This is a genomic window from Streptomyces sp. NPDC059452 (assembly GCF_042750035.1).
Classification (GTDB): Bacteria; Actinomycetota; Actinomycetes; order Streptomycetales; family Streptomycetaceae; genus Streptomyces.
In genome coordinates this window covers 1-52205 of the sequence record NZ_JBHYVE010000017.1, presented here as the reverse complement: position 1 = coordinate 52205, position 52205 = coordinate 1, and the positions used below count along the sequence as shown (strand labels likewise).

The window sequence follows — 52205 nt, the reverse complement described above, 5'->3', positions numbered from 1 at the left end:
GGGGTTTGTGGGGGGGGCCCAGGCGCCGGTGTTTCGCGGCCGCCCCGGCCGGTCACCAAAAGTTGGTTTGTTTACCCCGCCCGGAGCGACAGGACGATTTTCCCGTCCTGGGACCGATGCTCCGTCAGACCGGCTGCACCACACTCGCTGTGTGATCGAGATTCGGAAACTGACCAAGCGGTACGGGTCGCGCACGACCGTGGACGACCTCACTTTCACCGTACGGCCGGGCGCGGTTACCGGCTTCCTCGGACCGAACGGCGCGGGCAAGTCGACCACGATGCGGATGCTGTTCGGCCTGACACGACCGGATGCGGGTGCGGCCCTTGTCAACGGCCACCCCTATCCGGACCTCGCCTTCCCGGCCCGGCGTGTGGGCGCGCTCCTGGAAACATCGGCCCCTCATCGGGGGCTGACCGCAGCCGGTCACCTCGGCTGGATCGCCAGGAGCAACCGCATTCCGCGCAGCAGGGTGGGCGAGGTACTGGACCAGGTCGGTCTGGCTGACGTCGCCCGCCGCCGTATCGGAGGCTTCTCCCTCGGTATGGCCCAACGCCTGGGCCTGGCAGCCGCGTTGCTCGGCGACCCGGAGATCCTCGTCCTGGACGAGCCGGTCAACGGCCTGGACGCGGAGGGCATCCGATGGCTGCGCCGACTCCTGCGGGCACGGGCCGAGGCAGGCGGCACCGTCCTGGTCTCCAGCCATCTGATGACGGAGATGTCGCTGGTCGCCGACCATCTGATCGTCGTCCACCAGGGCCGGCTGCTGGCAGACACCGGGATGGCCGACTTCATCCGGCTTCACGGCCGCCCACACTTGCGGGTCCACGCGTCCGACGTCAACCGGCTCGCCTCCACCCTGAAGGACCACGGGGCCACCGTGCGGGTCACCCACGACGGAGGCATCGAGGCCCGAGGGATCACAGAGGCCGAGATCAGCCGCCTGGCCACCGAGGGTGGGCATGGAACGGCCCGGCTGGGGCCGACGGACGGATCACTGGAGGAGACCTTCCTGGAACTCATCGACCAGCACAGCACGGGCCACCGGACCGGTCCGGAGACGAGGAACAGTCGTGTCTGAGACGACAGCGGCCCTGGGGGCCGAGTTCAGCAAGCTGCGCGGCATTCGTTCCACCTTGATCACGCTCCTCGCCTTCGGGCCGGTCACTCTCCTTCTCGCCGGGCTCGGCGGGTGGTCCGCGAAGGGGGCCATCGACTCCGACAGTCCCGCTCTGCGCGCCGACTTCACGCCTGAGCAGGCAGGCTTCGACGGCATCCTCTACGGTCAGCTCGCCCTCGTCGTCTTCGGCGTCCTGGCCGTCACCAGCGAGTACGGCTCCGGCATGATGCGCATCTCGCTGCTCGCGGTGCCCAAGCGGGGGCGGCTCTACGCGGCCAAGATGGCGATGACAGCGACCGCGGCGGCAGTGGTGGCCGTCCCGGTCACTGTCCTCAGTTACCTGCTCACCCAGTCCGCGCTCGGCCCGCACGGATCTTCGCTCACCGCCGACGGCGTGCCCGCCGCCCTGGCCGGCTCGTCCGCCTACCTGACGCTGATGTGCCTGTTCGCAGCAGGCATCGCAGCTGCGGCCAGGAACGCCGTGGTCCCTTTGGTCATCCTGATCCCGATGCTCCTCGCCGGCACCCACATCCTGTCGATCATCGGTGCGACCAAGGAGATCGTCCGCTACTTCCCTGACAAGGCAGGCAGCGAACTCCTCACCGTCGGCTCCGGCGACACCGTCTTCGGACTCACCGTCCTCGCCGCCTGGACCGTGGCGGCCCTGGGCGCGGGCTACCTCCGTCATCGGCGCTGGGACGGATGACAGGACAGAGATGAGGCGCCCGTCCCGCGACAGTGGGACAACCTGCGTCATAGATTCCTGGTGATCCCCGGCCGAACAAGATCGGCCCGCATCCCGTTCGCCGGTATCGGCCTCGATCTGACCGCCGCCCGCCGCCCGGTGTACGTGGACCGGTGTACGTGGACCGGCCGGGCGGCAGCCTCGCTCTGATCGCGTGCAGCTCCACCTTCCTCCCCGGGCAGGAAACCTCCTGCCCTTCGCCTGACCTGCGGGGAAGGCCAGGCCTCAGCCCGCTCGGGCACAGCGCGGTGTTGGACGTCACATCGTCTCAGCTGGATCTGTTGCGTGAAATCGACGGCGAAACGGCGAAAGCGGGCTGCGAGCGCGTCGGGCTGAGGCCCGAACTCTGGTGTCCACTCGCACGAACGTGGTCGGTCATGGCCCTCACCTGCTGCGCAGCCCCGGACCACGGGGCGGAGATCCGCGACCGGCACGGTCTGCACCGCTTTCGGTCGAGGAGCATGTCGGATCAGCCGTTTCCCGAATCAAGTACCACGTGCGGCCGAGCCGAACTGGGATGCTGCCCCCGGCGACCGCATGGTCGGCCGAGGACCGTCCAACCAGGAAGGGGGAACCATGCCGGAGGAGATCCGGGTGCTGATCGCCGACGATCAGGCGCTGCTCCGCGGGAGCTTCCGTGTTCTGGTGGAAGCGACACCGGGTATGACGGTCGTCGGCGAAGCGCCCGACGGAGCCGAGGCCGTCCGGCTGGCCCGGCAACTGGTTCCGGACGTCGTCCTGATGGACCTACGCATGCCGGTGATGGACGGCATCGCGGCCACACGCGAAATCTGTTCGGCCCGAGCGACGGAGACCGTACGCGTACTGGCCCTGACCATGTTCGACATGGACGAGTACGTGTACCCGGCGCTGCAGGCCGGGGCCAGCGGATTCCTCCTGAAGGATGTGTCACCGACGGAGCTGCTGGCGGGGATTCGCACGATCTCCACCGGCGAAGCCGTCCTCGCCCCGACCGTCACCCGCCGACTCATCTCCACGTTCTCGCAGCAGCAGGTCGACAGGCCGAGGCCGGCACCACTGCTCGACAAGCTGACCAAGCGGGAACAGGATGTCCTCGTGCTCGTCGCCGAAGGCATGTCGAACTCGGAGATCGCCGAACGCCTGGTGATCACCCTGGCCACCGTGAAGACTCACGTCAGCAGCCTGCTCGCCAAACTCGGTGCCCGTGACCGCGCCCAGCTCGTCATCGTCGCGTACGAGAGCGGTGTGGTCGAGCGCGGAGCCTCGGGACGGTCACCGAATCCTCCAACCAGCCGGCGCCGTTGAGGACAGTCATCTGCCCCAGCCTCCGAAGCGAGCAAGCAAGCCGTCGGGGATCTCGGAGTATCCCAGTGCGGCAGCATGATCAACGGGCATGCTCGGGTGGTTCCGCCGACCGGGCCCGGAGGCCGGCGGCCCTCTTGCAGGACCGCGAAAAAGATGACGGGGGGCAGGTGCACCCACTGCGTCAGTCGGGGAGATACCCCACAGCATGCGTGTCCAGGGTGATCGAAATAGGCGGCTCCGTCCCCCCGGGCGGCGTGCAACAGGCGGGACAAGCCTCCCCTGTCCGGAGCGGTCCCGTCAGCGAATTTCGATCACACTGTCCCTTCGACGGCGGGCCCTCTCGTACGCACTGGGCGTGCCGACGCGACTTTGACCGCGTGAGGCTCCGTACCGGTGGAGTCGCCGCGTACTACGGGAAGCCACTCTGTGCCGGAGTTCAGGGTGCCGAACCGACGTAGGGCCGTGACGCTCCGGGCTCCCGGCCTGCGAATCCTCTTGGGCTGCCCAGGTTCGTCCGAGGGGCGGAAGCGGTGTTCTCTCATCCCTTCAGCCGTACCGGCAGCTTCTTCACGCTGTTCCCCACGAACGAGGCGTGGCGCGGCAGTTCCGGCTCCGGGACCGCGAGGTCCAAGGACGGGAAGCGGGTGAAGAGCTGTTCCAGGGCCGTGGTGCTCTCCAGGCGGGCCAGGGGGGCACCCATGCAGTAGTGCGCCCCGTGGCCCAGGGAGAGGTGGCGGGATGTGGTGGTGCGGGTGATGTCGAAGCGGGGCGCGTCCGGGCCGTGGGCCTGTGGGTCGCGGCCGGCCGCCGAGTAGCCCGCGAGGACCGGGGTGCCCTGAGGGATCACGGTGCCGTCCAGGGTCAGGTCGCGGGTGGGGTAGCGGAAGGGGAAGTAGCTGACCGGGCTGTCCCAGCGCAGGGTCTCCTCCACCACGTCCGCCCAGCTCGCCCCGCCGGAGAGGACCAGGTCGAGCTGGTCCCGGTGGGCACACAGGGCGCGTACAGCGTTCGTGATCAGATTCAGCGTCGTCTCGTGCCCCGCGATGATGGTCAGCATCAGCGTGCCGATCAGCTCGTGCGGGCTGAACCGGTCGCCGTCCTCCTCGCGGGCCGCGATCATCGCGCTGGTGAGGTCGTCCCCCGGGGCGGCCGCCCGGGCCGCCGCGACCGCGCTCAGGACCTCCACCATCTCCCGGTTGGCCGCCATCGCCTCGGCCGGGCCGATGTCCGTGGCCACGATCTGGTTGGAGAGGTGGTGCAGCCGGTCGTGGTGGGCCTCGTCCACGCCCAGCAGTTCGCAGATGACGCCCATCGGCAGCGGCAGCGCGAAGTGGGTGCGCAGATCGACGACGCCTTCCTCGGTGGCGGCCGCCTCCAGGCCGTTCAGCAGGCGGGATGTCAGCTCCACCACGTAGGGGCGGAGTTCCTCGACCCGGCGGGCCGTGAACGCCTTGCTCATCAGGGAGCGCAGCCGCCGGTGGTCGGCGCCGTCCGCGGTCGTCATCCCCTGCACCGTGGCGAAGGTCTTCAGCGGCCAGCCGTCGGCGATCTCCCCGGCCTGGAGCGCGGCGAAGTGCTGTGCGTTCTTGGCGACGTCGGGGTGTGCGAGGAACTCCTTCAGCGCGTCGTGGCCCAGCACCGCCATCCCCCGCACCTCGCCGGGGAGGACCACCGGGGTGACCGACCCCTGGGCCAGCAGCCGGGCGTTGGCCGCGTGCGGGCAGCCCCCCGCCGGGTCCAGGCGGTGCGGACGGTCGGTCGCGGAGTTCAGCGGTGATGTGTTCAACGGGGCTCCAAGTCTTCGGGGGGAGAGAGCGAGAGAGCGGGCTTCGAACGGTCAGTGCTGGTGGGGCGGTGGTTGTACCCCGGTTCGGTGCCGCCATGTCGGGGCGGGGGCCTCGGTCGCCGGGGGAGGCACCGGGCCCTGGGGCAGCTGTGGCGAGGTGAAGCGCACGGGCAGCGTGCCCAGTCCTTTGCTCCACGGCGAGTTGACCCATGTCAGGTCGGCTTCCGGGACGGACAGTTCCAGGTCGGGCAGGCGGTGCCGGATCGTATCGACCGCGGTCCGGGTGATCAGCCGGGCCGGGTCCTGGGCGGGGCAGGTGTGCGGGCCCGCGCCGAAGGCCAGATGGGAGCGGTTGCCGACCACCGGGGCGCCGTCGGCCGGCAGGATCTCCGGGTCCGCGTTGGCGGCGGCCAGGCCCAGGATCAGCATGTCGCCCGCCCGGATGTCCTGGCCGCCGAACCTCATGTCGCGGGTGGCGTAGCGGGCCGGGAAGTTCTGGGTGGGCGGGAAGCGCCACAGGACCAGGTCGAGTGCGTCGTCCACGCTGAGGTGGCCGCCGCTCAGCGAGGAGCGCAGCGCGGGGTCGCAGAGCAGGATGCGCAGCGTGGTGGCGATCCAGTTCACCGTGGTCTGGTTGCCCGCGACGAACATGACCACCAGGTTGTGCAGCACCTCCTCGTCGGTGAGCCGCGCCGGGTGGTGCAGCAGGGCCGAGACGATGCCGTCGCCCCCCACCCGCCGCTTCTCCTCGATCAGTCCCGCCAAGATGGCGCCCATCCTGCGGCTGGCGTCCCCGGCGCCTTTGGTGGCGGAGACGAGACCCCCCATCGCCTCCACCAGCTCCCGGCCGGTCCGTTCGTCCACCCCGAGCAGCCCGGCGATCACCCGCATCGGCAGCATGCGCGCGTACGAGGCGACGAGGTCGGCCTCGCCGTGGGCCGCGAATCCGGCGATCAGGGCCTCGGCGGTGGTTCGTACGCTGCGGCGCAGCTCGTGCCCGTTGATCCCGGCCAGCGCGTCGGAGACGGCGGCGCGCATCCTGCGGTGCTGCTGCCCGTCCGCGAAGAGCAGCGCGGGGCGCCAGCCGACCATCGGGAGGATCGGTGACTCGGCCGGCACCCGGCCTTCGCGCAGCAGGCTCCAGCGGCGCGGGTCGTGGGAGAAGTCCTGCTCCTCGCGGGTGAGCCGGAGCAGTTCGCGGTGGCCCAGGACAAGCCAGGCGTCGATGCCGGGGGCGACGGACACCGGCGCCACCGGGCCGTGTGTGCCGCGCAGTTCCTCGTACAGCGCGGGCATTGTGTTGCCGTCGAGGTCGGGCCCGTACAGCGCGGTGGCCGTGGCGGGGGCGCCGGTCACGGGGCAGCGGACGGGTGATCCGGCCATGGGGTGCGGCGTGCTCATGAGGACTCCGTGGCGACGTGGATGAGATGACGGACCAGGGCGATCAGCGCCCGGATCGATGAGGCCCGGTCCCGTGCGTCGCAGGTCACCAGCTGGGTGTCGGGCAGCAGATCGAGGGCCGTACGGATGTCGTCGGCGTCGTGGCGGGGGCTGGACGGGAAGACGTTGACGGCGACCGCGAAGGGCAGATCCAGATCCTCCAGATTGTCCAGCGCGTCGAAGGAAGCGGCCAGGTCCCGGCCGTCCACCAGGGCGAGCGCGCCGAGCGCCCCCTTGGCCAGGTCCTGCCAGGCCGGAAGGAACCGCTGCTGGCCCGGCGTACCGAACAGATACAGGACCAGGTCGCCGTCGATGGTCAGCCGGCCGAAGTCGAGGGCGACCGTGGTGGTCCTCTTGCCGCTGTCCCCGGTGTACGGGTCCGTCCGGACGCCCGCCCGGGTCATCGACGCCTCGGTGGAGAGCGGTTCGATCTCCGACACCGTACCGATCAGCGTCGTCTTGCCCACCCCCAGCGGGCCGACGACCAGGATCTTCGCCGCGCCCGACACGTTCGAGTCGAGGTACTTGCCGTCGGCCGCGGCGGGCGGCGGGGCGGCCTCGGCCGGGGCTTCAGAGACAGCTTTCGAGACCATGGAGAACCTTTCTGAGCATGGTCACATCGGCGTGTTCGGCCGGCGGGATGGGCGGCCGGGTCACGATCAGCCCCCACCGGAGGAGATCGGAGAGCAGCACCTGCGCGACCGACGGCGGCTGGCCGAGGTGGGCGGCCACCTCCGCCACCGAGATGAGCCCCTCGCAGTGCTTCAGGATGGCGAGATGCTCCGGCTGGAGGGTGGCGGGGAACGCCGCCTCCGCCGTCATCACCAGGGACTCCCAGGACAACGGCTCACCCTCGGACTCCGTGCGGCCGCGGGTGATGACATAGGGGCGGATCGCCGAGGCCCTCGGCGCCTCAGGCCGCTCGGCCATCACGTCGCGGCGGCCTCGTCCCGGGGCAGGCTGCTCAGGTGTGCGCCGATCTTCGCCACCAGCAACTGCATCTGCTGGGCCACCAGACCCACATCGGCGTCCGGATCGGTGGCGACCCCCAGGTGCGCGCCCACCCCGGCATGGGTGAACAGCACGAACCCCTGGTCGGTCTCCAGCATCAGCTGGCGTGTCCGGGCGTCCCGCCCGAACAGCAGCGCGCTGGTGGACCGGCCCGTCATGGTCATCGCCGCGCAGGCCGCCGAGAGCGACTCCGCGTCGGCGACGCTCAGGGCGGCCACCGGACCCGAGAGGTTCTCGGCGGAGGCGTGCCCGAGCCGCAGCCCGTCCTCGGACACCACCACGGCGTGCCGGACGCCGGGAATCTCGGTGAGCGGGCGGAGCATCCATCCCAGGTCGGGCAGTCGGGTGATGGTTCCGGTCACGGTCGGCCTCCGGCGTGCTCGTGCGGGGTACGGGGCAGGGACGGTCCGCCCTGCGGGGGCGGCGCCTGTTCGGGGTCGCCGTCCGCGTCGACGGCCGACCGGCCACGCAGCGTCCCGGCCACCACACTGGCGATCGAGGAGCGTGCCGCCTCCGGCGTCCAGGGTTCGGCGGGAGCGGCGGCGGGCAGCGGGGCGGGTGCCGAGTGCCGTGCGACGGTCGCGGCCCGGGCGACACCGCGCCGACTGCGCCGCCGGGGCAGGCCGGCCGTCGTCGGGGCGGGTACTCCGGCGGGCTCGGGGGCGTCGTCGCGTACGCCTGCCGGGGGGACCGCGGGCCCGACGGGCTCGGCCGGTTCGATCGCCGGGCGGCGGTGTGCGGCGGGCTTCGGCAGCGGATCGGTCAGCAGCCGGAACGGTACGAACATCACTGCCCGGGTGCCGCCGTACGCCGAGGACCCGCTCAGCTCCACGTTGAAGCCCAGCTCCCGGCTCCAGCGCCCGGCACACGCCAGGCCGAGCCGGGGCACCGCACCCAGGCGGGTCAGGTCCAGGTCGTTGCGGAGGTGGCCGAGGGCCTGGTGCAGGACGTCCGGCGGCATACCGAGCCCGGCGTCGTCGATCTCGATGACCGCACCGGAGCCCACCTCCCGCACGCTGACGACCACGGGGGAGCTGGACGGTGAGAACACCGTGGCGTTCTCCAGCAGTTCGGCGATGGAGTGCATCAGCCCCTCCACCGCCGGGGGCACCGCGTACAGGGTCTGACCGCCGTGCACCTCGATCCGCCCGAACTCCACGATCCGGGACTGGGCGCCCCGTACGCAGTCGTAGAGCGAGACCGGCCGGGTCTCCCGGCGGGCGGGCCAGATGCCGCACATCACCAGAAGCGTCTGCGCCTTGCGGGTCATCTGCGAGGCCGCGTGGTCGGCCTTCATCACGTTGGCCATCAGGAGGGGGTCTTCGATGGAGCGCTCGACCTCGTCCAGGACCTGCTGCTGCACGGTCGCCATCACGTGCATGGTGCGCGCCACGGATTCGAAGGCGGCCTGCACCGAGTCGCGCAGGGCGCGCTCGCGGTGCACGGCCGTGTCCGAGCCGAGCGCGACGACGACCGAGTCCAGCGCCCGGGCGAACTCCTCACCGGTCTTCTCCGGCGGCGTCATCGGCCCCGGTACGCCGTCCAGCCGCTGTCCGGTGTGCAGGCGCTCGGCGATGGCCGGGACGCGTACCGCGGCCAGATGCGCCACCTCGGCGCCCCGGGCGGCGGCCACTCCGGCCTCCCGGGCACGGTGCGCGCGTTCGGCGGACAGTCGCCGGGTGAGGATCACCACGCGGGCGGTCAGCAGGACGACGGCCGCGGCACAGGCTCCCGCGAGGGCCCGGTGCCACGTGGTGTCCGCGGCGACGGCGAACCACCCCGCACAGGCGGCGGCCGGCAGGGCGATGGCCCATCCGGCGACGGCGGCGCTCGCACCGGGGGCGCGTCCCGGCTCCCTCGACGGCCGGCTCACCTCGGCGGCCCCGACCTGACGACCCTGCGAACACCGGTGCCAGCCACGAGAAGCGAAACCTTTCACGACATGTCGAACCCCCGTTCGGGGGCTGGGAGCATGCAAAGCGTAGGTCAACTGGCTTGAATTGTTGAGGTGTTGATCCTTTTCAGCCACACTGGGCGGCCAGGAATGGCGCGTTGACGCCCCTGAGTCGTCCATTCCGGTCCGCCGTCCGTAGGCGACCGCCAACAGGCTGGACGAGCCGCGTGCGAGGCACGGGACGCGAGCGCTCCCCGATTGCCCGACGGTGGACAACCTGGCCGCATAAATTGCTTTCACCTCGGGTAGGGGCTGTGGAAAGCTCTCGGAGACTGGAATTCAGGACCGCAAATAAATATCGAGTGAGGCAGGTCATGGTGGAAGGTAACGCCCGGCAGAGGCACCTCGAATCCTTGTATCTTCAGGAACGTTTTGATGCCAAGCTGGCGAAGATCGACGAAGTCGAAAGTTTTGACGGATTACATGGTGTCGAAACAAGCGTCCCCGTGGAGCCCTGGGATGTCCAAGAGGCCAGTGAAGCGACCCTGATAAATAACTCCCGCTATTCGCCTACGCCAGTTCAAACGATTCGGCAGGCTATTGCGGAATCCTCCGTTCGGTATGAGGAAATGTCTTTTGTGGACTTCGGTTCCGGGAAGGGGTGGGTCATGCTTGTGGCTTCCGATTTTCCCTTCAGGAAGATCATAGGTGTCGAATTTTCCAAAGAGTTATCCGTGGTGGCGAGGAGGAATATTGAGAACTACAGATCGGATTCTCGGAGGTCTGGCCCCATCGAGGTGCACTGCCTGGACGCCAGAGACTTCGTAATTCCTGATGACGCAAGCTTCTTCTATTTCTATGAACCATTCACGGCGGCTGTTGCCGAGCAGGTTCTCCTGGGCATTGATCATTCGATTCGCCGGTGCCCGCGTAAGGCGGTTCTGTGCTTCGTGGGAAGGGATTTGCTGCCCGTTATTGAAGGGCGACCGCTGTGGGCGCTTCGTAAGACGCTCAAGTCCCCGGATGATTCGTACTATGATGCCCGACTCTATGTGAACACCATGGAGGGAGAATCCCCGGGCGGCTGCAGTTCGTGACAGATGAAGTTCCTGGTCAGGCAGTGGCTTCGGCGTCGACATGCCAATTTGACGGACCAGGTCCTGCTCTCGTTGCGAAGAGCGGGGACCGGGCCGTTGAATGTACGGGTCATCCGTCTTCGTGGGTCTTCGCGTACCGCTGTTCCGGTGGCAGGTTCGTGTAGGGGGCCGCCGCCGGGTCCGGGGGGGTTGTTTTCAGTAGGTTCACCAGATCCTGTGCCGACTTGCCGTTCATCCGGCTCTCGACGCTCTCCTCGGCGTTCCGTCCGGACGCGGAGTCCCCTCCGGGCTCGGCGTCCCCTCCGGACTCGGCCGCCGGGGCCGTGGTGACCGTGCCCTGTGATTCGCCGTTGCCGATCACGGCGTTGTCGTACGGAAGGACTCCCTCCGAGCCGAGTGCCGACCAGGTTCCGTCGTCCAGGCGGGCGAGGGCGATGATGTAGGTGTGGCCCTTTTCCAGCCGTGGTGAGTCGGGGACGGCGAATGCTCTGCGCTGTCCGTCCTTGAACAGCCACCCCGCGACGTTCATGTCGACGGCACCGGGCGCGGTGGGTGCTCCGGTACGGGTCCACAGGACCTCGTCGACGGTCAGGGTCGCGGCGCGGCCGATGTATCCCTCGCCCGCTTCGATCTCCTCCGCGCTCGCCGGGAGTTCGCGTTCGGCGGTGGGGCGGGCGACCACGACCTGGTCGGCGTAGGTCACCCAGTCCGTACTCGTCACCGAGGGCAGTACGTCATCCGCGTGCGGAGCGCCTGCCACCACGCCGCCCGGGCCCTCGCCCCCGCCGTCTCCCGGCAGCCCGAGCACCGCCGCGGCGCCCACCGCACCGGCCGCGGCCAGGGCGATGCCCAGCCGGAGGCCGTGGCGTCGGCCCGGCCCCGGGCGGGGGCCGGGGGTCATGGCGCGGCCTGCGGCCACCTCACGCACCACTCGGTCCGGCACCGCGGACACCTCGGCGGCCGGATCGTGCGCCGCGAGCAGTTCCCTCGCCCGTTCCACGTTCGTACCCATCGTCCGATCCCCTCTCCATCCCGTTCCCGTCGTCTTCGGCGAGCAGGTTCTCCAGCCTTCTGCGGGCGCGGTGCAGCCGTACGGAGAACGTGGCCACCCCGCACCCCGCGACCTGCGCCGCCTGCCGTGTCCCGAGCCCGTCCCAGGCGACCAGGATCAGCGCCTCCCGGTCCTTGTCCGGCATCCGGTCCAGGGCCTCGACCGCCGCGATCCGGTCCATGGCGTCGTCCTCCGCCGCCGCCCCCGGCCGGTCCTCCGCGGTCGCCGCCATCAGTTCCCGCAGCCGGTAGGAGCGCCCGGCGGACCGCAGCGCGTTCGCCGCCACCAGCCGGGCGATTCCGTAGAGCCACGGCAGGCATTCGCCCCTGACCTCGTGCCGTCTGCGCCATGCCGTCAGATACACCTCCGACAGCGCGTCCTCGGCCAGTTGGGCCGGGAGCCTGCGGCGCAGAAAGCGCAGCACGGGAACGGACGTCTCCCGGTAGACCTCCTCGAACCCCTGCCAGTCGTCCAGACGCCCGCCCACGCTCGGCCCCCCCGTCCACGAAATGCCGTACACCCTGTAAGTGTCCGGCGGGCGGGCCGTCTTACAGCGAGGCAGGGAGGGCGCCCCACCCGCGTATCGGCCCTGCCCGGCACGTAGAATCCGTGGAATGAGTGTGCGCCGATCCAGCCCTGGCCGCCCGCGGACCAAACCCGCCGAGGAGCGGCGCGCCGATCTTCTGGACGCGGCCGAGAGGGTGTTCGTCGAGCGGGGCGTCGACGCCGCCCGGATCGATGAGATCACGGAGCGCGCGGGTGTCGCGATCGGCACCTTCTATCTGCATTTCGGCTCCAAGCGCGACCTCATGCTGGCAGTACAGGCCCGTTTCATCGACCGGCTGGTCGAGCGGCAGCAAGCGGCGGTGCAGAGACTGCCCGCCGATGACTGGACCGGACGCGTGGACGCCTGGCTGAGCGACGCGGTCCGGGCCTATGTGGACCATGCCGAACTGCACGACGTGCTGTACGGACACACTCCGATCAACGCCAAGACGGAGATTCAGGTCAGCCCCGAAAACGCGCACGTCGAAGCGTTCCGGCAGCTCATCACCGAGCGCCCGGACCCGCCCGCCGACGCCCCGAACCCCGCCATGGCGGCGAATCTGATCTACAGCGCCTGGTACGGCGCCACCCACGCGCTGTTGCACCACGAGGCCGAGGGCATCGACCGGCTGGCCGATGAGCTCATCGCCGACATCACCGACCTCGCACACCGCTACCTGCGCACCGAGAACTGAGCCGGGGCGGAACGGGCCGGACCGGTCCGGGTCAGCAAGGCCGGACTGCCGACGACCCGTGGGTGCGGATCGTCGGCAGCGGAGTCGCGGGGAGCCGCGTGACGCCGAGCGGTTCGGGGACGTACGCCGTCGGTCAGGGGCTCACCTGGGCGATGCGCCAGTGACGTGCCCGCTCGTACTGTGAGCTCAGACGCGAGAACGTCCCACCCGTGCGCAGCAGTTCCTCCCGGGTTCCGGTCTCCGTGACCCGGCCGTCGTCGAGCGAGACCACATGGTCCGCGGCGGCCAGGGTGGCGGGGCGGTGGGCGATCACGACGACCGTGCGGTCGGGGTCGTCGCCGAGGTTGGCGATGGCCCGGGTGATCGCGGCCTCGTTCTCCGGGTCGAGGGCGGAGCTCGCCTCGTCGACGAGGACGATACGCGCCCGCTTGAGCATCGCCCGGGCGATCGCGACGCGCTGACGCTCACCGCCCGACAGCTGCGCGCCGCCCTCACCCACACGGGTCTGCCAGCCGGCGGGCAGACGCTCGATCACCTCGTCGAGCCGGGCCGCGGTGGCCGCCTCCCGCAACTCGTCCCAGGTCGCCTCGGGGCGCGCGAGGCGCAGGTTGTCCTCGATGGTGTCGTCGAACAGGTAGACGTCCTGGAAGACGATGGCGATCTCGTCGAGCAGGGTGCCCGGGTCGAGTTCGCGTACGTCGACGCCGCCGACGCGCAGCTCTCCGGAGTCGATGTCGAAGAAGCGGGCGACGAGCCGGGTCGCCGTGGTCTTCCCGGAGCCCGAGGGGCCGACCAGGGCGGTCGTGGTGCCCGGCCGACAGCGCAGGGAGACCTCCTTCAGGGCGGGGGTGGTGCCGCCCGGGTAGGTGAAGGTGACGTTCCTGAACTCGACGTCGGCATCGGCGATCCGGCGTACCGGCTCGGCCGGAACCGGCAGTGCGGGGGTGGACAGCAGCTCCTCGATGCGCGTGATCTGGTTCCGCAACGCGCGCAGGGCACCGATGAGTTCGATGAGGTTGCCGAGCGGCTCCAGGAAACGGGCGGCCAGCACGAGCAGCACGATCGCCGTGGCGGCCTCGACGCGCCCGCTGAGCATGAGCTCGGCGGTCAGGGCGAGCACCGCGACGAATCCGGCCATGATCACACCGGTGTAGACGAAGAACGGCTGCCGTGCGCGGCGCATGCCCTCCCGGTAGGTCTCGCGGTGGTCCTCAAGCGCGGCGTGCATCCGGGGCGTGCCCTCGGCATGGCCGGCGGCGCGCAGGACCGGCTGGGCCTGGCCGAGTTCGATCGCCCGGCCCGCGACCTGGGCGGCGGCCCGCTCCAGCTCGGTCTCGGAGATCTCGGCGATCCGGGCGGCACGCCGCAGGGCCAGGTAGGCGACCAGCGCGATCGCGCACAGCAGCAGCGCCATCCGCCAGTCGACCGTGAACGTCACGACGACGACCGTCGCGGGCAGCAGGGTCGAGGTGATCACGGGGCCGCCGATCGTCACGGCGAGGTGGGCGGCGCTGCCCACGTCCGCGGTCACCGCCCGCGCGAGCCGGGCCTTGTGCTCGGCGGTGAACCAGCCCAGCGTCAGCGTGCTCACCTGCTGCATCAGCCTTCGGCGCAACTGCGCCGCGAGCGCGCCCGCCGCCGCGAATCCCACCGGGGTGGCGATGACGCTCAGCGCCGCGTACAGCAGCGCGCCGACCGCGCCGAGGACGAGCCAGGGTGTGGCCGCGCCGATGTCCGGTTCGGGCCGTACGAGGGCGTCCAGAACGGGGATGAGCAGGGCGAGCAGCAGGCCCTGGAGGACCGCCTGCCCCGCTGTGAGCAGCCAGAGACGGGCCAGCAGCTTCGGGTTCGGCCAGAGCCGGTACAGACGGCGGATCACGCGAGCACCCCTTCCTGAGCGGCCCACATCCGGGCGTACAGCCCGTCGCGTGCGAGCAGTTCTCCGTGGCTGCCCTGTTCGGCCAGCCGTCCGTTCTCGAGTACGAGGATCTGTGCGGCGCCCGCGATGGTGTGCAGCCGGTGGGCGATCACGATCACGGTCTTGCCCACCGTCAGGTTGGCCAGTGCCTCCTGGACCGCCGACTCGCTGTCGGCGTCCAGTGCGGCCGTCGCCTCGTCCAGGACGACGATCGGGGCCCCGGACAGGATCGCCCGGGCGATCGTCAGCCGCTGTCGTTCACCGCCGGAGAGACTGCCGCCGCCCGCGTCGAGCAGGGTGTCGTACCCGTCGGGCAGGCTCTCGATCACCTCGTGGATGTGCGCGGCGGCCGCCGCCTCGCGGACCTCCGCGTCGCTCGCGCCGGGGCGGCCGATCCGGATGTTCTCGGCCACACTGTCCCGCAGCAGGGCCACATCCTGGAAGACCAGGGACATCGATGCCAGCAGCTTCGCGGACGGGATCGAGCGCACGTCCGCACCGCCGATCCTGATCGCCCCCTCCGACACCTCGTGGAAGCGCGGCAGCAGGCCCGCGAGGGTCGACTTGCCCGCGCCGGACGGACCGACGATCGCGGTCACCCGGCCCGGCGGGCAGACGGCGCTGATCTCCTCGACCGCGTTGGTCACCCCGTCGTAGGAGAAGGAGACCCGGTCGAACTCGACGCCGTGGCCGACGGGCGTCCGCGGGTGCTCGGGCTCGGGCAGCGGGGTACGGGAGAGCAGTTGCTCGATGTTGGCCGCGCCCATCCGGCCCTTGCGCACGCCCTGGGCGGCGGTCACGGCGGGGAGGACGGAGTTGGGCAGCCCGATGGCGACGACCAGGAACGCCACCAGGTCCGCGACGCCGAGCGATCCGCGGTCGACGAGGACCAGTCCGGTGGCTGCCACGGCGGTGAGGACGGCCATCTCCGAGCCGAACAGCCGCGAGGCCGCCGAGCTGTGGCGCACCTCGGCGACCCAGGCCGCGAACGCCTCGGTGTGCTCGTCCACGGCGTCGTCGAAGCGGCGCAGGACGCGGCCCCCGGTGCCGAACGTCTTGACGACCTGGATGCCGTCGGCGTACTCGACGCTCGCGGCGCTGATGCGTGCGTCGGCGGCGACCAGCCGGTTCATATGGGTCGTCATGGACCGCATCGAGATCCGGAAGAAGATCCCCATCAGCAGAAGCACGCCCAGCACGACGGAGGCCATGCGGACGTCGACGAAGAGCAGATAGCCCGTCGCGACGGCCGTCACGGTGACCGCTCCGACCAACTGCCCCAGGGCGTGCGCGATGACCTCGTGCATCTCCTCAAGGTCACCCGTCATCGCCCGCTTGACCTTGCCCGAGCCCGCGGCGCGGAACCAGCCGAGCGGCAGTCTGCCGAGGTGGGCCACGATCCGTACCCGCAGGTCGTGCAGGATCGCCGCGTCGGCGTAGTGCCCCACCCGCGAGGACTGCACGGCCAGGACGAGCCAGCCGCCGGCTCCCGCGGCACCGATACCGACCCAGGTCCAGATGGCGGTGTGCGCCTCCGCGGGGTTGTCGAGCATGAGCCGCGCGATCTCGGCCACGGCGATGTAGGGCACGATGCCCGCCGCCGCGCTCAGGCACGACAGGGCCGCGCAGAGGACGAGGCGGGTGCGGATCGGAGCGAGCAGGCGCAGTAACGCGCCGGGTCCGGCCAGCCCCGGAGTCTGCGATGTCGATGATTTCATTAGGGTACCCTAACATGGTGACTGAAGCTCATTCAATAATGTGTGCGCCGCCCGGTGATGCCCATCGGGGCCTTGTGCCGAAAGGGAGTTCCGCTCATGCTCCAGCCGCGTTCTGACCAGCCGTTACCGAGCTACGCATCAGGTGTCGCTCCGCACCGGGCCCGGGCCGCCGCGCTCGCTGCCCTCCTCGCGCTCGCGGCTGTCGGAGTGACCGGGTGCCAGGGCGCCGACGCGGGCTCCCGCGAGGAGGGCGGGGCGGGCGGGATCACCTTCGAGTCCTGTGGCCGTACCGTCGAGCTCGACCGGGTCCCCGAGCGCGTGGTGATCACCACCGACGCCATCGCCGACACCCTGTTCGCGCTCGGTGTCGGCGACCGGATCGTCGCCAAGACACGGGGCGAGTCCGCCCCCGCGCCCGAGCTGAAGGAGCGTCTCGCGGCGCTGCCCGGTCTCGGGGCGCGCAGTCCGAGCGTCGAGGCACTGGTCGCCACCGGGCCCGATCTCCTGATCACCGATCAGGTCGAGAAGGTCTCCGGCGAACTGGGGAGCCCGAGCATCGACGAACTGGAGCAACTGGGCATCGCCACCTATGTGGTGGGCGGCGGCTGCGCGGCGGACCTGCGCTCGGACACCTCCGGGCTCGACGCGCTCGACGCCGATATCCAGCAGCTCGGCACGGTCTTCGGGGTGGAGGCCCGCGCGCGGAAGCTGGCCGACAAGGTACGCGGCAGCCTCGACGACGTACGCCGGCGGACCGCCCGGGAGCCCCGGCGCGAGGTCGCCGAGATCTCCCAGGTCGCGGGCCGGCTCTGTGTGACCTCCGGCGGCCTCTCCGACGACGTGCTCGAACGGGCGGGCGGGACGAACGTCTTCGCCGACCTGCCCGGTCAATTCGCCCCGGTCAGCCCCGAACAGATCGTCGCGCGCAACCCTCGGGCCATCATCGTCGACAACTTCACGGCGACGGCGAAGGGCCGCGACGACGCGATGGAGTTCCTGAACCGGACGTTCCCCACCGTGGACGCGGTCAAGGAGGGGCGAGTCCTCGTCATCGACGCGGCCAAGACCGGCGCGCGCGGCAGCACGAGGCCGGTGGAGGGTGTCACCGAGATAGCGCGCTTCCTGCACCCGAGCGCGTACGGATCCCAGTGAGGCCGGCGATGCGCAGGAGAACGCCCGCCGCCGCCATCGGCACTTCCCCCGAAGCGCGTACGCAAGGGGGTCAGCGGCCGAACGCGCGCCGTGGCGGTCGGCACACCCCCCTCTCCGTCGTCGTGCCGCTGCTGCTCGTGGTCCTCCTCGGCACGGTCTGCGTGGCCGTGTCGGTGGGCTCCGTCGGTGTGCGGCTGGAGACGGTCGCCGAGGTCATCGCCGGTCGTCTGACCGGTACCGGGGTGTCCGCCGGTGTCATGGACGACCAGATCGTGTGGAACCTGCGGCTGCCGCGTGTCCTGCTGGCCGCCGTCGTCGGCGCGGGGCTCGCCGTCGTCGGTGTCACCTTGCAGGCCACCGTCCGCAATCCGCTCGCCGACCCCTACGTACTCGGGGTCTCCGCGGGCGCCGGGCTGACGGCCTCCATCGCGATCACCCTCGGGTCGGTGGCGGTGGCGGGCCTGTCGACCTCGGCCGCCGCCTTCGCCGGAGCGCTCCTGGCGATGATCGCGGTCCTCGGACTGTCGCGCCGCGCCGGCCGGGTCGTCCCGGGCCGCCTGATCCTCGCCGGGGTGACACTCTCGTACCTGTTCAGCGGAGCCACCAGCTTCGTCATCTTCCGCGGCGGCAACGCGGAGGCGGCGCATTCGGTGCTGTTCTGGCTGCTGGGCTCCCTGTCGGAGTCGTCGTGGCCGAACCTGTCGCTGCCGGCGGCGGCCGTGCTGGTCGTCGGCGTCCATCTGATGGTGCGGACCCGGACACTCAACGCACTCGCGGCCGGTGACGACGCGGCGCTCTCGCTCGGCGTCTCCGTGCACCGCGTCCGCGTCCGCCTCCTGGTCGTCGCCTCCCTCCTGACCGGTGTTCTCGTCGCCGTGTCCGGCGGCATCGGTTTCGTGGGGCTCATCGTTCCCCATCTCGTACGCCTGGTCGTGGGCCCGGACCACCGTCGTCTGCTCCCCGTCGCCATGCTCGTCGGCGCGATCTACCTCGTCGTCGTCGATGTGCTCTGCCGCGTTCTCGTCCGCCCCGAGGAACTGCCCATCGGGATCGTCACCGCCGTGCTCGGCGCCCCGGTCTTCCTGTGGCTGCTGCGACGCTCGGAGGCGTCATGAGGGTCTCACTGTCCGGTGTGAGCGTCCGTATCGGTTCCACCCCGGTCGTCGCGGAGTGCGACCTCACCGTCGACGACGGCGAACGCGTCGGCCTCGTCGGCCCCAACGGCAGCGGCAAGACCTCGCTGCTGCGCACGATCTACCGCGCGCTCGACCCCTTCGCCGGGCGTGTCGCGCTCTCCGGCGACGACGTGACAACGCTCGGCCAGCGCGAGATCGCACGGCGCGCCGCGCTCGTCGCCCAGGACAGCACCCCGGACTTCGACTTCACCGTGGAGGAAGTGGTGGCCATGGGGCGCGGACCGTGGCTCCGGACCTTCGAGTCGGCCACCGGGCGCGGGGACGCGCCGATCACCGCCGCACTGGAGCGGGTCCGCCTGGCGGATCACCGTACCCGCAGGCTCTCCGCCCTCTCCGGTGGTGAACGGCAGCGGGCTCTGGTGGCCCGCGCGCTCGCCCAGGAGAGCCCGCTGCTCCTCCTCGACGAGCCGACCAACCACCTCGATGTGTACGCGGCCCTCGAACTCCTGGAGCTCGTACGGGACCTGGGGCGCGCGACGCTGTGTGTGCTGCACGACCTCAATCTCGCGGCCACCTACTGCGACCGGCTCTACGTCCTGCACCACGGGCGGATCGTCGCGGACGGCCCGCCCGCGGAGGTGCTCAGCCCCGAACTCGTCCGGACCGTCTTCGGAGTCACCTGCACGCATCTGACCCATCCGGCCACGGGCGGGCTCCTCCTCGCGTTCTCACCGGACCGTGCCGCTGGGCTTGAGGGCTCCTCGGTGCCGCGTCGGTCCGGCTCCATGTGACGTACGTCACCCTGCATTTGAGAAGAATGTTTGCCGTTCCGGGCTCGTCCCGAGCCAGTAGGTAACAACCTCATCGCCACCTGCCAGGAGCACGTATGGCCCTCCTCTGTTACACGGACCTCGACGACGGACACAGCGGCATCACTACGCTCGACGAACTGGACGCCGCGCTGTCGAAGCGGGTGCTCGGGCTCTTGGCCGATGCCGAGATCCAGAGCCGGTCCGCACGGCCGATCGAGCCCTTCGCGGTCGTGCCCGGTGAGCGGGGGGCGGAGGCGATCGCTCTTCGGGCGATCCGGCTCATCGCGTACGCCCGGGAACAACTGCTCACCAAGAACGCCTACCTCCGCTATCTGTGCCCCGACTGCCCGAAGAGCGGCCACTCCTCGTGCCGCCGGTACCGAAAGTTCTCACCGCGGACAGGGGCGGCTCCCGCTCTCTCGCGGGAGGTCCGGTTCGCCGGTATCCGCGTTCGAACGACAGCCCTGCTCCCGACCGCCTCAGCGGTCGTCGAGCGGATCCGGTCGATGGCCGCGGTGATTCATGAGCTCGCCGTCAGGGAGGGGAAGGCGGCAGAGCAAGCGCGGTTCGTCGGCGATATGTACCAGATGGCGCATCAGTGGCGGGCGCGGGGCATCGACGATGCCGCTGCGGACGCCGAGGAGCCGGATCCGCTGGTGTTCTACGGCCACGTGGTGGTGGCGCTCAGCCGTGCCAGGAACGTCGAACGGGAGGGCATGGACGCCTGGCACTCGCCCGTGAATTTCATCGCCGCCGTACTCAAGGCACTGGCCGTGCAGCTCACCTCTCATCCCTTGCCGGTTGCCCGGGAAGCCGTCATCGCCGCGCTCGTGGCGCGGAACGCCGCCATTGAGGGCGACGTCGAGGCGGTGGACGAGTTCACCAGGTCCTGGCTCGGAATCGGCAGCCCGGAGATGTGGCGTGAGGCCGTGGAGACGGCGCTCCTCGGCGACTGGGTCGAAACGCTCGGAGCCCGACTGAGCGGAGACGCCGAGGCGATGGCCCTGCTGGGACGCCATGCCCGCGTCGAGCACCTGCACTTGCAGCCGATCTGGGAGCGGAAGGCCTTCGGCCACCGGGTGCGACTGCTCGAAGACCCTGTGTCGGAAGGGCGGACGCTCGGAGACTTCATCACGGACCGCCGCCTCCCGGAGGACAGGGTTCTCGGGTGTGTGGAGGACGATCGGGTGCCATCGGCGCTGCGGGCCCTGGCCCCGGAGGAGAGAGCCGTGGCGGAGGTGTACGCGGCGAGCCGTATGACATGGTCCCAGGCAGCCGAGGCCACAGGGGCGGATGATCCGGTGGCATTCGGGGAACGGGTGAGGCGGAAGCTCAAGCGACTCGGCCGACGGCGGAAAGAGCTTGCGGCGGCTGCGGTACGTCCAAGGGCAGCGGCATGGTGAGCCTCTGGGAAAGCGCGCTGCCGGAGTTTCTCGGAGGTCTCGCGGCGGCGCTCGTTCTGGGTGTCGGACGCTGTGCGGGGCGAGTGGTGAAACGGTGGCGGGTGAGGCATCGGGCGGAACGGAACGCGCCCCGGAATCCGGCTGTGGAGCGTGATTGTTCGGTGGGGCTGGGCCTCATGTCGCTCGTAGATCGTGACCGTTGAGGGGGCGGTCCGGTCCCGGTCCCGTGCGGCTCTCGGAGGCGAACCGGCTCGCCGCGTTCAGGAAGGCGTCGTTCTCCTGGGGCAGCCCCACGGTGACGCGTACGCCCTCGTCGGGGAAGGCGCGGACCAGGATGCCGTGTCGGGCGCAGAAGTCGGTGAAGCCGGAGGTGCGGTGGGCCAGGGGGAGCCACAGGAAGTTGGCCTGTGAAGGGGGTACCGGGTAGCCGTCCCGCAGCAGGTGTTCGCGCAGCCGCTCGCGTTCCCGGACCACCGCCGCGCAGCGCTCCCGTACGTCCTCCGCGTGGTCGAGGGCGGCGAGCGCAGCAGCCTGGGCGAGGCGGCTGACCGCGAAGGGGACCGACACCTTGTGCAGCGCGGAGACCACGGCGGGTGGGGCCACGCAGTAGCCGACGCGGACCCCCGCCAGTCCGTACGCCTTGGAGAAGGTGCGCAGGACCGCGAGGTTCCCGTGCTCGCGGGCCAGCTCCACACCGTCCGGTACGGCGGGATCCGTGACGAACTCCCGGTAGGCCTCGTCCAGGACGACCAGGATCCGGTCGGGCAGCCGTCGGAGGAACTCCCGCAGCGCCGGTTCGCCCAGCGCGGTCCCGGTCGGGTTGTTCGGGTTGCAGAGGAAGACGACCCGGGTCGCGGGGGTGACCGCGTCGAGCATCGCCGTCAGGTCGTGCCGGTGTTCGGCGTCCAGTGGGACCGTACGCGCCCGGGCCTCGGCGACCCGGGTGAAGACCGAATAGGCGTCGAAGGAGCGCCAGGCGAAGAGGACTTCGTCCCCCGGGCCGCAGACGGCCTGGATCAGGTCACGGCAGAGGCTGACCGACCCGCAGCCCACGGCCATCCGCTCCCCGGGGACGGCGAGGTCCGCCGACAGTCTGCTGACGAGGGTGTCGGAGAACCACTCGGGGTAGCGGTGGCCCTCGGCGGCCGCGCGGGCCATCGCCTCGACCACCGGGGGCGGGGGCGGCTGCGGCACCTCGTTGGAGTTGAGCACGATCGCGCCGGGCGCCTGCCCCGGGGTGTTGTAGTCGGGGATGGCGGCCAGGTCGGCCCGGGGGGTTACGGACATGGGGGGTTCCTCGGGAGGGAAAGAGGGCTCGGGGCGGTGGGTGGCGGTCAGTGGGCAGTGGTCAGTTGGGCGCCAGGCGGAAGACCTCGTCCGCCAGTCGGCCGATCCTGCGGTGGTCGGCGAGGAGCTGGTCCTGGCTGTCACCGGTCAGGAAGACGCGCAGCGGGCTGGACAGGAGGTCGGTCGTGGGCCGCATCCGGTCGCCGGGGGCCAGTCGTGGTACGGCCAGGTGCACCGTGTCCAGGGCCGTGATCCGGGCCAGAGCCTCCTCGTCGACGGCTTCGACCACACCCTCCCGGCCCGTCCGCGCGTGCACGACCATCGCCTCCCGGTGCTTGCGGTACAGCGTGTCGCCGGAGTGGGCGCGGGCGTACTCCCGCGGCCGTACGCAGGCCAGCGCGAGCAGGTCGGCCTGGTTGCCGTCCAGGCAGGAGTCGTGGTGGCCGGGGTCCATGAGCCCGTTGAGCCGGGCGCCCACCTCCACCAGGACCGGACCGGTGGCGGTCAGCATGATCTCCGCGTGGGCGGCGCCGAACCGGATGTCCAGGGCGTCGAGGACGGTGTCCAGGTAGTCGACGAGCCGGGCGACGACCGGCGCGCCGGGGTCGAGCAGCACATCCCTGTCGTAGACCGGGCGTCGTCCGACGAGCGTCTTCTCGTAGGCCCAGACGCCGCACACATGACGGCCGCCGCCGGGGCCCTTGACGACGTCGACGATGTACTCCGTACCGTCCAGGAAGGACTGCACCAGGACCTCGGCGTTGTGCCGGCCGAAGATGTCCTGGCTGCCCAGGACTTCGGCGACGGCCGCGCGGACATCGCCGGGGCCCCGGCAGACGGAGACCTTGTCGGTGGAGGCGGAGCTGAGCGGTTTGACGACCACCGGGTAGCCCGTGGTCCGCGCCCAGGCCAGCACCTCGTCGGCGTCGGCGGACTTGAGCTGGTCGGCACAGGGGACACCGGCCGCGCGCAGGGCCTCGATCATGCGGTACTTGTCGCGGCGCAGGGCGGAGGTGGCGGAAGGGTTGCCGGGCACACCCAGGAGTTCGGCCATCATGTCGGCCGGCGGGACTCCGGTCTCCTGGCCGGGCAGCACCCCGCAGGGCCCGTAGGCCGCCAGCTCCTTCGCGGTGAGCCCGGGATCGGCCGCGTCCAGGACCGTTTCGGCCAGGTAGGGGCGCAGATCCGGCGGCGGTACGCAGTCCAGGAAGGCCGGGGTGCTCCGGAGATGGACGACATCGGCGCCCAGCCGCCGGAAGGCGGGGGGCAGGTGCTCGCCGACGGAGTAGCCGTCGACGATCACGCCGACGGGGGTGCCGTTGCCGGTGACGGGCACAGCGGTTCCTTTCCTCGGGAGGGGTGCGGTGCGCTCAGGCGGCGGCGACGCTGACCCGGTGGACGGTCCTGGAGACCCCGGGCGGCAGGTCCGTCGCCAGGTGGTAGGTGGTCGCCGTCTTCCACAGCAGCAGGTCGTGAGGGGTCCAGCGGTGGGTGTACGTGTGGGCGGGATCGGCCAGGAGACCGTCCACCAGGTCGAAGAACTCCTCGTTCCCGTTGGCGTCGAGACCGACGACCCGGTCCGTGTAGGCGCGCGCTCCGTACAGGAAGCGGCGCCCGGTGTGCGGGTCGCGGCGGACGACGGGATGCTCGACGGCCGGGTACTCACGAGCGACGAGGGCGCGGACCTCCGCGATGGACAGGCCCACGTGCCGAGGGGCGATGCGCTGCTGCTTGGTGAGCGTGTGCAGCGCCGAGAGCCCCTCCAGGCGGACCTGCCACCGCGCGGGCAGCCGGTCGTACACGTCGGCGGCGCTCGCGAAGAGCGTGTGGCCGCAGTCCTGCGGCACCTTGACACCATGGAGCACGGTGTACGCGGCCGGGTCGGCGTCGAACGAGGAGTCCTGGTGCCAGAAGTGGCCGACCCGCTCGATGCCGACCGGCCGGCCGCCCTCGCGCTCGTTGGAGGAGACGAGGATCTCCGGGATCTCGGGGTGGCGCCAGTCGGCGAGTACGAAGGGGACGGGAACGCCCAGCCGTTCGGCGAGGCCGACCTGCTGGCCCGGGGTGAGGTCGATACCGCGCACCACGACCAGGTCGCGCCGGTGCAGCGAGTCGGCGATGTCGTCGAAGACCTCGGGGCGGGTCAGTTCGCCGTGGGTGAGTCCGGTGTACTCGACACCGATGAAGGGCGTCAGGTCGCGCTTGTGCACGGTTCCTCCTTGTGCCAGGTGTACGGGTGGGAGCGGGCGGCGAGCAGCAGCAGGCACGCGGCGCAGACGGCCGCCCCGGCGACGGCCCACGGAGCGCCCGGATGTCCGGGGCCGCTCAGGTGCAGGGCGACCTGAGGGGCCGCGATGAAGGCCAGGTTGACGCCGCCGGAGAACTGGCCCATGCGGCGGTCGGCCGCCGGGCCGGAGACCCGGCTGACGTAGTCGAGCAGCGCGGGGAAGACGACGATCTCCCCGGCCGTCCAGACGAGGGTGGCGAGTACCATCGCCGGGCCCGTTTCGGCGAGGGCCATGAGCAGGAACCCGGCACCGGCCAGGGCGTAACCGATCAGCAGCGCGGGAAGGTCCCCGACGGCCGCCATCCGGACGTTGAGGGGAACCTCGAACAGCACGATGCCGAGGGCGTTGACGGTGAAGACGACCCCGGCCCAGTAGCCGGGCAGGCCGAGCCCGACGATGACGTAGGTGCTGACGAAGACCGAGGGCAGGGCGTACGCGAGCTGGATGGGCAGCGAGAGGCCGAACACCGCCCAGAACCGGGTGCGTTCGGGCAGCGTCGGCCGGGCCCGCTCCCGGTGCTTCCCGCCGTCGCCCGGCAGCGCCGTACTCCGCCCCGGGGTACGGTCCCGGCGCGCGTGCAGATGGACGGCGGCTGCCGCGACGCACAGGGCGTTGGCCCAGAACACGGCGTACGGCGCGAACGCGAAGATCAGGGCGCCGAGCAGGGGCCCCACGGCCGTGCCCAGGTTGATGGCGAGGCGGTAGCAGGAGAAGGCGACCTTGCGTTCCCCCGGCCGGGACTGGGCGATGGTGGCCGCGTACGCCGCCGGGGTGACGATCTCGTACGCGAACCCCCACACCAGCACCCCGGCGGCGAGGGCGGGCAGACCGCTCAGCAGCGGCACCACGGCCACCGCGACGGCTCCGAGCAGGAAGCCGCCCCGCATCACGGTGTACGGGTGCAGCCGCCCCAGCAGCGGCCCGGCGGCCAGGTCGGCGGCGAGGGCGCCCACCCCGAACACGGCGACGGCCAGCCCGGTGGCGGCCGCGTCCATGCCCCCTTCGAGCAGCAGATGGGGGGCGAGGAAGGGGTACGCCATGGTGCCCGCGCGGAAGATCAGCGTGGTGGAGAACAGCGTCCGCAGGGGTGCGGGCAGTCCGGCCACCGTCCGCCAGGTCGTAGCGATCACGGTGCGTCCCGCGCTCCCGGCCGCTCGGCGAGCACGGCGCCGGGGTTGAACAGCCCCGCCGGGTCCAGCGCGTCCTTGACCGCCCGGTGGACACGCATGCCCACGGGCCCCACTTCCCGCTCCAGCCACTCCTGTTTGAGCTTGCCGACACCGTGTTCCCCCGTGATGGTGCCGCCGAGGGCGAGCGCCAGGGCCAGGATCGCGTCGAAGGCCTCGCGGGCGCGGGCGTACTCCTCGGGGCTCGCGCGGTCGTACAGCACGGTGGGGTGCATGTTGCCGTCCCCCGCGTGGCCCACGACCGCGACGGTCAGCCCCGCCCGCGCGCCGATCTCCGCGCAGCCGTCGACGAGATCGGCGATCCGGGTCCTGGGCACCGCCACGTCCTCGGTCATGCAGGCGCCCCGCGCCTCCAGGGCGGTCAGGCTCACCCGGCGGGCCCGCAGCAGCAGGGCGCCCTCCGCCGCGTCCCGGGTGGCGTGCGTGTACACCGCGCCCGCCTGCCGGAACAGCTTCTCCATCCGGTCGAGCTCGTCCTCGCCCGCCGCGCCGCCCGTGTCCGACTGGCAGAGCAGGAGCGCCTGGTCCCCGGCGCCCGCCAGTTCGGTGCGCAGGTACGCGGCCGACGCCCGCAGCGAGGTGGCGTCCATGATCTCCATGAGGGAGGGCACCAGCCCCGCCCGGACCACCCGGTTGACGCTCTCCCCGGCCGCCTTCACGGAGTCGAAGGCCGCGATGAGGGTGCCGGGCGCCTCGGGCAGCGGGCGCAGGGCCAGCGTGGCCCGGGTGATGACGCCGAGCGTGCCCTCGCTGCCGACCAGCAGCCGGGTGAGGTCGTAGCCCGCGACACCCTTGACGGTGCGGCGGCCGGTCCGCAGGAGGGAGCCGTCGGCGAGGACCGCCTCCAGGCCCAGGACGTAGTCGCCGGTGACCCCGTACTTCCCGCAGCACAGCCCGCCCGCGTTGGTCGCCAGATTGCCGCCGAGGGTGCAGGTGTCCAGGCTGGAGGGGTCCGGCGGGTAGAAGAGGCCCTGCGCGGCCGCGGCCGTCTTGAGGTCCTGGTTGACCACGCCCGGCTCCACCACCGCGAGCCGGTTGTCCGGGTCGAGTTCCACGATCCGGTTCATCCGGGCGGTGACCAGGACCACGCAGCCGTCGAGGGCGTTGGCGGCCCCGGTCAGCCCGGTCCCGGCGCCGCGCGTGACGACCGGGACACCGGCCCCGGCGCAGGCGCGTACACACGCCTGTACCTGCTCGGTCGTCGAGGGCATCACCACGGCGTACGGGCGTCCGTAGGGGGCCAGCGGCATCATGTCGTGGGCGTAACCGGCGGTGGCGGCGGGGTCGGTGAGCAGGTTCCCGGACCCCACCGCGCCGCGCAGGGCGTCCAGCAGCGCGGCCGTCATGCCTGCCCGCCGTCGGCCGGGGCGACAAGGATCGCCCGGGCGGGGCAGAGGTCGGCGGCCTCGTGGACGGCGTCCGCGAGGGCTTCGGCCGGGGCGGGATCGAGCAGCAGGACGATGCCGTCGGTGTCGTCCTGGTCGAAGACCTCCGGCGCGGACAGCACACAGTGACCGGCGCCGACGCAACGGCCGGTCTCCAGAGTGACCTTCATAGGGGGCGGCTCCTTGAGCGCGGTGCGGGGGACGGGCGGCGGGGGACGGGCGGCGGGGAGCCGGTCACCAGGTCACGGGCAGGGCGTGCACTCCGTAGACGGCCATGTCGGACTTGAAGCGGATCTCCTCCGCCGGTACCGCCACGCGCAGTGTCGGCATCCGGCGCGCCACGGCGGCGTAGACCTCCTGGAGCTCCACCCGGGCCAGCGACTGACCCATGCACTGGTGGGGCCCGTATCCGAACGCGAGATGGCCGTGCGCCCGGGCCCGGGGGTCGAACTCCTCCCCGGCGGTGAAGCGTTCCGGGTCCCGGTTCGCCACGTTGATCGCGGCGATCACGCCCTCCCCGGCCCGGACGAGGTGACCGCCGACCTCCACGTCCTCGACGGCGATCCGCCGGATGCCGCGCTGCACCACGGTGAGGTGGCGCAGCATCTCCTCGACCGTGTCGGCGAGCAGCCGGGGGTCCTCGTCGGAGCCGAGGGCCGCGAAGTGCCGGGGGTGGCGCAGGAGGGTCAGCACCCCCAGCGAGATCATGTTGGCGGTGGTGTCGTGGCCCGCGGTGAGCAACAGCAGGGCCATGGCGGCGAGTTGGCGGCGGTCCATCGTCCCGTCGGCCAGGTGCCGGGCCGCCGTCCGGCTGATGAAGTCGTCCTGGGGGCGCAGTTCGCGGGCGGCCACGAGGTCCTCCAGATAGTCCTGGAGGGCTTGGCGCGCGGCGGCGGCGCTGTCCGTGCTCCCGGCGACGAGGTTCATGGTGTGGGTCAGCTCCCGGAAGAGCTCACGGTCCTCGAAGGGCACCCCGAGGAACTCGCAGATGACGGTGAGCGCCACGGGCAGCGCCAGATCGGCGACCAGCTCGGCCTCGGTCCCCTTGGCCATCCGGTCCAGGCACTCCTCGGCCACCGCGCGCACGGCGGGGCGCCACAGCTCGGCCCGCCTGACGGTGAACTCGCCCAGCACCAGGCGCCGTACGGCATCGTGCCGGGGGTTGTCCATGACGAGCAGCGTCGGTTCCACGGAGGTCTCGGCCAGCGCGACGGCGCTGGAGAGCGGGTAGCCGGGGCGGCTCTTGTCGGCGCTGAAACGCGGGTCGGACAGGACCGTGCGGGCGTCCTCGTAGCGGGTGAACAGCCAGGGCCGCACCCCGTTCCACAGCGTCACCCGGGGCACGGAGCCCGCCTCGCGGACGTCCGTCACCTCCTGGGGCGGTGCGAAGGGGCACTGACGGGCCATGGGGTAGTGCGGGCCGACGGGGTCAGACATGACGGATGCTCCGGTCGAGGTTCTCCCACCAGCGGCCGACGAGCGCGTCGTCCAGGGCGGGCGGGGTGATGCCCAGGGCGTGCAGGGCGGCGAGGGTGGCGTCGTTACGGTGGTGGTCGCGGTGGTCGCGGTGGTCGCGGTGGTCGGCGGGGCGGCCCGGGGCCGGGCCGCCGAGCAGATCGCGCAGATGCTCGCGGTAGGCCAGCGCGGGCAGGGCCCGGCCCGCCGCCTCGGCCTCGTCCAGCCGGTGCAGCCAGCTCTCCAGCGGGACCGGCGGGGTCGTACGGCCGGTACGCCGGTCGTGTACGGAGACCAGCTCGGCCAGCGGGGTCCGGCGCGGGTGGTGCAGGTGGTGCACCGCCCCCGGCCGCCCGCCGGACCCCGCGAGGGCCACCAGGGCGCGCGCCATCGTGTCCACGGGGAGCGCGTCGGTGGCGAGGCGGGGGTCGTCGGGGTGGCAGCCGAGGAGGGCGGAGGTGATCAGCAGACGGCTGAGGAAGTCGTCCTCGCTGATCGTGCCCGTCGTGCTGCCGCCCGCCCGGCCGAGCCGGTAGATCCGGGCGTCGGCGCCCCGGCCGAGGGCCTGGACGACCAGCTGTTCCGCCGCCCACTTCCCGGCCGCGTAGCCGCGTCCGCGCGGGTGGCGTTCGTGGGCGGTCGAGGTGGCCTCGGTGATGGTGCGCGCGGACGCCCTGCCGTCGGCGAAGACGCTCTCGGTGAAGACGTTCTCGGTGAAGACGCCGAGGGTGGAGATGTGGTGGAAGCGGGCGGGGCGGCCCTCCGAGGCGATCCGCAGCAGTTCGGCGGTGCCGCCGACGTTGGCGGCCGCCAGATGCTGGAATCCGGACAGATGGTGCACCTGCGCGCCCAGGTGGAACACGGCGGCCGCCTCGCGCACCGCCGCCTCCCAGCGCGTCCCGGCGAGCCCCAGACCGGGCAGGGCCAGGTCGCCGGGGACCGGCACGATCCGTGGGTCGTCCGCGTCGGGGCGCAGCCCGTACCGGCGCAGGGCGGTGGCCAGGCGCCGACGCGCGGCGTCCGGGTCCGCCGCCCGGACCAGGCACAGGACCGGGCCGGTCGTACGCTCCAGCAGCTCGGCCAGCACATGGGCGCCGACGAAGCCGGTTCCGCCGGTCAGCAGCACGGTGTCGTGCGGGGCGGCGGGCTCGGGCAGCACGGTGAAGGCGACCGCCGGATCGAGCCGGGCGTCTTCGGGGCCGACCACGGGACCGGCCGTGACCGCCGCCGGTCCCGTCGCGTCCAGACGGCGGGCCACGCCCCGTACGGTCGGGGCGGCCAGGAAGTCGGGCACGGCGATCCGGACGCCGTACTCCCGCTCGATACGTCCGAGGAGACGGATGACGCGCAGCGAGTGCCCGCCGAGCGCGAAGAAGTCGTCCTCGGGCGAGCCCACCGGGCCGTCGAGGACCTCCTGCCACAAGGCGAGCAGCCGCCGCTCGGTCCCGTTCGCCGCACTGTGCGTGCCGCCGCCCGGTGGCAGGCCGCGGACTGCGGCCAGCCGGGCGCCGAGGGCCTTCCGGTCCGCCTTGCCGTGGCTCCCGGTCGGGACGGCGTCGACGGGGACGGCCAGGCGCGGCACCATATGGGCGGGCAGCAGCCGCGCCAGGTGCTCGCGCGCCTCCGCCGGGGTGGCATGGCCGACATAGCCGACGGCGAGTTCGCCCTCGGCCCCCGCACCGAGCAGGACCGCGACGGCCCGCCGGACCCCGGGATGCTCCGTCAACGCGGCCTCGATCTCGCCCAGTTCGACGCGGAAGCCGCGGATCTTGACCTGGTGGTCGAGGCGGCCGAGGTAGTCGATGCTCCCGTCGGGCAGCCGCCGTACCCGGTCGCCGGTCCGGTAGCAGCGGCCGGCCGGGCCGAGAGCGGGGTGGGTGGTGAACAGCCGCCGGGTCTGCTCGGGGTCGTTCCAGTAGCCGTCCCCCAGCCCCGCGCCCGCGAGCCACAGCTCTCCCGGCACTCCGGTGGCCGCGAGCCGTCCATGGCGGTCGACCACGTACGCGGCCGTGCCGGGCAGCGGGGTCCCCACCGGCACCCGGGCCAGGCGGTCCCGCGGCTCCGCCCGGTGGGTGGTGGCGAGGATGGCGGCCTCGGTGGGCCCGTATCCGTTCACCACGACCCGGTCCCGGGCGAAGTGCCGTGTGTCGTGGACGTCGGCGGGCTCCCCGGCGACGAGCAGCACCCGTACCCCGGCCAGGTCCGGCCGGTCCAGGGCGCGCAGGAGCGAGGGCACGGTCACCATGACCGTCACACCCGCGGTGCGCAGGGTGCGGGTCAGGGCGTGCCCGTCGGCGCGGGTGGCGTCGTCCGCGTACACGAGGGTGGCCCCGTGCACGAGCGGTGCGAACTGCTCGAAGGCGGCCACGTCGAAGCCGGGCGAGGTCAGTTGCAGCCAGACGTCGTCCTCGGTGAAGGGATGCCGGTCCAGGCACCCCAGGAGCGTGTTCACGACCGCCCGGTGGGGGACCGGGACACCCCGGGGGCGGCCGGTGCTGCCGGAGGTGTAGATGACGTACGCGGCCGAGCCGGGATCGACCGGAACGCCGGGGCGCGGGCCCGGCTCCCCGGCGGGCGCGGCGAGGGCGTCGATGGCGGGCGCGGTGAGGGCGTCGATGTCCAGGATCGGTGGTACGGAGTCCGGCGCCGGTGGTACGGAGTCCGGGACCGGTGGTACGTCTCCGTCCGGCGGTGCGGACGGCCGGTCGGAGACGCGCCGGGCCAGCGTGTCGGAGAGCTCCTTGCCGCACACCAGCGCCACGGCCCCGGAGTCCTCGACGCAGTGCCGCAACCGCTCGGCCGGGTACGCGGGATCGAGCGGCACATAGGCGGCACCGGTTCTGAGTACGCCGAGGAGGGCCGTGACGAGGAGAGGGGAGCGCTCCAGGCAGACGGCGACCCGGTCGCCGGGCCCGATGCCCCGGGCGGAGAGCCGGGCGGCCACGGTGCCGGTGAGCCGGTCGAGTTCGGCGTAGGTGAGGCTGGAGTGGGCGTCGGCCACGGCGGTCCTGTGGGGCCGGGCGGCGGCCTGCCGGGCGACGAGCGCGGGGAGAGTGGTCTCCGTTCCGGCGGGGGGCGGCTCCGGGGCGCGGAGCAGCCGCTCGTACTCCCCGGGCTCGAACAGCTCGACGTCCCGCAGCGGCGGATCGCCGTCCGCCAGCCGGTCCAGTACGGCGACCAGCTGACCCGCCAGCCGGTGCGCCGTGGCACGGCTGTAGAGATCGGTGCTGAACTCGACCTCCACATCGAGCCCACCGTCCGACTCGTCCGACTCGTGGAAGGAGAAGGCGAGTTCGAAGGTGGCGGTGGTACGGTCCCGGGCCGTCCAGGGGGTGGCCCGCGCGCCGTCGAGGTCCAGCGCTCCCGGCGGGCGCTGCCGGTAGTTGACGACGGCCTGGAACGGCACCGCCGCACGGGCCGCGGTGGCCGGGGCCAGCTCCCGCCCCACCGCCTGGAACGGCACGTCCTGGTGGCGCAGCGCCTCGGCGGTGGCGGCCCGGATACCGGCCAGCAGCGCGCCGACGGACGTACCGGCGTCCGCCTCGACGCGTACGGGCAGCAGGTTGACGAAGCAGCCGACGAGGTCCTGGGTCCCCGCCCGGTCCCGCCCGGCGGCGAGGGTGCCCAGGCACAGGGCGTCCCGTTCGGAGTGGGCCGCGAGGACGGTGTAGACACCCGCGAGACAGAACATGTACGGGCTGACGCCGTGCCGACGGGCGGCCTCGGCCTGCCGTGCCATCTGCCGACGGCCGATGCGCAGCCGCACCCGGTCGCCCGCTCCGCTGAGGACGGCGGGCCGGGGACGGTCGGTGACGAGGTCCAGCGCGGCGGCCTCGCCCGCGAGCGCGGAACGCCAGAAGTCCGTTGCGGCGGCGAGGCGTTCGGGGCGGGGCGCGAGGGAGTGGCGCAGGTGGTCCGGGTAGGGCAGCGGCAGGGGTGGCAGGCCGTCGGTTTCCGGGTCCCGGTACAGGACGGAGAGCTCGGCGAGGAAGACGTCCAGGGACCAGTCGTCGGCGATGGCGTGGTGGACGGCGAAGTGGACGAGCGTACGGGACGGGCCGAGCGTGAGCACGAGGGTGCGCAGGAGGGGGGTACGGCCGTCGGCGTCCGGGCCCGCGGCGATCTGCTCGGCGACCAACTCCCGGGCCCGGGCCTCCTGGTCGGCAGCCGGGCCGGTGGTGGGATCGGTGTGGTGGGGTGCCGAGCCTGGGGTGGCGGTGAGGTCGATGTGGCGCAGTGCCGTACCCGGGTCGGCGGTGAGGTTCTGCCGCCAGCCGTCCGCGTCACGCCGTACGACGGTCCTCAGGGCGCCCTGCCGCCGCCCCAGGCGGGTCAGGGCCGCCCGTAGCCTGGGCAGGTGCAGCGGTCCCCGGACGAGGAACCCGCGCCCGATGACGTAACGCTCCCTGCTCTCCGCGGCCTCCTGCTCGAACCAGATCCCCTCCTGGCCGGGCGTCAGCCGCAGCCATGCGGTGTCCTCGTGCGGGAGCGCCGCCGGTGCCGGAACCCCGGCGGTGGCGGCGGCCACGCGGTCCGCGAAGGCACGGACCGTGGGCGCCCGGAAGAGGTCCGCGACCGTGAGGCTGACGCCCTCGTCGCGCTCGATGCGGGCGAGGACGGCCATGGCGGCCAGGGAGTCGCCGCCCACGGCGAAGAAGTCGGTGTCCGGGCCGACGGGGCGGCCGAGGACGGCCTGCCAGTGGGCGGCGAGGGGGCGGAGGGCGGCGGTCGTGGCTTCAGCGCTCTCCGCTTCGGCTTTCCTTGCTCCGGCCGTCTGAGGATCGGCTGTCCGGGAACCGGCTGTCCGGGCATGGGCTGTCCGTTCATCGGCTTCCGGACGGGCGCCCCCGGCCTCGGGCCCGGGCCCGAGCCCGGCTCCGGTGCCACCCCCGGCTCCGGCGCCGGAGCCCGTGTCCACCGAGCCGGACCCCGCCGCACCGTGCCTTGCCGCGCCGGAACCCGCCGTACCGGAACCCACGGCCCCGCCCCCCACCCCCCGGGACGCGTACACGGCGAGCATCCGGCGGTCCGTCTTGCCGTTGGCGGTGGCCGGGAGCACCGGCAGCACGGTGACGGTCGCCGGGACCGCCGGGGACGGCAGCATCGCGGCGATGTGGTCGAGGAGCGCCCGCTCATCGGCCTCGGGGTCCGGCGTCAGGACCACGAACGCGGCCAGTCGACGGCTTCCGGGGGCGCCGTACGGGACGACCGCCGCCTCGCCGACCGCCGGGTGCGTGAGCAACGCCCGTTCCGCCTCGGCGGGTTCGACACGGTGACCGCGGATCTTGACCTGGTCGTCGAAGCGCCCGAGGAAGGCCAGCGCCCCATCGGGCAGCAACCGCACCCGGTCGCCCGTCAGATACGCGGCACGGTCCGGCCGCCCCGGCTCGGGAACGAAGCGTTCGGCGGTCAGCCGCCCCTGCCCCCGGTACCGCCGGGCGACGCCGGTACCGCCGACGCAGAGTTCCCCCTCCTCGCCCGGCGCCGCCACGGTCCGGTCCGGGCGCAGGACGTGTGCGGTGGCCCCGGCGAAGGGGCGGCCGATGGGTACGTCGTCCCGCCATTCGGCCTCGTACGCCTGGGGCTTGTCCAGCACCTGCCAGCAGGCGTAGACCGTGGTCTCCGTGGGGCCGTAACCGTTGACGACCCGGCAGCCGGGCAGCTCGCGCAGCGCGGTCCGTACCGCTTCCGCGTCCGCCCGGTCCCCGCCCGAGACGAACAGCCGTAGCCCGCGCAGATCGGCGGTGATGTGCTCCGTCGCCAGCCGGAACAGCGGCGCGGCCAGCCGCAGTACGGTCACGCCGTGCCGGGCGCACTCCCGGCCGATGTCGTACACGCCCGGCCGGACCGCTTCCGGCAGCACCAGGCGGGCGCCGTTGAGCAGGGCTCCCCAGATCTCGAAGACGGAGGGGTCCACGTGCAGCGGGGCGAGCTGGAGGACGGTGTCGCCGGGACCGAGCGCGGCCTCGGGGGCGTGCGCCAGATCGAGCACCGAATGGTGCTCCACCTCCACGCCCTTGGGCGCTCCGGTGCTGCCCGAGGTGTGCATCACGTACGCGAGGGAACGCGGCCCCTGCCCGGCGGGCGCGCCCGGGGCGGACGGCGGCGGCTCGCCGAGGCCGGGCGGGCGCTCCTCGACCGGCAGGACCGTGACGTACGGCGGCAGTACGGCACGCAGTCGACCGGCATCGCCCGGCGCGGCGAAGACCGTGCGGACGCCGCTGTCGCCGACGAGCCCGCGGAGGCGTGCCTCGGGCGCCTCGGGGTCCAGCGGTACGTACGCGCCCCCGGCCAGCACCGTGCCGAGCACGGCGGCGACCGTGCCGGGCGAACGGTGGGCGCAGATCCCGACGGGCTCCTCGGCCGTCAGCGCGCCGAGGCGGCCTGCGGCCGACGCGGCGCGGGCGGCCAGCTCGCCGTAACCGATGCTCAGCCCGCCCTGGACCAGGGCCGTGCGGTGCGCATGGGCGCGGGCGGCGGCGGTGAAGGCCGCGCCGAGCGTGGTGGCGGGAGCGTTCACGGGGCCGGGGTCCCCTCCTGCGGGCCGCGCTCCAGGGCCTCGACGACGCGGGCGGTGTCGTAGAGGTCGAGGTAGCGGGATATGAGCCCGTCGCGGACGGTGAAGACGTTCATCCACTGCGCCTCGTAGCGCGCGTCGTTGGCCAGCACCCTCGTCCGGCTCACCCCGAGCACCACCACCCGGTCCCCGGCGTCGAGGTAGTCGTACGCGTCGCACTCCTGGACCTCGATCAGCTCGCGGACGATGCCGAAGAACGCGCGGAACCCCTCGACGCCCCGGTAGGTGCCCGCCCAGGGGAGCGAGGCGGGCCCGTGGTAGACCCACTCGAAGTCGGGGGCGAGCAGCGGCTCGATGTCGGCCAGCCGCCCCTCCTCGAACAACTGGAAGAAGCGGCGGACCACTTCGACGCTCTGCGCGCTCATGTCGTGCTCCTCTGGTCGGTGGCGGGCACGTCGGTGACGGGCGGGTCGGTGACGGGCGGTTCGGTGACGGCCGGGTCAGTGGCGGGTGCGTCGGCGGTTGGCGCGTCGATGGCGCGGTCGTGCGCGGGGACGCCGCGCTCGGCGGTACGGAGGGGAAGGAGCCGGGACAGCCGCTGCCCGAGCCCGAAGGCCGCGGCCTGCGCCAGGAGTCGTACGGGCCCGGTGCGGGACAGCCGCCGGGCGCCGCGCATCACCTGCCCGATCTCGCGTTCGGTGGCGGTCAGCGGCAGCAGGAAGACGTCGTAGACCACGAAGGCCCGGGCGCGGGTGATCCACCAGAGGATCAGCGCGTACGTCATACGCTCGCCCTCCGGGTCCACGAACCGGCCCAGCACCCCGGGCACGCGCGGTTCGAGCCGTCCCAGGAGCCCTTCGGCGAAGCGGCGGCCGACCACACCGCGCGGGCCGGTGTCCAGGGCGGCGATCCCTTCGCCCACCACGTCCGAGAGGGCGGCCACCCGCTCGGGGAGCCCGAGCGCGTCGACCTGCGCGACGGCCTGGAGGGCGAAGTGCGCGCCCAGCCCGTGGGCGTGGTGGGTGCGCAACTCCTCGACCAGGAGCGGATTGGCCCGCCGGGCGGCCGCGTACACCTCCTGGGAGACCAGCGCGGCGCCGGTCGGGAAACAGCCGTAACTCAGGGCCTTGGACAGGCTCATGAGATCGATGTGCGGCAGCCGTCCGTGGTGGGCGAAACGGGTGCCGCAGCGGTAGTACGACGTGAGGACCTCGTCCACGCCGATCAGATAGCCGTGTGCGTCCCGGCCCTCGGTGACGGCGTCCAGAAGGGTGCCGGGGATCGGGCCGTAGGCGTCGGAACTGCCGTGCACCAGCTCGATCCACACGAGCCCGACGTCACCGCCCGCCACCTCCTTGCGGAACTCGTCCGCCGCGTGCGGGGTGAAGGGGTCGATGTAGCGGATGTCGTCGTAGAGGGGGCCGAAGGGCGCCCGGGTGCGGTCGGCGGCGGTGGCGAGCAGCGATACGAGGGTCTTGCCGCCGTAGTTGTGCTTGAAGACGATGATGCGGCGCTGCCGGGGGCGGGCGAGCCGGGCCAGGGTGATCGAGCTCTCCACGGCGGAGGCCCCGCTGACGGCCGGGAAGGCGTGGGGCAGTCCGGTCTCCTTGGCCAGGATCTCCTCCAGCTCGCGGACATGGTCCCGGGCGGGGTCGTGGCCGCGTACGACATCGGTCAGTGCGTCCGTCGGGTTGTGGCCCGCCACGCCGAGCCCCGCCCCGCAGAGCCCGTCGACCAGTTCGAGTTCGCGGCCGGAGTCGAGGCGGACGGTGAGACGGGAGCCCTGGGCACGGACGACGTTCAGCGCCCCGTGGAGCTTGCGCTGCATACGGGCCGCCATGGGGTTGACATGGCGGGCGTAGAGGTCGAGGGCGGCCTGCCGGTCGGCGGCGGCCGCAGTCAGTTCGCGGTGTACGGGGCCCGTGCGCTCCCAGCGGGGTGACAGCCGGGCGATGACCGCGCGCATGGCGAGGGTGTTGCCGCCATAGGTGTTGGAGTGCAGGAAGCCGGTCTGCGGTGTGGACCACGGGGCGAACATGTCCGCGCTGCCGGTGAACGCCCCGAAGGGGACCTCCCGGCCGGTCAGGGGCTCCCCGAGGACGACGAGGTCGGGACGGAGGGCGGTCACGGCGGGGTGGGCCGGTGTGTGGTCGGGGCCGATGTCGCTGAGGTCCAGCGCGACCCGCGCACCGGCCGACCGGGCCGCGCGGGCCAGCTCCGCGACCTCCGCCAAGGTGTTCGCGTCAAGCCGCTCGGGGGCGCGTACGAGAAGGCCGCACACGGCGGTACCGGTCAGGGCCGCGCGTGCGGAGGCCACGGTGGTGTGGGCCAGGAGGCCGGGGGCGAGGGCGCGTTCGGGGCCCTCGCCGAGCGGGTCGGCGCGGCGGGTGAGGGTGCCGTCGGGGTCGAGGACCAGGACGCGGCCACGGTGGGTGGCGGCAGTCGCGGCGGCACGGTGGCGCAGCAGCTTCACCGCACCGTGCAGGGCCTCGTAACGGGAGTTGGCGAAGAAGCTGCGGTAGCGGGTGCCGGGCGGCGCGGCGGCCAGCTCGCGGACGAACTCGCTGATGAGACAGCCCGCTTGGGCCGCCTCGGTCGTGACGAACCAGGACGGCATCGCGAAGACCGGCCGCTTCTTCGCGATGAGGTCGGCCAGGATGCCGAGGGTCTGCGGGCCGGCCGGTCGCAGGTGCGGCTCGGGCCCGCGTACGGCAGGGGGGTTCCGGTGCATGACGCCATCTCGCTCGTGGGGAGGGCTCCCGGCGGCAGTTGACGACGCGGGAGGCAGGAGGGCGAGGGGCGGGCGGCGGGAGGGCGCGCTGTCAGGTACGCGCTCCCGCCGCCCGCGTTCTCAGGAGGCCAGGACGCGTCGCGCGTCGGCCTTGCCGCCGTCCCAGTGGAGGGAGACGGGGGTGGTGGACGGTGCCTCCGGGGTGGCCAGCCACCCCAGGAGCGCACCGTCGCGGGTGACGGCCACGGCGGCGGAGCCCGCGGGGAGGTCGAGCGTCCAGGCGCCGTCGTCGCCGGTGACCCGGTCGTCACCGTCGGTGGGGTTGAAGGCGCCGATGAAGCGGACGCCTGCGGGGCCGGTGCGGCTCAGGACACTTGCCCGGCGGTGCGCCGTCGTCCAGCGCGGCTGCCCGTCCGGCGCCGGGAGTCCTGCGGTGAAGGAGGCGACGAATTCGGCCACCGCTCCTTCGGCCGGGGCTCCGGCCACGACCGCCAACTCGTCGGCGGCCTTGGCGACTTCCCCGCCTTCCGTGGCTGCCCCGCCTTCCGTGGCTGCCTTGCCTTCCGAGGTCTCCCCGCCTTCCCCGGCCCGCTCGCCCTTCGCGGCCTCGCCGCCCTTCGCGTCCCCGTCCTCGGAACGCCCGGCGCGCAGCACCGCCACGGGCAGCTGTCCGCCGCCGTCCGGGGCCTCGGCAGGACCTTCGTCCAGCCAGCCCAGGCCGATCAGCCGTCCGGATTCGGCCAGTTGCCGCTGTACGGAGTCGGCGAGCTCGGCCAGGGCCGTGCGGCCGGTGCGCTGCCAGGCGCCGGCCTCGGGCAGCGCCCGGTCGACGAGGACCACCGCGTCGCGGTCGAGGGTGCTGGTGAGCAGCGCGTCGCCGAAGCGGTCGAGGAACGCGGCCAGCAGCCGCAGCCCCTCCGCGTTGGCCTGGTGGGTGCCGCCCTCGGCCAGCGGGGCTCCCGGGCTGTACGGCGGGGCGTGGAGGGCCGGGTCCACGCCGTCGGCGCGCATCCCGTCGTGGTCCATGTCCACCAGGGGGCCCCAGTTGGCCGTCGCGCACGCGGTGTAGACGCTGACGGTGCCGGAGCCCAGGAGCAGGGCCAGCAGCGCGTTGAACACCGGGGTGGCGGGCCGGGCGAAGGAGGCGTCGGTCCAGGTGAACCCCCAGTTGGCCTCGACCACATCCGTACCGCCGAGCAGGATCCCGGCCAGGTGGGAGCCGAACGCGCCGGTGTCACGGGCCGGGTTGCCGACCCACTCGGTGTGGCCGATCAGATGCCCGGAGCCCTGGATGGCGTGCTGCCGGGCGGCCCAGGCGTCGAACGCCGCACCGGGGGAGGAAAGACCGGCGAGCGGTACGTTGGCCAGCCGGGCGGGGCCCTCGGGGAAGAGCGCCGACATGCCGTCCCACATCCCGACGATGGCGTGGCCGCACCACTGGGACCACAGCAGCCGTTGGGCGTCGCTCCACCGGCCGACGTCCGCGGTGGCCTGGGCGGCCTCGTCGGGCAGGCCGCGTCCGGTCAGCCAGCGGGCGAAGGACTCGCGGGCGGCCGGTGAAGCGTCCTGGGCGTCCACGGGGAGGTGGGCGTCCCCGGCGGTGCCCTCGTTGCCGAGCTGGAGGGCGACGACCGGGCCGCGCGGTGCGGCGGCCCCGGCCACCACCTCGTCGGCCACGGCACGCAGCCAGACCTCGGTCTCCTTGCGCACCTCCGGGTCGAGGAGGCTCGGCAGCGGCTTGCCCTGGGAGGTGAGCACGCTGCCGTCCAGGCCCCGGTACGCGGTGTACGGGGGCTCGCAGAGCCGGTCGGGGAGCCCGCCGAGCTGGACCTCGGCGTGGATGAAGGGGCCCGGCTTGAGGAGAACGCCCAGCCCGGCCCGGGCGGCCAGCTCCAGCAGGCCGACCACATCGCGCTGCGGGTCGGTCCGGCCGGTGAAGTCGAAGGAGCGCCCGGCGCCCTCGCCGATCTCGTGGAAGCGCCAGGGGAGGTAGCAGGAGACCACGTCGACACCGAGGCGCCGCAACTCTCCCAGATCGGCGGACCAGTTGGCGGGATCCGCACGGTAGTACGGGTATTCGCCGACGATCACGGGCCGGGAGGAGCCGGGGACCAGGGCCTGTGCCAGGCCGGTGTGGGGGGACTGTTTCACGCTTCGGCCCCCGAGCGCGGCGGTACGAGGACGACCTTCAGCGCGGTGTACTCGGCGCCCGGGACGGCGGCGAGCGCCTTGAACGCCTCCTCGTGGTCGGCCAGGTCGAAGTGGTGGGTGACCACCCGCTCCAGCGGAAGCCGCCGGGCCAGCTCCACGGCCTTGGGGAAGATCATGCTGTTGTAGTCCCCGGCGCCGATGATCTGGAGCCCGCGCTGAAGGAGGGTCAGCGGGCGCACGGTGGCGGAGGCGTTGTCGTTGAAGCCCATGACGACCACGCGCCCGCGCAGCGCCGCATAGCCGATGCTCTGCTCCAGAAGGTTGCCGACGGAGTCGACGACCAGGTCGCCGCTCTCGGCGAGAGCGGGGTCCTCCGGGGTGTGCAGGGTGACGCGGCCCCCGAACTCCGGGGCCTCGAACACCTCGCTGCCCAGCTTCCGGCGGACCTGGTCCGGCTCGACGAGCAGCACCCGGGCCCCGTACAGCTGCGCGGCCATGGCGGTGACGACGCCCATGGGGCCGCCGCCGACGACGACCACGGTCTCCCCGGCGGCCAGCCGGCCGGCCTCGATGTTGTTGAGGGCGCAGGCGAGGGGTTCGACGACCACGGCCCGGTCGAAGCTCATGCCCTCGGGTATCGCGTGGCAGAAGAGCTCGGGGAGGCGGATGAACTCCGCGAAGGAGCCGTCGTAGTCCAGGCCGACCTCGGTGCCGGCCTTGCGGCCGCAGAAGTTCCAGTGCCCCTCCAGACAGGTGGGGCAGTTGCCGCAGTACAGGGTGGGGTTGACGATGACCCGGTCACCGACGGCGAAGCGGGTGACCCCGGCGCCGACGGAGTCGACGACCCCCACGGCCTCATGGCCCATCACCACACCGGTGTCGGCGGGGAACTTGCCCACGAGCACACTGCGGTCGGTGCCGCAGATCCCGCTCTGCGCCACGCGGATGATGACGTCGTCCGCGGCGCGGGGCTCGGGCTTGGGGTGCTCGACGAGGGCGAGCGTGCGGTCGGCGGTGAGCGTCAGGGCCTTCATGATGCCTCCGTTGCGGCCGCGGGGGTGGAGCGGCCGAGGTCCCAGCGGATCGATTCGAGGAGCTGCTTGTGGAGCTCGGGGGTGGCCGCGGCGATGCACGACTTCTGGTTCATCGGGCCGAGGTCCACGAGGGAGGTGGTGCCGAGCTCGTCCCCGTAGGCGTCGGTGATGACCACCCCGGCCAGCCGGGCCAGGTAGACGACGGCGGCGATGTCGTACGGGAACAGGTGCAGGATCGACCCGCGCCCCACCCTCAGGAACTCCTCCTCGGTGTCCGGCCAGTCCCGCAGGACGCGGTTGCCGATGTCGACGTAGGCGTCGAGCTGGCCGGTGATGATCCGGGAGATGGAGAAGGTGCTGCTGTTGAAGACGAAGATCCCGCCCGTGTTGGCGGACCGGTCCACGAGGTGGTCGTAGGCCTCGGCCATCAGGCGCATCGGGTGGCCGTTGAACTCGATCGACCAGAACATCCGGGTCAGATCGGTGGTCCGGCTCAGGCGGGGGACCGGCGTGGTGAAGCCGCTGCTGCTCAGACCCTCCGTGTCGTCCCCGTAGATCCACGCGCCGCTCTTGATCTCCAGCAGACACGCGGCGTTGACGTCGGCGAGGGTGGGCGCGCCGTCGCCGTAGGGGGCGGCGGCGATGGAGACCATGCCCATCTCCAGACCGGCCGACGTGGGGCGGGTGCCGTCGATCGGGTCGACGACGAGCAGGAGCTGCGGGTCGGGAGCCAGCTCGACGTACGACCCGTCCTCGGTGTACAGGGCCAGGGGTACGTCGGCGTGGGCGCGCAGGTAGTCCAGTACGGCCTGCTCCGCCACCTCGTCGACGTCGAACTGCGCGTCGCCGCCGGGGGAGTCGCCGTGGACCTGGCGGACCTGGCCGCGGTCCGCGTAGGCCAGCAGCTCGGAGCGGACGTGCTCGCCGAGCGAGGTGAGGAGCTGCTTCATCGTGTTCGGTGCGCTCATCGGGCCAGCTCCGCGAGGAAGAGGTTCTCCAGCTTGTCGCAGATCTCCTCGGCCTGGTCCATGGTGAGGATCAGCGGCGGACGGATCTTGAGGACGTTGCCGTACCCGTAGCGCGAGGTGCGCAGGATCAGGCCGTGTTCCATGGCTTTCTCCGCCAGATGGTTGGTGAGCTTCACGGCCGGTTTGCCGTCCGGCTCGGCGATCTCGAACCCGATCATGAGGCCGACGCCCCGGACATCCACGATGGCCTGATAGCGGCGCTTCATGTCGGCAAGGCGTTCCATGATGTAGTTGCCGGTTCGGGTGACGTTCGCCAGGAATTCCGGCTGACGGATGATATCGAGAGTGACATTTGCCGCCGCGGCCGCGAGGAGATTCGAACCGTACGTGAAGGAGTGGTGATTCGCCGGAAGGCCGGAGAGCCGGTCATTGGTGATGATCGCGGCGACCTGGGCGCCCGATCCGCCGAGCCCCTTGGCCGTGGTGATGGCATCCGGCTCGACACCGAAGTGCTGGGCCGCGAACATATGGCCGGTTCGGCCTATCCCTGTCTGGATCTCGTCGAAAATCAGGGCGATGTTCTGCTCGTCGCAGAAGGCCCGGAGTTTTTGCATATAGCCGTCGGGCGGCACGATATTGCCACCGTTGCCGGAAATCGGCTCGATCAGGACGGCGGCGACACGGCCGGAACTCGCGTAGTCGACGAAATCCTCCAGACGATCCACACACATCGTCCCGCAGGTCTCCTTCTGCTGCCCGTAGAAGCAGCGGAAGCAGTACGGGTCGGGCACCTGGAGGCTGCCGGGGAAGAGGTTGGGAAACGGCTCGCGGCGGAAGGAGTTGCCCGACATCGAGGTCATCATCATCGTCTGGCCGACATGGCTGCGGAACAGGGTGATGACGTCCGACTTACCGGTCGCCAGCTGGGCCATCTTGATGGCGCCCTCGTTCGCGGCCGAGCCGCCGGACACCTTGGGATGCACCTTGGTCAGGTTCTCGGGGGAGACCTCCACCAGCCGCTGGACCAGGCCGTTGATCGGATCGCTCTGGTACGAGGAGGTCAGGTGGACCAGCTTGTCCAGCTGGTCCTTCATGGCACCTATGACCGCCGGGTGGGAGTAACCGAGGCTCAGATTGAAGGTCGCCGAGGCGCAGTCGAGAAAACGTCTGCCGTCCTCGTCGTAGAGGTAGACGCCCTCGCCGCGGTCCATCTTTCGGGTGCTGACGGGGTAATATATGTGGTCGGTAACGTCTTTGATATCCATCTGTCCCTCTTATACGGGTCACGTAAAACGTCGAGATACGGACGTAAAGCCACGTACGTCACGTCCAGGGCAATGGAAGGCGATACGCCTCGATGCCGTATGGGAGCGGTCCAGATTTCTCACCCTGTGCGCCGGGGAGTTTATCGGTGACGGCCTGCTCACTCATACGAACACACTTCCAACCGGCTTGACAAGAGGGATCTTGGGCGACGAATGCAATCTGGCCGACATTCGTGGAGGGCTTCGGTGTCCGCCGTGAAAATCGGGAATGACTAACCGAAAAAGGCCAGGGCGGCGGCGGAGGAAGCCCGGGAATCGGCGACGGCCGCCGAGGCCCGGGCCACGAGTGTGCCGGTGGCCCCGAGCGAGGCCACCGCCCCCGCGGTACGTTGCTCCGCCCCGGCCGCCGTCAGACCGGGCCACCCCACGGCGTGCAGCCCGGAAGCCGTCAGCAGGGCTCCCGCGGCGACCGCCGGAAGCCGCTCGGCCGTCGGCTCCCGCACCGCCTCCCGTACCTGACGCAGCGCCAGGCCCGGGGCGGTGCCGCTCGCGCGGAGGGCCGGCCCCGGGTGCAGCCGTGCCAGCGCCCAGGGGCCCAGGCGCTCCACCCAGTGGGCCGGGCCCCGTTGCCGGGATGCGCGGCCGATCCGTGCCAGGGCCTCGTCCAGCGCCGCGTCGCCCGTGCCGCCGGGTCCGGTCACCCGGACCCGGTCCGTGTACAGTTCCAGCCGGCCGGCCAGCGCGCCCTGGAGCAGGAGCGCGCCCGCGAGGCCGCGCCCGGTCTCGATCTCCCGGCGCGTTGGCGGGAAACAGCCCTGTGCGGCGGCGCAGAGCGCGAGGAGTAACGGTATGCCCGTCACCGCGGCCCGGCCCGCAGCGTGGTGGGCAGGGCGGCCTCCAGCTCGGCGGGGGAGGTGAACAGATGCCCCTGAAGGCCCAGTTCCCGCGCGGCCCGGACGTTCTCGGCCCGGTCGTCGACGAACAGGATCTCCTCGGGGGGCAGCCCCAGCTCCCGGACGCACCACTGGTAGGCGGCCGGGTCGGGCTTGGCGCTGCCGATGCGGCAGGAGAAGCCGACCACCGAGAAGTGCTCCAGCCACGGCTGGCTGGTTTCGTACCGGACGGCCAGTTCCTCGGGGATGTTGGAGAGCAGACCGCAGGTGACCCCCCGGCCGGCGAGGCCGGAGAGCAGGTCGACGCTGCGCTGGTCGATCTCGCTCCAACTGGCCAGGTCGGCGGCGATCAGGGCATCGGACAGACGCGTGTCGAACGGGATGTCCAGCGCGGCGCAGACGCCCTTCCAGTACGCGGGACCGGTCACGTCGCCGCGGTCGTAAGGGGCGCGCTGGGACCAGTACGCCTCCCAGAACCGGTCCCGGTCGCCGCCGGCCGTGCGTTCCAGCACGGCCTGCAACTCGGGTGACTGGACGCGCGCTATGACGCCGAACATGTCGAAGAGTACGGCTTTCATGCCTCAGGCTCCTTTGGTCGCGGGGGCGCTCGTCGGCTCCGCCTCCAGCGGGCGGAAGACGCCGTTGGGGTCGGGCGCGTTCTTGCGCAGCCACAGGCTCAGCGCCACACAGGCCGCGGCGAGCCCGAACAGCACCAGCGGCAGCGCCTTGACGCCCAGGTTGTCGATCGCCCCGCCGAGCAGCGGCGGGAAGGCCACGCCGCCGATCATCGAGGCGGCGATCACATAGGCACCGGCGGCCGCCACGCTGGGCACGGCGCGGTTCAGCCAGGGCAGGCAGGTGGGGAAGATGGGCGCGATCATCAGTCCGACACCGCAGTAGGCGTACGGGGCGAGCCCCGGGATGGTCGCCAGGAGCAGGAAGCCCGCCATACCGACGCAGCAGACGATCAGGATGGCCGGCGCGGAGAAGCGCAGGCTGAGCGGGGCGGCGATGAACCGGCCGATGGTCATGGCGGCCCAGTACGCCGATGTCGCCGTGGCCGCGGTGGCGGCGCCGTAACCCACCGCTTCGAGGTGCGTGGGCTCCCAGCCGCCGACGCCGGTCTCGATGGCTACGTGCAGCACGTAGATGCCGATGAACATGATGATGATGGGAAGGACCCGGGCCCCGCTCTTCGCGGAGCCTTCCGCGACGACCGGTGCGGGCTCCTTGGCGGCCACCCCGCCCAGGGTGAACAGGATGAGCACGCACACCACCCCGATGCCGAGGAAGATCGCCGGGTAGTTCGCCGCGCCGAGCCAGCCGATCAGGGCGGGACCGGCGATGGCGCCGACTCCGAAGTGGCCGTTGAGCAGGTTGAGCATGGCGGTACTACGGCGGCCGAAGCCGATGGCGAAGAGCTGGTTCAGGCCGTAGTCGATGCCGCCGAAGCCCAGGCCGATGACGAAGGTGCCGGTCAGGGCGAGGATCCAGCTCGGCGAGAACGCGAAACCGGCCGCGCCGACCGCCATGAGCACGTACGAGCCGCCGAGCAGCACGCGGTTGTTCAGGCGCCCCCGCAGCACGTGATAGATCAGCACACCCAGGAGGGCGCCGATGAAGTGCGCGCTGAGACTCAGCCCGGCCACGGCCGGGCTGAGGTCGTACTCGTCGCGCAGCGCCGGGATCGCCGGACCGTAGAGCGCCTGCAGCGCCCCGATCACCACGAACGCCACGCACGAGGCGATGACCGCGACGGTGGTGAGGAGCGGCTTTCCCGCGTCCGGCAGGTCGGCCTTGGTGGTTGCGGCCATCGGTCCCCTCATCGTTTCATCATTGACTGTTAAACGAACATGATCGACGTGCGAAACATGGGCGTATTCACACAGCGGCTGAACACTACTCACTGCAACCGTTCGTTTCAACAGTCCTGATGTGCGTACGCTCACGATGGCGCATTTCTGTGCTACAAGCAGACGCATGAACGTCATGGAGAGACACAAGTTCGTCGTGGACCTGCTGATGAAGGAGAACCGGGCGACCGTGGCCGAGCTGGCCCGTGCCGCCGGGGCGTCCGAGATGACCATCCGCCGGGACCTGGAGGTCCTGGAGTCCCGGGGCGCGCTGCGCCGGGTGCGGGGAGGTGCGCTGAGCAACCTGCCCGGCGGCGTCGAGCCGCCGTACGCCATTCGTGCGATGTCCGGCGGGGAGGCCAAGGAGCGGCTCGCCCGCACGGTGGTCGAGCTGCTGACCGACGGCGAGACGGTCGCCCTGGACACCGGCACGACGGCCGTCGCCATCGCCAAGGCCATGGCAGGCCGCCAGCTGACGGTCGCCCCGCTCTCCCTGCACGCCGCCTTCGCCCTCTCCGGGCACTCCGGTGTCCAACTGCTGATGCCGGGCGGGCGGGTGCGCCCGGAGGAGCTCTCCTTCTACGGCCACACCCCGGTCCAGACGCTTGAGGACCTGTGCTTCGACACGTTCATCCTGGGCTGCTGCGGCGTCGACCCGGCCCAGGGCGCCACCGCCTACAACCTGGACGACGTACAGGTGAAGCGTGCCGCCGTGAAGGCGGCACAGCGGGTGATCCTCGTCGCGACCGCCGACAAACTCGGCCGTACGGCGCTCGGCCGCATCTGCCCGATGGACCAGATCGCCCTCATCGTCACGGACGCCCCCGACGACTCCTCGGTGGTCCAGGAGCTGCGCGACCAGGGGGTCGAGGTGGTACGCCCGACGGACGAATGAGCCGGACGAATGAGCCGGACGGACGAACGGGGCGGACGAACGGGACGGACGGACGAACGGGGCGGACGTACGGGACGGACGCCGGGTGTCACGTTCCGTACGGGCCGGGCGCTTGTCGAACCCGGCCGGTCCGCCGGAGGCGGAGGGCGGCGTGGGCCGAGGTGAGGCGTTCGGACTCGGTGCGGTCCGGGGTCCGGTCGGCCGTGACGTCGTCGGCCCAGGCGAGCAGGCGGTGCAGGTGTGCGTCGGTCGCGTCGGTCGAGGAGGTGGCGGTGCGGGGCTCGCCGACGACGACCTCTCCGCCCGTCCCGTCGAGGGCGATGAGCGTGCCTTCGGGCAGCGTACGTCCGCCTGCCCGGGCCTGACCGGCGGCGGCGTCGACCACGAGGTCCGCGGCGCCCACGACGGCGGGTTTCCCCATCGACCGCGCCACGACGGCCGCGTGACTGGCCGGGCCGCCGCGTGCGGTGACCACCCCGGCGGCGGCCGCCAGGCCGTGCATGTCGAGCGGGGAGGTCTCCGGGCGCAGCAGGACGACCGGGCCCCCGGCGGCCAGCCGCACCGCGCTGTCGGCGGTGGTCGCCAACCGGCCGACGGCGACGCCGGGGGAGGCGCCCAGCCCTCGGGTGAGGAGGTCGCGGGGTTCGATCGCCGTGATCCGGGGCGTACGTACGTGGGCGAGGTGGTGCGGGGAGACCCGGAGCAGCGCTTCGTCGCGTCCGATCGCCCCCGCGTCGGCCAGCTCGACCGCGACCCGGACCCCGGCGCGCCCGACGAACCGCCCCGGACGTACCTGGAGGAGCCACAGTTCGCCCGCCTCGAAGGTGAACTCCACGTAGCACGCGTCGCGGTAGTGCTCCTCCAGCCGTCGCAGGGCGGACAGCAGACGGTGCCACACCACGGGCTCCCGGTCGGCCAGTCGGCTCAGGGGTTCGGTCACCGACGCACCCGAGACGACATCCGTGCCCTGACGGCCGAACAGGGCCTCACCGAACGGGACATGCTCCCCCGTGTTGGGATCACGGCTGAACGCGACGCCCGTCCCACTGCGCGGGTCGCGATTGCCGAAGACCATCGCCTGTACGGTCACGGCGGTGCCCAAGTCGTGCGGTATGCCGTTCAGTTTGCGGTAGGTCCGCGCACGCGGGGTGTTCCACGACGAGAAGACGGCCGCGACAGCCAGCTCCAACTGCCGGGCGGCATCCTCGGGGACGGGGTCGCCACCGTGCTCGGCGATGAGCCGCTCGACGTCCTGGATCGCCTCGGTGAGGCGGCTCGTCCCGGTGGTCCGCCCGGCGATGGCACGGTCGATACGTGCCAGGCTCTCCGGCCCGACACCGGCGACCTCGGAGGCGAAGCCGGTCAGGAACCTCAGCCGTGAGTCGAGTGCGAACCGCGGGTCGCCCGTCTCGTCGGCCAGGGCGGTGGTCGCCTCGGTGGTCAGCCCGAGGTTGAGAACGGTGCTCATCATGCCGGGCATCGACACGCTGCCGCCGGAACGGACGGAGACCGCGAGCGGCCGCCGCCGACCGCCGAGCCTGCGCTGCGTGGCGGCTTCGAGGCCGGCGACGGCGGCCGCGAGTTCGGTGCCGAGGCCGCTGGGCAGCCGTCCGGTACGGAGGAAGGCGCGGCACGCCTCCGTACCGATGACGAAGCCCGGCGGCACGGGCAGTCCCAGACGGCGGAGCGTGATCAGACCGTGCGCCTTGCCGCCGAGGACGTCCGCCGTCTCCTCGACCTCGGCCGAGAGCGGGTGGATCCAGGTCATCTCTGCGCCACCTTCGCGGAAGGGGATGGAGGAGAGGGCGGGGGAGGAGTCAGTGGCGCGGGATGCCGAGCGTGGTCAGCAGGTCCTCGTGCAGGTGGAACCAGACGGCGTGGTACGAGGAGGTGTCGTCCGCGACGTACTCCAGGTCGCCCGCCCTCGCGCGGGCAAGGGCGTCGGCGAGCCGTACGGGGTAGCGCCCGAAACGCGGCAGCTCCGCGGAGAGCTCGGCGCAGACCGGCTCGGCGCGCTGGTGGAACTCCGCGAACCGGTCGAGCACCCGGGCGTCGTAGGAGGGGTCGCTGTGGTCGTTCATCGTCATGGCGCCGTCCACGGCGCGGAGCTGCCAGGCCGTGCAGAGATCGAGCAGCTCGGGATTGAGCACCAGGAACCGGTCGAACGTCGCGGTCAGCCGGGCCCGGGCTCCGGCTGCCGCCATCTCGTCGGCGATCCGCTCGGCGTCCGCGGCTCGGCCCGCCTCCGTAAGGCCCCATCCGCCGAAGTCGCCTGCGGTACGGGTGACGAGTCCGGCCACCGCGAGGTCGATGAGCTCCGATTCGACGTCGGGCTCGGGGAGACCGACCGCCCGGGCCACCCCGGAGAGGCCGGAGAAGCCGATGCAGCGGAGCGTGTGCAGCACCAGCAGATCGGTGCCGGTCGGGTGGGGCGTAACGGACTCGGGCTGGGTCATGGTGCGGCCCCGTCGGTGTGGTGAGGATCGCGGGTCGCCTCGGCCCGCTCGGACCACAAGATACAACGAACATCCCGATGTTGAGAACATCTGAATTTGAGGCGACGTGAACCCGAGCGCCGAAAGGGGGCAGGCCGGTTACCCGTGCGGCGGGGCAAGGAAGAAAGGGGCGACCTCCGGTGAGGGCGCGTTTCTCGCTCGCCCTCACCGGAGGTCACCCCCGTGGGCTCAGTCCTCCGTCCAGCCGTGGTTCTTCGCGAACCGCGCCAGCTCGTTGCGGACCTGCAGAATCTGCTGGCCGGTGAGCGAGGGTGCCGCCGTCAGCAGGGCCTCGGTGACCTCCCGGGTGAACTCCTCCGTGCTGAGCACATCGCAGAGCGAGTCGTCGTACGGAGTGACCTGCTTGCCCGTCTCCCCGGCGGCGAGGCGGACCCCCGCGGCCTTCGGGCCCCGCTCGCCGTCCTCGATGTCGAACTCCACCATCACCCCGGTACCCACCAGTGCTTCGGGCATCTGCATGTCGTTGACGTGCAGGAACACATCGTCCCCGCCGGTCTCGGGGGCAATGAACCCGTAACCCCGCGCACTGTCGAAACGCACCACACGACCAGCCACCATCTCAACCCCCACCAAAAAAAGCGCACTCTCCACCCGGGCACCTCGCCCGCTGAATCGGGTCGAGCGTAGCCGTGCGGCCCCCAAGGAAGCGACTCTTCTCCAGGGGCTGTCAACCGGTCCGTCCCGGGCCCGGTTTCAGGCCGAACGGGCCGGGGCCGAGGTGTCCAGGGCGACCGAGACGGCGAGCAGGCCGAGCGCCGTTCCCATCAGGTAGCGCTGCACCTTGAGCCAGGAGGGGCGGCGGGCGAGGAAGACGGCGATGGTTCCGGCGGCCAGGACGATGGACAGATTGACGGTGAGGGCCACCGCGATCTGGACGGAGCCGAGCACGAACCCCTGGAACAGCACGTGCCCCGCCTCCAGGTTGATGAACTGGGGGATGAGGGAGAGGTACATGATGGCGATCTTCGGGTTGAGCAGATTCGTCATCAACCCCATCGTGAAGAGCCTGCGCGGGGAGTCGTGCGGCATGTCCTGGGGGGCGAAGACGGAGGTGCCGCCGGGGCGCAGGGCGGTCCAGGCGAGGTACGCGAGATAGGCCGCGCCGGCCAGTTTCACCGCGACGTACAGCTCGGGCACCGCGATGAAGACCACCGACAGGCCGAGGTTCGTCGCGAGCAGGTAGACCAGGAAGCCCACGGCGACACCGCCGAGGGAGACGACTCCGGCCCGCCTGCCCTGGGTGATGCTCCGGGAGACGAGATAGATCATGTTCGGCCCGGGGGTGAGCACCATTCCCAGGGCCACCATCGCGACCCCCAGTACTCCGGTCAGCTCAACCATGGCTGCGGGCCGCTTTCTGTCGGTGAAGGAGGGGGCCTGGTGCACCCCGCGTCGGGGCAATGTGAGTGTATGACCCTCCCGCTTCTCGGTTCAATGTTCCTATTGAACTCGGTGCAATACTCTGGTCCCCGAGGTGTGCGACGAGCAGGGCGAGTGCGAGGGGTGAGATGCGTGAAGGACTACCGGAGCGTCGCCGACACGGTGGCGGAGGAGATCGGGGCGGGCCGGCTCAAGCCAGGGGAACGGCTGCCCACCCAGCGGGAGTTCGCCCGGAAGTACGGCATCGCCAACTCCACGGCCACCCGGGTCTACCAGGAGCTCGCCCGCCGGGGCCTCACCGTCGGCCAGGTGGGCCGTGGCACCTTCGTACGGGACGCCTCCGGCGCGGCGGCGGTCCCCGCGCTCTCCGAGCCCGCCGACAGCCGGGTGGACCTGGAGCTCAACTACCCGGTGGTGCCCGGACAGGCCGAGCTGCTCTCCGCCGGGCTGGGCAGACTGGCGCGCCCCGCCCTCCTGGAGACCGTGCTGGCCCCGGTCGGAGCGGCCGGGACCGCCGCCACCCGCGAGGCCGCCGCCGACCTCCTCGCACGGGGCGGCTGGCGCCCCGATCCGGCACGGGTCCTCTTCGCGGGAGGCGGCCGGCAGGCGATCTCGGCGGCCGTCGCGGCGCTGACGCGGCCGGGCGCGCGGCTGGGCGTCGAGGAGCTGACGTATCCGGTGCTCAAGGCCATCGCCGCCAAGCTCGGCGTCACCCTCGTGCCGCTGGCCATGGACGAGGCCGGGCTCATCCCCGAGGCGGTGGCGGAGGCGCACCGGGCGGAGCCGCTGCACGCCGTCTACGTACAGCCCGTCCTGCACAATCCGCTGTCGCTGGCCATGCCCGCCGACCGGCTCGACCACCTGGCCGAAACGCTGCTGACCTGCGGGATCCAGGCGATCGAGGACGCCGTCTGGTCCTTCCTCCGGGACGATCTGCCGCCCCTCGCCTCCCGTGCGCCCGAGCGGACGGTCCTCGTGGACAGCCTGTCCAAACGGCTGTCCCCGGGGCTCTCCCTCGGGTTCGCGGTGGCGCCCCCCGACGTCACGGGAAGGGTCGCCGCCGCGCTGCGCTCGGGAGGCTGGATGCCCATGCGGTTCCCCCTGGAGGCGATGGCCCAGTGGCAGGCGGACGGGGCCGTCGAGGCGCTCGTACGGGCCAAGCAGCGGCAGGCCGCGGCGCGGCAGGAGATCGCCCGGAGCCATCTCGGCGACTTCGTGATCCGCGCCGACCCGGCTTCGTACTACTGCTGGTGGGAGCTGCCGCGCCCCTGGCGTGCCGACACCTTCGTCGCGGCCGCCGCGCGGCACGGCATCGCGGTGACCCCGGCCGCCGCGTTCTCCGTCGGCCGGGGTCACCGCGGACCGCACGCGATCCGCCTCGGCCTGGCCTCGCCCGCCACGGAGACCCTGACCCGGGCTCTGACGACCCTCGCCGATCTCGCCCGGTCCGCCCCGGACGATCTCGCTCAGGACTGATTCGCCGAGAGCCCTTACGCCCTAGGGCCTGTCGTCAAACTGCCGCCTGCCGCGCGACGCCTGGCACGCACGCTCGCAGCGTTGCCGAAATGGCCAAGTAGCTCCGCTACGAG

At 71.9% G+C, this 52205-nt stretch carries 42 protein-coding genes; 11 read left to right on the top strand and 31 right to left on the bottom strand.

Annotated features, from left to right (window positions below; all coding sequences use genetic code 11):
* Positions 1 to 151: 151 nt before the first annotated feature.
* The 3 genes from ACFW9Z_RS22360 (at position 152) to ACFW9Z_RS22350 (ending at position 3152) form a co-directional block, all read left to right on the top strand.
* Positions 152 to 1081 carry an ABC transporter ATP-binding protein gene (locus ACFW9Z_RS22360; protein WP_384643690.1) on the top strand — a complete coding sequence of 310 codons (930 nt, stop codon included), beginning with the start codon at positions 152 to 154 and terminating at the stop codon, positions 1079 to 1081.
* Positions 1074 to 1826, top strand: a complete 753-nt coding sequence (locus ACFW9Z_RS22355) for an ABC transporter permease (RefSeq protein ID WP_384643687.1) — start codon at positions 1074 to 1076, stop codon at positions 1824 to 1826. The genes ACFW9Z_RS22360 and ACFW9Z_RS22355 overlap by 8 nt, the downstream gene beginning before the upstream one ends.
* Before the next feature lie 615 nt (positions 1827 to 2441).
* Positions 2442 to 3152 carry a response regulator gene (locus tag ACFW9Z_RS22350; protein WP_384643684.1) on the top strand — a complete coding sequence of 237 codons (711 nt, stop codon included), beginning with the start codon at positions 2442 to 2444 and terminating at the stop codon, positions 3150 to 3152.
* A 538-nt stretch (positions 3153 to 3690) separates the two neighbouring features.
* Here ACFW9Z_RS22350 and ACFW9Z_RS22345 read toward each other — a convergent pair.
* From ACFW9Z_RS22345 to ACFW9Z_RS22320, 6 genes are all read right to left on the bottom strand, one after another.
* Positions 3691 to 4938, bottom strand: coding sequence for a cytochrome P450 (locus ACFW9Z_RS22345; protein ID WP_384643682.1), 1248 nt, complete (start codon positions 4936 to 4938; stop codon positions 3691 to 3693).
* Positions 4939 to 4989: 51 nt separating this feature from the next.
* Entirely contained in the window at positions 4990 to 6339 is a 1350-nt protein-coding gene (locus ACFW9Z_RS22340) for a cytochrome P450 (protein ID WP_384643679.1), read from the bottom strand.
* Positions 6336 to 6887, bottom strand: coding sequence for an ATP/GTP-binding protein (locus tag ACFW9Z_RS22335; protein ID WP_384643871.1), 552 nt, complete (start codon positions 6885 to 6887; stop codon positions 6336 to 6338). Before ACFW9Z_RS22335 ends, ACFW9Z_RS22340 begins: the two co-directional genes overlap by 4 nt.
* 61 nt (positions 6888 to 6948) lie before the next feature.
* Positions 6949 to 7308, bottom strand: coding sequence for a DUF742 domain-containing protein (locus ACFW9Z_RS22330; protein WP_384643676.1), 360 nt, complete (start codon positions 7306 to 7308; stop codon positions 6949 to 6951).
* Entirely contained in the window at positions 7308 to 7751 is a 444-nt protein-coding gene (locus tag ACFW9Z_RS22325) for a roadblock/LC7 domain-containing protein (protein WP_384643673.1), read from the bottom strand. Before ACFW9Z_RS22325 ends, ACFW9Z_RS22330 begins: the two co-directional genes overlap by 1 nt.
* Positions 7748 to 9262: an ATP-binding protein gene (locus ACFW9Z_RS22320; protein ID WP_384643670.1), complete on the bottom strand. Its 1515-nt coding sequence runs from the start codon at positions 9260 to 9262 to the stop codon at positions 7748 to 7750. Before ACFW9Z_RS22320 ends, ACFW9Z_RS22325 begins: the two co-directional genes overlap by 4 nt.
* Positions 9263 to 9645: 383 nt before the next feature.
* On the opposite strand from ACFW9Z_RS22320, the gene ACFW9Z_RS22315 reads away from it, so the two are divergent.
* The gene (locus ACFW9Z_RS22315; RefSeq protein WP_384643668.1) at positions 9646 to 10380 is read left to right on the top strand and encodes a class I SAM-dependent methyltransferase; all 735 of its coding nucleotides are present in this window, start codon (positions 9646 to 9648) and stop codon (positions 10378 to 10380) included.
* Positions 10381 to 10489: 109 nt separating this feature from the next.
* On the opposite strand, the gene ACFW9Z_RS22310 is transcribed toward ACFW9Z_RS22315, so the two are convergent.
* On the bottom strand, positions 10490 to 11392 hold the full coding sequence (locus ACFW9Z_RS22310; RefSeq protein ID WP_384643665.1) for a hypothetical protein: 903 nt from the start codon (positions 11390 to 11392) through the stop codon (positions 10490 to 10492).
* On the bottom strand, positions 11301 to 11918 hold the full coding sequence (locus ACFW9Z_RS22305; protein WP_384643662.1) for an RNA polymerase sigma factor: 618 nt from the start codon (positions 11916 to 11918) through the stop codon (positions 11301 to 11303). Before ACFW9Z_RS22305 ends, ACFW9Z_RS22310 begins: the two co-directional genes overlap by 92 nt.
* A 127-nt stretch (positions 11919 to 12045) precedes the next feature.
* Between ACFW9Z_RS22305 and ACFW9Z_RS22300 the strand changes: the two genes are divergently transcribed.
* Positions 12046 to 12672 carry a TetR/AcrR family transcriptional regulator gene (locus ACFW9Z_RS22300; RefSeq protein WP_384643659.1) on the top strand — a complete coding sequence of 209 codons (627 nt, stop codon included), beginning with the start codon at positions 12046 to 12048 and terminating at the stop codon, positions 12670 to 12672.
* Between the two features lie 133 nt (positions 12673 to 12805).
* Here the strand turns inward: ACFW9Z_RS22300 and ACFW9Z_RS22295 are convergent, their stop codons facing one another.
* Together ACFW9Z_RS22295 and ACFW9Z_RS22290 are read right to left on the bottom strand one after the other, a co-directional pair.
* Positions 12806 to 14551 (bottom strand): ABC transporter ATP-binding protein, encoded by a 1746-nt coding sequence (locus ACFW9Z_RS22295; protein WP_384643656.1) that lies wholly within the window; start codon positions 14549 to 14551, stop codon positions 12806 to 12808.
* Entirely contained in the window at positions 14548 to 16308 is a 1761-nt protein-coding gene (locus ACFW9Z_RS22290) for an ABC transporter ATP-binding protein (protein WP_384643653.1), read from the bottom strand. Before ACFW9Z_RS22290 ends, ACFW9Z_RS22295 begins: the two co-directional genes overlap by 4 nt.
* A 96-nt stretch (positions 16309 to 16404) precedes the next feature.
* Here ACFW9Z_RS22290 and ACFW9Z_RS22285 point away from each other — a divergent pair, with 96 nt between their 5' ends.
* The 4 genes from ACFW9Z_RS22285 to ACFW9Z_RS22270 all read left to right on the top strand — a co-directional run bounded on the left by ACFW9Z_RS22285 (position 16405) and on the right by ACFW9Z_RS22270 (position 20811).
* Complete coding sequence (locus ACFW9Z_RS22285; protein ID WP_384643650.1) at positions 16405 to 17460, top strand: ABC transporter substrate-binding protein; 1056 nt, start codon at positions 16405 to 16407, stop codon at positions 17458 to 17460.
* A gap of 8 nt (positions 17461 to 17468) precedes the next feature.
* Positions 17469 to 18575 carry a FecCD family ABC transporter permease gene (locus tag ACFW9Z_RS22280; RefSeq protein ID WP_384643648.1) on the top strand — a complete coding sequence of 369 codons (1107 nt, stop codon included), beginning with the start codon at positions 17469 to 17471 and terminating at the stop codon, positions 18573 to 18575.
* Positions 18572 to 19387, top strand: a complete 816-nt coding sequence (locus ACFW9Z_RS22275; protein WP_384643645.1) for an ABC transporter ATP-binding protein — start codon at positions 18572 to 18574, stop codon at positions 19385 to 19387. Before ACFW9Z_RS22280 ends, ACFW9Z_RS22275 begins: the two co-directional genes overlap by 4 nt.
* A 95-nt stretch (positions 19388 to 19482) precedes the next feature.
* Positions 19483 to 20811, top strand: a complete 1329-nt coding sequence (locus tag ACFW9Z_RS22270; protein ID WP_384643642.1) for a hypothetical protein — start codon at positions 19483 to 19485, stop codon at positions 20809 to 20811.
* Positions 20812 to 20985: 174 nt separating this feature from the next.
* On the opposite strand, the gene hisC is transcribed toward ACFW9Z_RS22270, so the two are convergent.
* The 17 genes from hisC to ACFW9Z_RS22185 all read right to left on the bottom strand — a co-directional run bounded on the left by hisC (position 20986) and on the right by ACFW9Z_RS22185 (position 45786).
* On the bottom strand, positions 20986 to 22098 hold the full coding sequence (gene hisC, locus ACFW9Z_RS22265; RefSeq protein ID WP_384643639.1) for a histidinol-phosphate transaminase: 1113 nt from the start codon (positions 22096 to 22098) through the stop codon (positions 20986 to 20988).
* Between the two features lie 61 nt (positions 22099 to 22159).
* Entirely contained in the window at positions 22160 to 23434 is a 1275-nt protein-coding gene (locus ACFW9Z_RS22260) for an ATP-grasp domain-containing protein (RefSeq protein ID WP_384643636.1), read from the bottom strand.
* Between the two features lie 34 nt (positions 23435 to 23468).
* Positions 23469 to 24308, bottom strand: a complete 840-nt coding sequence (locus ACFW9Z_RS22255) for a TauD/TfdA dioxygenase family protein (RefSeq protein WP_384643634.1) — start codon at positions 24306 to 24308, stop codon at positions 23469 to 23471.
* Complete coding sequence (locus ACFW9Z_RS22250; protein ID WP_384643631.1) at positions 24290 to 25516, bottom strand: MFS transporter; 1227 nt, start codon at positions 25514 to 25516, stop codon at positions 24290 to 24292. Before ACFW9Z_RS22250 ends, ACFW9Z_RS22255 begins: the two co-directional genes overlap by 19 nt.
* Positions 25513 to 26919: an FAD-binding oxidoreductase gene (locus ACFW9Z_RS22245; protein WP_384643628.1), complete on the bottom strand. Its 1407-nt coding sequence runs from the start codon at positions 26917 to 26919 to the stop codon at positions 25513 to 25515. Before ACFW9Z_RS22245 ends, ACFW9Z_RS22250 begins: the two co-directional genes overlap by 4 nt.
* Positions 26916 to 27128 carry a ferredoxin gene (locus tag ACFW9Z_RS22240; protein ID WP_384643625.1) on the bottom strand — a complete coding sequence of 71 codons (213 nt, stop codon included), beginning with the start codon at positions 27126 to 27128 and terminating at the stop codon, positions 26916 to 26918. The genes ACFW9Z_RS22245 and ACFW9Z_RS22240 overlap by 4 nt, the downstream gene beginning before the upstream one ends.
* A 64-nt stretch (positions 27129 to 27192) precedes the next feature.
* On the bottom strand, positions 27193 to 28395 hold the full coding sequence (locus ACFW9Z_RS22235) for a cytochrome P450 (protein ID WP_384643622.1): 1203 nt from the start codon (positions 28393 to 28395) through the stop codon (positions 27193 to 27195).
* Positions 28388 to 34933, bottom strand: a complete 6546-nt coding sequence (locus ACFW9Z_RS22230) for an amino acid adenylation domain-containing protein (protein WP_384643619.1) — start codon at positions 34931 to 34933, stop codon at positions 28388 to 28390. Before ACFW9Z_RS22230 ends, ACFW9Z_RS22235 begins: the two co-directional genes overlap by 8 nt.
* Positions 34930 to 35355, bottom strand: coding sequence for a nuclear transport factor 2 family protein (locus ACFW9Z_RS22225; RefSeq protein ID WP_384643616.1), 426 nt, complete (start codon positions 35353 to 35355; stop codon positions 34930 to 34932). The genes ACFW9Z_RS22230 and ACFW9Z_RS22225 overlap by 4 nt, the downstream gene beginning before the upstream one ends.
* On the bottom strand, positions 35352 to 37661 hold the full coding sequence (locus ACFW9Z_RS22220) for an aminotransferase class III-fold pyridoxal phosphate-dependent enzyme (RefSeq protein WP_384643613.1): 2310 nt from the start codon (positions 37659 to 37661) through the stop codon (positions 35352 to 35354). Before ACFW9Z_RS22220 ends, ACFW9Z_RS22225 begins: the two co-directional genes overlap by 4 nt.
* Before the next feature lie 120 nt (positions 37662 to 37781).
* A complete protein-coding gene (locus tag ACFW9Z_RS22215) occupies positions 37782 to 39812 on the bottom strand; it encodes a beta-galactosidase (RefSeq protein ID WP_384643611.1) in 2031 nt (676 codons plus the stop codon).
* Complete coding sequence (locus tag ACFW9Z_RS22210; RefSeq protein ID WP_384643608.1) at positions 39809 to 40846, bottom strand: zinc-binding dehydrogenase; 1038 nt, start codon at positions 40844 to 40846, stop codon at positions 39809 to 39811. The genes ACFW9Z_RS22215 and ACFW9Z_RS22210 overlap by 4 nt, the downstream gene beginning before the upstream one ends.
* Entirely contained in the window at positions 40843 to 41814 is a 972-nt protein-coding gene (locus ACFW9Z_RS22205) for an inositol monophosphatase family protein (protein WP_384643605.1), read from the bottom strand. Before ACFW9Z_RS22205 ends, ACFW9Z_RS22210 begins: the two co-directional genes overlap by 4 nt.
* Positions 41811 to 43079: an aspartate aminotransferase family protein gene (locus ACFW9Z_RS22200; protein WP_384643602.1), complete on the bottom strand. Its 1269-nt coding sequence runs from the start codon at positions 43077 to 43079 to the stop codon at positions 41811 to 41813. The genes ACFW9Z_RS22205 and ACFW9Z_RS22200 overlap by 4 nt, the downstream gene beginning before the upstream one ends.
* Before the next feature lie 272 nt (positions 43080 to 43351).
* On the bottom strand, positions 43352 to 43939 hold the full coding sequence (locus tag ACFW9Z_RS22195) for a GPP34 family phosphoprotein (protein WP_384643599.1): 588 nt from the start codon (positions 43937 to 43939) through the stop codon (positions 43352 to 43354).
* Positions 43936 to 44550: an HAD family hydrolase gene (locus ACFW9Z_RS22190; protein ID WP_384643596.1), complete on the bottom strand. Its 615-nt coding sequence runs from the start codon at positions 44548 to 44550 to the stop codon at positions 43936 to 43938. The genes ACFW9Z_RS22195 and ACFW9Z_RS22190 overlap by 4 nt, the downstream gene beginning before the upstream one ends.
* Before the next feature lie 3 nt (positions 44551 to 44553).
* Complete coding sequence (locus ACFW9Z_RS22185; RefSeq protein ID WP_384643593.1) at positions 44554 to 45786, bottom strand: MFS transporter; 1233 nt, start codon at positions 45784 to 45786, stop codon at positions 44554 to 44556.
* 175 nt (positions 45787 to 45961) lie between these two features.
* Between ACFW9Z_RS22185 and ACFW9Z_RS22180 the strand changes: the two genes are divergently transcribed.
* Complete coding sequence (locus ACFW9Z_RS22180) at positions 45962 to 46720, top strand: DeoR/GlpR family DNA-binding transcription regulator (protein ID WP_384643590.1); 759 nt, start codon at positions 45962 to 45964, stop codon at positions 46718 to 46720.
* An 88-nt stretch (positions 46721 to 46808) separates the two neighbouring features.
* On the opposite strand, the gene ACFW9Z_RS22175 is transcribed toward ACFW9Z_RS22180, so the two are convergent.
* The 4 genes from ACFW9Z_RS22175 to ACFW9Z_RS22160 form a co-directional block, all read right to left on the bottom strand.
* Positions 46809 to 48488, bottom strand: coding sequence for a pyruvate, phosphate dikinase (locus ACFW9Z_RS22175; RefSeq protein WP_384643587.1), 1680 nt, complete (start codon positions 48486 to 48488; stop codon positions 46809 to 46811).
* Positions 48489 to 48537: 49 nt separating this feature from the next.
* Entirely contained in the window at positions 48538 to 49176 is a 639-nt protein-coding gene (locus ACFW9Z_RS22170; RefSeq protein WP_384643584.1) for a transcriptional regulator, read from the bottom strand.
* 228 nt (positions 49177 to 49404) lie between these two features.
* Positions 49405 to 49794 (bottom strand): cold-shock protein, encoded by a 390-nt coding sequence (locus ACFW9Z_RS22165; protein ID WP_384643581.1) that lies wholly within the window; start codon positions 49792 to 49794, stop codon positions 49405 to 49407.
* Positions 49795 to 49929: 135 nt separating this feature from the next.
* A complete protein-coding gene (locus tag ACFW9Z_RS22160; RefSeq protein ID WP_384643578.1) occupies positions 49930 to 50577 on the bottom strand; it encodes a LysE family translocator in 648 nt (215 codons plus the stop codon).
* A gap of 171 nt (positions 50578 to 50748) precedes the next feature.
* Between ACFW9Z_RS22160 and ACFW9Z_RS22155 the strand changes: the two genes are divergently transcribed.
* Positions 50749 to 52092: a PLP-dependent aminotransferase family protein gene (locus tag ACFW9Z_RS22155; protein WP_384643575.1), complete on the top strand. Its 1344-nt coding sequence runs from the start codon at positions 50749 to 50751 to the stop codon at positions 52090 to 52092.
* Positions 52093 to 52205: the final 113 nt, after the last annotated feature.

What these genes read in the sequence shown, in the direction of transcription:
- ACFW9Z_RS22190 (WP_384643596.1), bottom strand. Translation starts at nt 44,550, where the DNA reads ATGAAAGCCGTACTCTTCGACATGTTCGGCGTCATAGCGCGCGTCCAG.
- ACFW9Z_RS22160 (WP_384643578.1), bottom strand. Translation starts at nt 50,577, where the DNA reads ATGGTTGAGCTGACCGGAGTACTGGGGGTCGCGATGGTGGCCCTGGGA.
- ACFW9Z_RS22350 (WP_384643684.1), top strand. Translation starts at nt 2,442, where the DNA reads ATGCCGGAGGAGATCCGGGTGCTGATCGCCGACGATCAGGCGCTGCTC.
- ACFW9Z_RS22270 (WP_384643642.1), top strand. Translation starts at nt 19,483, where the DNA reads ATGGCCCTCCTCTGTTACACGGACCTCGACGACGGACACAGCGGCATC.
- ACFW9Z_RS22300 (WP_384643659.1), top strand. Translation starts at nt 12,046, where the DNA reads ATGAGTGTGCGCCGATCCAGCCCTGGCCGCCCGCGGACCAAACCCGCC.
- ACFW9Z_RS22220 (WP_384643613.1), bottom strand. Translation starts at nt 37,661, where the DNA reads ATGCACCGGAACCCCCCTGCCGTACGCGGGCCCGAGCCGCACCTGCGA.
- ACFW9Z_RS22330 (WP_384643676.1), bottom strand. Translation starts at nt 7,308, where the DNA reads ATGGCCGAGCGGCCTGAGGCGCCGAGGGCCTCGGCGATCCGCCCCTAT.
- ACFW9Z_RS22225 (WP_384643616.1), bottom strand. Translation starts at nt 35,355, where the DNA reads ATGAGCGCGCAGAGCGTCGAAGTGGTCCGCCGCTTCTTCCAGTTGTTC.
- ACFW9Z_RS22175 (WP_384643587.1), bottom strand. Translation starts at nt 48,488, where the DNA reads ATGACCTGGATCCACCCGCTCTCGGCCGAGGTCGAGGAGACGGCGGAC.
- ACFW9Z_RS22165 (WP_384643581.1), bottom strand. Translation starts at nt 49,794, where the DNA reads ATGGTGGCTGGTCGTGTGGTGCGTTTCGACAGTGCGCGGGGTTACGGG.
- ACFW9Z_RS22170 (WP_384643584.1), bottom strand. Translation starts at nt 49,176, where the DNA reads ATGACCCAGCCCGAGTCCGTTACGCCCCACCCGACCGGCACCGATCTG.
- hisC (WP_384643639.1), bottom strand. Translation starts at nt 22,098, where the DNA reads ATGTCCGTAACCCCCCGGGCCGACCTGGCCGCCATCCCCGACTACAAC.
- ACFW9Z_RS22200 (WP_384643602.1), bottom strand. Translation starts at nt 43,079, where the DNA reads ATGGATATCAAAGACGTTACCGACCACATATATTACCCCGTCAGCACC.
- ACFW9Z_RS22245 (WP_384643628.1), bottom strand. Translation starts at nt 26,919, where the DNA reads ATGACGGCCGCGCTGCTGGACGCCCTGCGCGGCGCGGTGGGGTCCGGG.
- ACFW9Z_RS22205 (WP_384643605.1), bottom strand. Translation starts at nt 41,814, where the DNA reads ATGAGCGCACCGAACACGATGAAGCAGCTCCTCACCTCGCTCGGCGAG.
- ACFW9Z_RS22240 (WP_384643625.1), bottom strand. Translation starts at nt 27,128, where the DNA reads ATGAAGGTCACTCTGGAGACCGGCCGTTGCGTCGGCGCCGGTCACTGT.
- ACFW9Z_RS22275 (WP_384643645.1), top strand. Translation starts at nt 18,572, where the DNA reads ATGAGGGTCTCACTGTCCGGTGTGAGCGTCCGTATCGGTTCCACCCCG.
- ACFW9Z_RS22310 (WP_384643665.1), bottom strand. Translation starts at nt 11,392, where the DNA reads ATGGGTACGAACGTGGAACGGGCGAGGGAACTGCTCGCGGCGCACGAT.
- ACFW9Z_RS22210 (WP_384643608.1), bottom strand. Translation starts at nt 40,846, where the DNA reads ATGAAGGCCCTGACGCTCACCGCCGACCGCACGCTCGCCCTCGTCGAG.
- ACFW9Z_RS22235 (WP_384643622.1), bottom strand. Translation starts at nt 28,395, where the DNA reads ATGTCTGACCCCGTCGGCCCGCACTACCCCATGGCCCGTCAGTGCCCC.
- ACFW9Z_RS22280 (WP_384643648.1), top strand. Translation starts at nt 17,469, where the DNA reads ATGCGCAGGAGAACGCCCGCCGCCGCCATCGGCACTTCCCCCGAAGCG.
- ACFW9Z_RS22285 (WP_384643650.1), top strand. Translation starts at nt 16,405, where the DNA reads ATGCTCCAGCCGCGTTCTGACCAGCCGTTACCGAGCTACGCATCAGGT.
- ACFW9Z_RS22185 (WP_384643593.1), bottom strand. Translation starts at nt 45,786, where the DNA reads ATGGCCGCAACCACCAAGGCCGACCTGCCGGACGCGGGAAAGCCGCTC.
- ACFW9Z_RS22340 (WP_384643679.1), bottom strand. Translation starts at nt 6,339, where the DNA reads ATGAGCACGCCGCACCCCATGGCCGGATCACCCGTCCGCTGCCCCGTG.
- ACFW9Z_RS22290 (WP_384643653.1), bottom strand. Translation starts at nt 16,308, where the DNA reads ATGAAATCATCGACATCGCAGACTCCGGGGCTGGCCGGACCCGGCGCG.
- ACFW9Z_RS22180 (WP_384643590.1), top strand. Translation starts at nt 45,962, where the DNA reads ATGGAGAGACACAAGTTCGTCGTGGACCTGCTGATGAAGGAGAACCGG.